This window comes from Alteribacillus sp. JSM 102045, assembly GCF_041949975.1.
In the GTDB taxonomy this organism is placed as follows: domain Bacteria; phylum Bacillota; class Bacilli; order Bacillales; family Marinococcaceae; genus Alteribacillus.
Genome location: NZ_JBHFQG010000010.1, coordinates 1 through 56,319 on the forward strand (window position 1 = coordinate 1; position 56,319 = coordinate 56,319).

Consider the following 56,319-nt stretch of genomic DNA (forward strand, 5'->3'; position numbering starts at 1 on the left):
AATGAACAGTCTCCCCACCGAACAGGCAGCCGAGAAAGTCGTGTACCTGCAGGTGAAAGAGTACAATGAACGTTGGTCCGGTCGTAAACTCCGTGGATTCGGTACGGCCGCCCCAGCCTTAAAAAAAATGTTCACGAACCGATACGGGGAAGGTCAGAACGAAGAATAACCTTCCCTCTGTAAGAAAACTCAAGAAGTTATTCTTAGGATACTCTAAAAACATTACACAAACTTATTGACGGTACCTAATAAAAAAGACATTTACACTTATTATAAAGAGTTAATGACAGACGAAAATCTTTTATTAAAATATGGAGGCGGAAGCGTCTCAGAAAAAGAAGCAAAGTTATTGGCTTCTTACAACAAGTTTGTGTTAAAAGGTAAAAAAATGGAAGGAGAAGATGCTGCTGCGCTTCTGTACACAAAATATTTGCTTGCTGGAGTGAAAGAAACACAAAAAATTAAAAACGTAGTCATTGATGAAGCTCAAGACTATAGTCTATTTGAATTTTACACTTTAAAAAAAGTTACTAATACCGAGTTATTTACCATTCTAGGTGACTTGTCTCAAGGCATTCATAGCTATAGAAGTATTATGAATTGGGATGAAGTTATCGAAAATGTGTTTAATAAAGCAACCTATACTACGTTGGAACAAAGTTATCGTACGACACAGGAAATTATGGAATGGGCAAATACGGTTATTCAATACAGCCAATCGGAAGGATTACCCCTTGCCAAACCAGTAGTCCGACACGGAGATGAACCGAGTTTTTATTTATTTGATACCTCGAAAGACGCAGCATTGCAGATTCAAGAAAGGGTTTCGCAATTTAAACAAAAAGGTCATCAATCGATTGCGATAATAGGGAAGACTCACAAAGAGTGTTCTATAATCCATAAAGCTTTAAAAAAATATACAGGCTTTTCATCCAAGGTATTAGAAGAGAACGAACATTTAGAAGAAGGGATCATTCATGTGGTGCCTTCTTATCTATCCAAAGGCCTTGAATTTGATGCAGTCGTACTGATCACCGATAAAGAGAATTATAACTTGAATAATGAATTAGATATCAAATTGTTGTATGTAGTAATGACACGAGCTCTCCATGACTTGGACATTTTTTTACATCGGACCCATCAAACCGGATTGCTTAAAGAATTACTGGAGAAAAAAAGCGAAAAGATGGGTAGCATAGAACAAATGTAAAACGGAACTATCGTTCACCTTTATAATGGACGATTGTTTTTGAGATTGAAGAAAATTCGCTATGGACAAGAGGCGTTATTTCGGTGATTTCCTTGTTAAATGGGGTTCCTGCGGACATTGAATCCAAATTGAGCAAAATACACATTTTAGCATGCAATAGAGGAACGAATGTCCGTGAGCACTAAGCAAATAAAAGGGACCGCCTTTTGTTTGGCAGGTCCCTATTTGTGTATATATTAAAAACTTGCAGCAACAGACTTCGTTTTGTCTAGTCCTTCTTCAATAATCTGCTCAGCTTTATCTGGGTACTGGTTATGACCTTCTATAACTACCGTTGTAATATCTTCCACACCCCAAAAAGTAAGCATATTCCTTACATAATTAACTGCCATTTCAGCAGATTGTGCAGGCCCTTCAGAATATACCCCGCCTCTGGCATTTAGAAGAGCAACCTTTTTATCCATTAGTAATCCAATTGGTCCGTCTTCTGTATAACGGAATGTCTTGCCTGTTTGTGCCAGGTAATCTAAATACGTATGCAGCGCAGCCGGAATAGTAAAATTCCATAGCGGGAATGCGAAAACGATCTTTTCCGCTTCAAGAAATTGATTCAAATATTTATTAACCAGGCTGGTTGCTTCCTCTTCAGCAGGAGTTAATTCCATACCTTTTGAAAGCTTGAACATCCCGTTAATCTTGTCAGTATCATAATATGGTAAATTTTCTTCAAATAAATCCAGCTCTGTTACATCATCTTCCGGATTGGATTTTTTATAATTATCGAGAAATGTTTCGTAAAGCTTTACACTTACCGATTGATCAACTGGTCTGGAATTTGCCTTTATAAATAATACCTTTGCCATAATAAAAACCTCCATCATTCATTTCTGTTTGCGAAATGTTGTCATAGCAACTATTTTAGCAAAAATTTTTAAGTAATTAACTTTATACCAAAAATTTTTGAACGTTGTTATTGATTTTTGATAACAGACGTTCTAATTCTACAAGCTCTTCCTCAGAAAATCCCTTACACACTGTTTCATTAAATTCCTCTGCAATGGGTACCACCTTATCTCCAAGGCTTTTTCCTTCAGGAGTGAGATACAGCTTTAGCAAGCGGCGGTCCTCCGTACTGGGAACTCTTCTAATAAAACCTTTTTTTTCTAAATTAGAAGACATACGCGCAATATTTGTTTTATCTTTATTAAGCTTTTGTGCTATTTGGCTTTGTGACCTCCCATCTTCTTCCCACAATAACATCATAATTAAGTTTTGTTCTGGAGCAAGGTTATAGTCTGCTAACATAGATTTAATATAATTGGTAAGGGACAAATCGATGTTATGAATTTTAATACTGATATAATCTTGAATGGATAATTTCAAAGCCCATCCTCCAATAATTAATTCTGAGCTTGCTAACAAGTTCAAAGTATAAAAAAGGTTCAATGGAATGTCAACGAATATGTTTAATTCCAATTTGTTGCAATTACCCTTTTAGTAGGTTCCAACCTACAAATGTCATTATTCTAAATATCAATCAAACGTTTGATTAACAAGATGAGAATACATAAAGGTCCCATATATAACCATGAAACCAACAAAAGACACATTCGGAGGGATTTATATGAAAGTATGTCGGTCTGGTGGGAAAGAGGTAATATTATATATTGACAGCAAAAAATGACTTAGGGTCTGTCCTCTTTATTTGACTTGATAATAGATTGGTTTAAACAGTTATATTTTTGGAGGAAATGCTCTGATAAAGGAGTAATTGGGAGTTGTTAGGGTTGAAACATCAAGAGCAGGACATTATTAATTATTTTCGCAAAATGGACCGGAGCTACTAGATGGATCGAGACAAAGAAATAGCTCACATGGACCAGGCAGTGGCTATTGGGCATGGCCAAACGATTTCCCAGCCATCTCTTGTATTAAAAATGACGTTATCTTTAGAACTCAAGCCGGACTCTAAAGTATTAGAAATTGCTACAGGCTCTGGGTTTCAAACAGATTTGCTAGCTTCCTTTTCTAAATCTGTTTATACCGTTGAGCGTATTGAGCCTTTACATTACAGAGCAAAAGAGAAATTAGAAACTGCTGGTTTTACCAACATTTCTTTTAAATTAGGAAGATGTAAGCCAGGGGTGAAAGAGAATGCGCCCTATGATCGGATTATGGTCACCGCAGCAGCTGAAGAAGTTCCATTTGAATTAGTCAATCAATTGGAAAAAGGCGGGAAAATGATAATCCCGGTTGGAAGTCAATTAAACCAGGAACTTCGGCTAATAAAAAATATAAAGAGGGAGAACTTCATTCCACTTTTCTCGAAAATGTAGTATTTGTAAGCTTAAAGGGGGGGTAATGATTAGATGAAAAGTACAAATAAAATTAAATTAAAATCCCCCCCCCTTTACAAAATACCTCATAGTGTATACAATGCAAATAGAATTAAAAACAAAAAGGAAATAAAAAGGGTGTTAGTATGAACAGGGTAGACAAAATATAAATAATGTTTTAGTATAATATACGGTGGCAGTTGAATCACTTTATTATTTTTTATCATTTTAAATACCCTATATGGTATATGTTTTAAAGAAAGGAGATTTAAAATATGAATGTAGATAAAATATTAGATGCAAAAGGGCTGGCATGTCCAATGCCAATTGTGAAAACCAAAAAGGCAATGGATGAATTAATATCTGGGGAAGTATTAGAAATTCAGGCTACAGATAAAGGGGCAAAATTAGATTTAACAGCCTGGGCAAGATCCGGAGGACATGAGCTGCTTGACGAAGCAGAAGAAAATGGCGTTTTTACGTTTTATATAAAAAAAGGGTAAGGGTAAGATATATTTTTTTAAATTTTTATATACCCTATACGGTATTTTGGAGAGGAGAAACAATGATGGCTAAAAAGAGAACAACCATTATTCTATTTAGCGGTGATTATGATAAAGCCATGGCAGCTTATATTATTGCAAACGGTGCTGCTGCTTACGACCATGAAGTAACTATTTTTCACACGTTTTGGGGTTTAAACACGTTAAGAAAAGAGGAACACACTCCTTCAAAAAAAGGATTTCTAGAGAAAATGTTTGGCAAGATGATGCCGCGAGGAGCTAATAAATTAGGACTTTCTAAAATGAACATGATGGGCATGGGTCCTAAAATGATCAAGCATGTCATTAACAAGCATAAAGCAATGGAGCTTCCTCAATTAGTGGAAATGGCTCAAGAACAAGGTGTGAAACTAGTGGCTTGCACGATGACCATGGATTTGCTTGGTTTGCAGAAAGAAGAACTTCTGGACGGCTTAGATTATGCAGGGGTAGCCGCTTATTTAGCAGATGCAGAAGATGCTAATACAAACTTATTTATTTAATTTCTCTCATTAATATACCCGTACTTGTATGAGTTATAATTTATATTCATTTGGAAAAGTTATTAGTGAGATTTGAAAGGAGCGGAAGCCGAGTGGTTAAAGAAATTAATCCGGAAGAAGTATCTCAGCTGCTTAGAGAGAAGAAAGATGTAAATATTATTGATGTTCGAGAAGATGATGAAGTGGCTCAAGGCAAAATCCCTGAAGCCAAGCATATCCCTTTAGGCGAGCTGGAAGATCGTTTGAACGAAATTGAAAAAAATAAAGAACATATTGTGGTTTGCCGATCTGGTGCTAGAAGCGGCAAAGCCAGTGAATTCTTAAAGAGTAAAGGTTACAACGTAATGAATATGACTGGCGGTATGCTTGACTGGAAAGACAAAGTTGAAAAGTAAAGGGGGAGCAATAAAATGGGAATGGAAGCAAATGAAGTGTTGGATGCCAAAGGACTTGCGTGTCCTATGCCGATTGTAAAAACAAAAAAAGCAATGACCGACCTTGGATCCGGTCAAGTCATGGAAGTACAGGCAACAGATAAAGGTTCAACTGCAGATATAAAAGCCTGGGCCGAGAGCACTGGTCATCAATATTTGGGGACAGTCGAAGATGGAGAGGTGCTAAAGCATTATTTAAGAAAAGCTAGTGAAGGAGAAGAAAAAGAAGAGGTTATCCACGAAGATGTGATGGATCTCGATGAATTAAGAAACAAGTTAGAGGGAGAAGAAAAGCTCTCCATTATAGATGTCCGGGAACCAGCTGAATATGCATTCGGACACATCCCTGGTTCTAAAAATATCCCTCTTGGAGAACTCGAAGAACGATTTAGAGAATTAAATAGCGACGAGGAGCACCTAATTATCTGCCGTACAGGAAATAGAAGCGACCTTGCCGCTAGAAAGCTTACAGAAAAAGGGTTTTCTACAGTGAAAAATGTAGTGCCGGGCATGACTAAATGGGAAGGTCCTACGGAGAAAAACGACTCAAAATAATAAAAGGTGGAATGATAAAATGGCGGATACAAAAGTAGCAATAATTGCGGCAAATGGATCTATGTTTGACGCCTATAAAGTATTTAACGTAGCGACAGCTGCAGCAGCTTCTGATGCGGAAGTTGGCATATTTTTCACATTTGAAGGGTTGAATTTAATTCACAAAGAGGCTCATAAAAACCTTCCCCTTCCAGAAGGAAAAGAACATTTTCATGAAGGATTTCAAAAGGCTAATGTTCCTTCCATTGAGGAACTTGTAAGTATGGCAAAAGAACTCAACATTAAGCTTATTGCTTGTCAAATGACAATGGATGTGATGAACCTCGAAAAAGATGATTTTGTTGAAGGTATTGAAGTTGGTGGAGCGGCCACGTTTATTGAATATGCCAAAGACGCCAATATGTCACTAACGTTTTAGTAAGGAGGTTAAACAAATGGCTGTAAAAACAATCACAAATAAAGAACTTGCCAAAAAGGTCATTAATAATGAAGAAACGTTGATTTTAGATGTACGTAATACGGATGAATTTGATGAGTGGAAAATAGAAGGAAAGAACATCGAAGTTATCAATGAGCCGTATTTTAATCTGCTGGATGACATAGAACCTGTTGTTGATAAACTGCCAAAAGACAAAGAAGTAATTGTTGTTTGTGCAAAAGGCGGTTCGTCCGAAATGGTGGCCGAACAGCTCGAAGAAGCGGGTTATGAAAATGTTGCCTCTCTTGAAGAAGGAATGAAAGGATGGAGTGAACATTTAGAGCCCGTAAAAATTGGGGATTTGGACGACGGTGGTGCGCTTTATCAATTTGTACGTCTTGGTAAAGGATGCTTGTCCTATATGATTGAATCCAATGGAGAAGCAGCTATTGTGGATACGAATCGAATGATAGAAGTGTATGAAAATACTGCAGAGAAACATGGAGTTCAAATCAAGCACCTGATTGATACTCACTTGCACGCCGACCATATTTCTGGTGGAAGAGAGTTAGCTGAGAAAACAGGTGGAACGTATCACCTTCCTCCTAAAGATGCAGAACAAGTAACTTTTAACTACACGCCTCTAGAAGAAGGAAATGACATTAAAGTTGGAACAACCAATATTAAAGTTCAGCCTATATATTCTCCTGGCCATACTCTTGGCAGTACCTCTTTAATTGTAGATGATAAATATTTATTGACAGGAGACATTTTGTTCGTTGAATCGATTGGACGTCCGGATCTTTCCGGCAAAGCAGAAGATTGGGTAGGAGATCTTCGTAAGACTCTATACAGCCGTTATAAAGAGTTATCAGAAGACTTAATTGTTCTTCCTGCTCACTATTCCTTTTTAAGTGAATTAGGGGAAAACGGCCAAGTAACAGCAAAATTAGGTGATCTTTATCAATCCAACTCTGGTTTACAAGTGGACGATGAAAACGAATTCCGAAAAATGGTAACGGAAAATCTGCCGCCACAGCCGAACTCTTATGAAGACATTCGTAAAACGAACATGGGTAAAATCAGTCCGGAAAATGAAGACCAACGTGAAATGGAAATTGGGCCAAACCGTTGTGCCGTTCACGAATAAGAAAGGAGTATACAAAATGAAAGCTGATCAAAAATTAGATGCTACAGGACTAGCATGCCCCATGCCAATTGTGAAAACTAAAAAGGCAATGGATGAATTAACTACCGGGGAAGTATTAGAAATTCACGCTACCGATAAAGGTGCTAAAAGTGATTTGTCCGCCTGGGTCAAATCTGGCGGCCATGAATTATTGAAAGACACCGAAGAAGATGGCGTGTTGAAATTTTGGATCAAAAAGGGTAAAAAAAGGGTACTTTTTAGTACCCTTCATTTTTTAAATTAGGAAGAAGTGAGAAACATGGAGTATAGTATTGAATTTATAGTCATCATTTTTCTCATTGGCTTTATAGGTTCTTTTATATCAGGAATGGTTGGTATTGGCGGTTCCATTATTAAATATCCGATGCTTTTATATATTCCTCCTATGCTTGGCTTTGCTGCTTTTACAGCCCATGAAGTGTCTGGTATTAGTGCTATTCAGGTGTTGTTTGCAACCACTGGAGGTATTTGGGCGTATCGAAAAGGCGGTTATTTAAATAAAAAATTGATTGTCTATATGGGAATTGGGATTTTAGCTGGAAGTTTTATTGGCGGTTATGGTTCCAGGTTTATGTCGGAAGGTGGAATTAATCTTATTTACGGACTTCTAGCTGTTGTTGCCGCGGTTATGATGTTTGTCCCTAAAAAAGGAATTGATGAAACTCCTTTAAATCAAGTAACCTTTAACAAATGGCTTGCTGCATTTCTTGCTTTCTTAGTAGGCATTGGAGCTGGAATTGTAGGGGCAGCCGGAGCTTTTATTTTAGTGCCAATCATGCTGTTAGTTTTGAAGATCCCTACAAGAATGACAATAGCCAGTTCGCTTGCTATTACCTTTATCTCTTCAATAGGCGCTACCACAGGAAAGGTTTTAACTGGCCAAGTCCTTTTCCTTCCGGCTGTAGTTATGATTATTGCAAGCTTAATAGCCTCTCATTTAGGCGCTAATGCCGGAAAAAGAGTGAATACAAAAATACTTCAAGGCATTTTGTCGCTGTTAATTTTAGGGACAGCAATTAAAATTTGGTGGGATATTTTATGAGATTATTATCGACTTCTATGACGTTATGAAATCTCACTTTTGGTTGTTTCAATATACGTTTCTATAGCAGGATGAAATTCTTTTTTATAATGGCCTTTCGGGCATGTTTTAATAACTTCTGCAGAGAAAACATTTGATTTCTTAGTAATTAAAGGCTGTTTACATGAAGGGCAATAATCATGAAGCAGCTTTCTTAACAAAGTCATTGTACTCTCTCCTTATACAATAAAGCCTATTGGTATACTGTGAATAATACCATGAATAGCTAAGAATTTAAAAGGAAAACTAGAGGGAGTTTAAAGCAGATTAGGTTTTAATTATGATACATATTGGGGTATAGAATAGAAGGTATAAAAAATGGCACCTAAATATGTATAGGAGGGTTAACATGTTTCACTATACTGTACAAACCGCAAAAGCAGTAGAAGAAGCAACGCAAAGTTTAGAGGAAAGTCTTAAAGAAGAAGGATTTGGAGTTTTGTGGAACTTCGATTTACAAGGAAAATTGCAAGAAAAAGGGGTAGATTTTAAGGATAACTATAAAATCCTTGAAGTCTGCAATCCGAAAGAAGCAGAAAAGGTATTAAGTCGCGATAAGTTGGTTGGGAATTTTCTTCCTTGTAAAATTACGGTATTTGAAGAAGAGAATAAAACGAATATTAGTATGCCTAAACCTACAGTTTTAATCGATTTTATGAATGATGATACTTTAAAAGAAATCGCTCAAGACATTGAACAGCGTATGATAAAATGTATTGACCAGGCAAGCTGACCCCAGAAGATAGAATTTAATTTGAAAGAACTGAATGTTGTGACTCCGGTTTGTCGTGCCGGAGTCCATTTTTTGGCTTGAACTTCATTTGTCTTCATAAAAAATTAACATAAAGATTTTATACTTAGTGAGAAACCAAGAAAAAGAATAGGTGGATGTACATTGGATGGAATTTGGCAGGTTGGACCATTGATCATTCATAAAGAATGGGTAGTTATTATTGTTTCCTATATTTTAACGGCTGCTCTGCTTCATTATTTAGCGTATTTTCCAGAATACAAGAAAACACAAACAGATATAGCCGGCAATGTATTGTTTTTGTTTATCGTTGTGTATCAGCTTTCATCATTTATATTTTATTTTCCGTTGACATGGCAGGATCCTATGGCAGTACTAGCTTCCCCAGGGTCTTGGAAAGAATGGACCATTGCATGGGCTGCTGGTGGGGTGTATTTATATATTTTTTCTCGACCGGTTAAGTCTTTATTTTTTCAACTGGCTGTATATGTGTTTTTAACCTTTTTGCTGACTGAATTTTTCTATACAGCTTTTTACACTTATACTCAACCAGCAACCATTCATTCGTTTTATCAAATGTCGATTGCAGCAGCAACTTTTTTCACTTTCACGTTCCTGAGGAAAAAGTTAACGTATGAACGCTTGCTTTATCTGCTGTTATTATTGTACAGCCTGTCGATGATCATGATGAACCTGATCTCTTCAGCCAAAATGTTATTTATATACATGCCTCAAGAGCCTTTCTTTGGTGCTGCAGCTATTGCTCTGATTGGCTTTATAAGACTCTTTATGAAATGGGGGGGATTTACAATTGATCGAAACGAGTGATGTTACATTATGGCTTGCTTTATGGGCAGGTGTCATTTCTTTTATATCACCATGTACACTTCCGCTCTTCCCTGCTTATTTATCTTATATCACAGGCATAGGAGTCAAGGATTTGCAGCACCATCAGAACAAAGAAATCCGTTTAAAAGTGCTGGCGCATTCTATGTTTTTCTTAGCAGGTATTTCTACGGTGTTTTTAGGGCTTGGTTTAGGAGCTTCCTATGCTGGACAGTTTGTAAATAGCTTTTTGAGAGGGGATAGCGGTCTCCTCATACAACGTATCAGTGGTGTATTTATCATTTTAATGGGCTTATACATAGCGGGATGGTTAAATATAAAATGGTTTTCCAAAGAGAAACGTTTTCGATTTACAAGTAAACCAGCAGGTTACCTGGGGACTGTTTTAGTAGGGATTGGATTTGCAGCAGGCTGGACACCTTGCATTGGTCCAATTTTTGCTTCCATATTAGTGCTTGCAGCCTCAAACCCTTCATCTGGATTAGTATACACTGTTTTTTACATAATAGGGTTTTCTCTGCCTTTTTTAATCCTCGGGTTCTTTGCAGGCTCAACAAAATGGATCTTAAAATATTCGCCTGTAATCATGAAAGCAGGCGGTGTTCTTTTAATTATTATGGGAATCTTGCTTTATTCAGGGGAGTTAACACGTTTATCGATTTATTTATTGCGTCTCGTAGAGGGTACGTGGTTTGACCAATTAGGTTAAAGATAGAGGAGGTTATAAGTATATGAGAACAGTGATAATTGGTGCTATACTATTAGCAATGCTGGGATGGGCTTTTTATGAAGTCATAATTACCGAGGAAGAAGCTCAGGAGCCGGATACAAACATAACTGGTGAAGAAGAAGCGGCAGATGAATTTCAGCTTCAGGATGAATCAGAGGAAATGGCAGAACCGGGAGAACAGGGAAATTGGCTGCAAACAGAAGAAGAAGCTCCTGACTTTTCGCTGGAAACATTAAATGGGGAAGAAATGTCTTTGTCGGACTATCGAGGAGAGAAAGTGATGATAAATTTCTGGGCTACATGGTGTCCGCCATGTCGTGCCGAAATGCCGGATATGCAAGAATTTTATGCAGATCATGATGTGAAAATACTTGCTGTTAATTTAACGCAAACAGAAGCAGGATTAAGTGAAGTCGAATCTTTTGCAGAAGATCTTGGTATAACGTTTCCGCTTCTTTTGGATGAAGAAGTGAAAGTGGCCAATGACTATGGCATTCAACCGATCCCTACATCCTTTTTTGTCGATACAAAAGGAGTTATTAAGCATATTAATGTGGGGCCGATGAATTACGATATGATGGTTAATGAATTGGAAAATATGGATTAAGGAAAAAGTCGTAAATAATGAGGTGAAAAAATGCAGCAAACTATACTTGTTGTGGAAGACGACCTCATGATTCAAAATCTGGTTAAAATATATTTGGAAAACGAGGGTTATGACGTAATAACAGCTTCTGATGGGGAAGAAGCATTGAAAATTATTACAGAAGAAGAACCGTGTTTGATGATCCTGGATCTAATGCTGCCCAAGCGTTCTGGAGAAGAAGTCTGCAGGTGGGTGCGTGATCGACAGTTAGATTTGGCCATATTGATGCTGACCGCTAAAGTGAGCAGCCGCGAAAAAATAGCCGGCTTGAAAATGGGCGCAGACGATTATGTTATTAAACCATTCAGCCCAGAGGAGCTAGTAGTTCGTGTGGAGACAATTTTAAGAAGAACGGGCCATACTTGCCAGAGGCTTACTTACAATAGATTAACAATCAGGCCGCGAAAGGGAGAAGCAGCACTTTACGGTCAGCTCCTCTCCCTTACAAAAATTGAATTTACCCTGCTGTATCATTTTATGCGCTATCCAAATACACTCTTTTCAAGAGAACAGCTTTTGGAACAGGTCTACCCTTTGACGGAAAATATCGTTCAGGACCGGACGGTTGACGTCCATATTAAACATCTGCGCGAGAAAATAGAAGAAAACCCTTCATCTCCACAACGAATAATTACTGTAAGAGGAATGGGGTATAAATTTGTCGTCTAAAAAAGTATTTATGTCTTCTGTTTCTCTTATTAGTCGGTTAACCCTGGGGAATATGCTAGTTGTCATTATGCTTCTTGGAGTCAGTGGTTTCATGGTTTATCAATTTGCTTGCCAGCTTGTCAGTGATATTAACGGGGTAAATTCAACTCAACAGCAAGCATTTAATGAAGCACTGCTCCAATATGTGCTTCTTATTCTAGTTATTTCTGCATTATCAGGAAGTATTTTTTATTTTTATTATGTGAAAAAAGTCATTAATCCCATCCGAAAATTAGCTGAGTCTACAGAAGAACTTTTGAAAGGCGAGTTCCCGCAAACCATTCAATCGAAAGATAACAATGAGATCAGCAGATTAACCAATCATTTTAATAGTTTGTCTAACAAACTTCAGCATATAGAAGAATCAAGAGAACGGTTTGTTGCAGATATGGCTCATGAGCTCAGAACTCCTTTATCGAACATTAATGGTTATTTAGAAGGACTGAAAAAAGGAATTATAAAAGGGGATGCCGACCTTTATCATGCCCTTCATAATGAATCAGTCCGTCTTATTCATATGGTGGATGAATTATACAAGCTTTCCGAGTGGGAAATAGAATTATCCGGACAAGAGATTCAAAGAGAAAAAATAAATATTAAGGAATTTATTAAACAAGCAGTAACACTATTTCAATGGGAATTTGAAGAAAAAGGAATAAAAGTAAAAGTAGAAATAGAAGAAAAAGAACTCTTCATTGACCCGGAGGAAATGCAAAAAGTAATACTCAATTTAATTCAAAATGCTATTGAGCACCGACATCATCAATCCCCTATTTTTATCGAAGGAACCGTGAAAGATTCAAACTATATAATCAATATTGCGGTAGAGGGTAAACCTATCCCTTCGGAAGCTCAATCAAAAATTTTTGAAAGGCATTACCAGATGGAGGATTCAAATCATTCAACTCGCAGAAAAAAAGGAATTGGGCTTGCCATTGTAAAAGAAGTCGTTAAAAAACATGGCGGGGAAGCAGGGTTGACTTCGAGCGGAAGCCTTCACCATTTTTGGTGTACTCTTCCCTTTGATTAATCTAAAAAAAGAAACATATTGGAATGCGCAGCAGCATTCAATATGTTTCTTTTTTATTCAAAAAATTATTTATTAATACCCAATAGAAAGGTTCTGTGATATTAGTCCTGAACCATTGGTTAGAAGTTAAGTCTTTCTAAAATCAGTGAATGCCTTCCTTAGTAACAGAAAATGTGAGAAAATAAAATAATTCATGTGAAAGTGTTTATATATTACGAAAATATTAAAAAGTTGCAAGGAAGGAAACGAAAAATGAAAGATTTTAGTAAATATATAAAAGAGTCTCACCTGAATTGCAGGGAATATTTCAACTTAAATCCAGAGGATACCCCTTATTTATATTCTGTTTTGACTAAAGAACAGCTGCAATCGAAACAACAGATATATGCTAAAGTGCTTAATGTCGCTAAGCATTTTATGAAAAGGCTTATTAATAACGTAGATGGAATCCCTGTATTAGTGGTAACCACGGATGATGAAGGGTATCTATTAGATATTTATGGCGATGAAACAATAAAAGGGATGATTGATAAACTGGGGATTACTGTTGGCGCCAGTTTTACTGAAGAAGATGCCGGCACAAACGCCGTGTCTCTTGCCTTAAAACATAGGGAACCGGTAGCAGTGATTGGAGAAGAGCACTTCCATTATTACTTGTCAGAAACTGCTTGCTATTCAGCCCCGTTTTTTTACACAGAGGATAGGGAATTACTGGGGACAGTATCTATTATGTCGACAACGGAACATGCGACTTCTTTTCATCTTGGAATGTTAATATCAGCAGTAGATACCATTGAAAGAGAAATTGAGCTGCAGCAAAAAAATCATAAGCTTAACTTATTAAACCAAGTAATTATTAATTCGACTCCTTTAGGCGTAATAATGACAGACAGCTATGGCAGATATCTTGAATTTAATGCAGGAGCAGAAAAAATTACAGGTGTTAGCAAGGAAAAAATTTTAAAGGTAAAAGTACGGCAGGTAATAGGAATCGATGAATATATAAAGTATGTTCTCGAATCAGGTAATAAAGTGGAAGATGTAGAGATCTCTTTTCCTGCAAACGATTCAAAAAGACAAAAGGTTTGTCTATTAGATGTTTTTCCGCTTTATGACAAAGAGCAAATGATTGGGTCTTTTGCTCAGTTTCGAGATTTAACTTCTTATCATCATTTACAAAAACAAGTGATTCAATCAGAAAAGTTATCAGCGATTGGAAAATTAGGTACTGGATTAGCTCATGAAATACGAAACCCCATTACCTCTATCATTGGACTGAGTCAGCTTCTAAAAGAGAATAATAACCAAAATAAATATCTTGAGGTCATAACAGCCGAGTTAGAAAGAATGAAAAGTTTGGTGAACCAATTCGTTTCTCTAGGAAAACCTATAGAATTAAACCGTGAGCTCTGTGATATATGTGAACTGGTTAAAAATACTGTTGATTTGATGACAAGTGATGCCCGTCTTCATAATTGTGATATTCACTTCAAGGCAACAACCTCTAGCTGCAGTATTAAGATAGATGAAGCTCAAATGAAACAAGTCCTCATCAATTTTATAAAAAATGCTTTTGAAGCAATGCCGTTTGGGGGCAGGATCGACATTGAAATGTCTTCCCAACCCGAACAAAATAAGGTCCACCTTGCTATCAAGGATGAAGGAAAAGGAATGACGCAAGAAGAAGTTGATTATTTAGGAACGCCATTTTTTACAACGAAACAAAGCGGCCTTGGTATGGGTCTGCCTGTTTGTTTTGATATTGTTAAATCTCATCAAGGTAAAATTGAAATTGATTCAAAAAAAGGAAGTGGAACCACAGTACATGTAATTCTTCCTATTAATCATCTAAAAGAAATAGATCTGTATGAAAAAAGCATATAGGCTTTTCATAATAAATCTCTTTATTAGTAAAGAGGGGGCTGTCTCAAAAGGTTAGTTGGTTATCTAGCAACTGGAATATGTGAGACTTCAGCGGGAAAAGCGGCAGTGTGAAGACCCCGCAGTAAGCGTTTTTTGCTCACGAGGAGGCTGAGCCGTCGTCCGCGGCAAAGAAGACACTACGAGAACGAGCAAAGAGAGTTGGAGTAGATGTCGCACTTGTGCCCTGAGGGTGAAAGCGAGTATATTCCAGTTGGGTTTGCTTATGAAACAGCTGCCTACTAGAGAGACTCCTTTAAGATGGATAAGGGTTATACATTTCAGGTAACACTAACCAGTTTACGTACTATTGAAATCCCCATTCTCCGGCTGATATTAAGATGGTAGAAATCAAAAAATTCACCTTTTTTTGCTGCGTTCAAACCTTTTATTCTTCTATTTTATTTTAGACTGTTTTCCTAACATCTGTAGGTAAGAAGCAGGTTGTGATGACCAGTATTTATCTCAGCTTAGAATTTTTTATATTGGGAAAGTCACTAAGCGTGATAGTCGGTGTGTTGCTGTATGCTGTTCGAGTTGAAGTGCCGCAGGGAGAATGAGAAAGTTGAACGATGCATCCATGTATTTTTTATATTATTAGTGTTTTGTAGTTAAGAAACACTTTCTGTACCCTTCTCGTTTAATCAAACGTTTGATTAAACGAGAAGAGCTCGGAAAAACCCTTCAGGTCCTTATCGGTTAATGGACCATCTGCAAATTCAGGGTTCTGGTGAATCACAGGGTCTTTCCTTTCCATAATTTTAGCCTGCTGTCCTTGTCTGGAAGGATACTTATCAGCGAATATCAATGATTTGCATTGTTTTGTTCCGCTGCTTGGTAATTATATTGCATTATAGTAAAACTCCTTTTCTGTAAAAATTAACTTAACTCTATTTAAATGCTGCCAAATCAATTGTTAAAAGAGCCTGTCCGAATTTAACCACCTCCATGTAGTGATAAAAAAGAGCTGGGAAGGGGAAGGTCCCCTTCCCAGCTTATACTGTAGCGCTAATATCTAAATATTGCCACTAGTTGTTTTTCTATATAGTTAAACTATACAATCTAAAGGTAAAGAATGGTTTTTCACTACTGCATCAAGTTTAAAACTTGTGATTCATTTAAGCTGTCATAAGAGTTGAAATTAGTAAAGGGAGAGGTGAGTAAAATGGGGATTCCAAAGCCGCTCGTTCAATTAAATCAAATTTTTATTGTTTTATCTGTAGCGTTAACTCTTCTTTGGAATGAAGTTATTTTGTTTGTTCCCTTTTTTATAGGATTGTACACTATCATAACGAAACAGAATCCTATCATATTGATGGGGAAAATTTTTTTAGCCAAACCGATTCCGTCTAACCCGCAAGGGTGGGAGAAATAGTAGATACGGATATATTTAACAAAGGCTACTTTATGCAGCCGACAGTTGTACTGGGTGCAAATCAAGATGACGACATTGTAAAAGAAGAACAGTTTGGGCCAACAGTTCCAATTCTTCCATATGATGAGGAAGAAGAGGCGATTCAACTCGCGAATGACAGCTTTTACGGGTTAACCAGCTCCGTGTGGGGGGAAGAGGATCATGCCATAAGGGTAGCGAATCGCATAGAAGCGGGAACCACAATGATTAATACTGCTGCTGTTCAAGGACTGGATATACGGTTCCTATTTGGAGGAGTTAAACAATCGGGAATAGGACGTGAATACGGGACATCAGGACTTTTCGCTTATGTATGGACCCATGTTGTGAATGTCCCTAAAAATGGGGAGCTGCCGTATATACCAGAATAAACAGATCGAATAAGAGAGTCTTTGAAATTGGATAGAAAAGTGAAGGCATAATAAACGGACAGTCCATAACCAATTTGGTGTTTTTATTTTTGTTTAGGAAATTATATTTTTCGAATTGTGGATAACTATCTCCATATTGTTTGATCCGCGTCTAGCTTCAGCGCCCAGCCTCTCGGGGTTAAATAACCTCCAGTCATTAAAGGCAAAGAGCGCCTTTAGTGACTGGAGAACATTTACCTGTCGAGGCTGACCAGGGCGCTTGCGTTTTTGTTCTTGTTGACGCTGAATGTAGATGTTTAGGAGGTTTTATACATAGCGGTAAGTCAAGTTTTTACCGGTGACTATCGGCATAAACATTCATTGCATCACGCATAAATAGTGCAAGCCCTTCACCGAACGTACAGCTGACCTAATCCTTTGAAAGCGCTGAGAGAATAATCACCAATCGTATTCAGCCATTGATACCACTGGTGAATAGCAGCTTGAACTTCTTTTGAAGAGGGTGACTCATGGCGCAGTGCTGCTAAATTTCGATATATGGAATTTTCTTCTTCCATCTTTTTTTGTTCCGCTTTCGACATGCTTTTTATTTTGGAGTCAGCATTATCTACCGCCTTATCTCCCCATCGCTTTCTTGCTTCCTGTACATACGGGTTATCACTGAAGTCAAACCCTGCTAACTTTTCCTCATTGGACATATGAATTTCTCCTTTCGTATACTTTATCGTTTTGTCTATTAGTTCAATTATTTTGTTCAGCCTGCGGCGTTTTTCTAGAAGCATTTTCCGATGCAGCTCTAACGCTTCTTGACGGTTAAAGGAAGGACTATTTCTTTCAACGAAAAACCAAGTTCTTTATAAAATAAAATTTGCTGCAGAAGCTCAACATTATCCTTTGAGTATAATCGGTAGCCAATATGAGCTTAAAGAAGCCAAGTTATATACAGCATTTAGACGTTTGGAGAAAGAGGGACATATCGTTTCATATTGGGGGGATGAAACCCAGGGGGCAGACGGAAATATTACAGGATTTCTGAGCAAGGAAAAGAGCGGTTGGTGCAAAGTAAAAAAGAGTGGGACTTTGCAAAAGATATCTTAGATAAATGATAACTCATGGCAAAGAATAAAAATGAGGTGGACCGCAAAGTGCAGAAACATTTAGATGATCTTTTTGCCGGGGTAGGAGAAAGTCAAGAATTATTTGAACTAAAGGAAGAATTAAGCACAAACATAAAAGAAAAAATTTCGGACTATAAAGCCAAGGGAATGGAAGAAGAGGAAGCCTATAAAGAAGCAATCATATCGATGGGAGATTTAAGCGGACTGGTAAACGATATGCGAAAGATTGGCCAGGACAAAGCCAAATCATCCGTTTATACAACAATGACATCCAAAATTTCAACTGCTGGTATTATTGCTGGAGTGCTTTTAATCTTGTTCGGCTTATTAACATCAGCTATGATGTATTTCATGAATGTACCTGGGGTAAGTGTCACAGGACCGGCCATATTTATTGTAGCTGATGGAGCGTTACTAACCTATAGTGTATTAACAAAAGAAACAGTTAAAAGATATGCAATGAATAAGATTCGTGCGGCTCTTTATGCATTAGCCGTAGGGTTAATTTTATTTGCTCTATATACAGCAGCGGCTGCGGAAACAGCGACAGGTGAAATGTTTATTGCTATCGGTGCTTTTATGTTCCTTTTCTTAGCTGGTATCGGGTTATATTTATTTCTTATTTTTACTGGAGGACACAGATGGAAACAATTAAATTAGAAGCTTTCTTATAAAAACAGCCAAGAGCGGTAAATCTTCGGTTTTCTGGTTCTTTTTATTTTGTTATTTTCTCTTAAAAAAATGGGTTTTTGTGAAAAAATCTAAAAAAGAATGAGCTGACATCCTCTTGACATCATTCTAAATTTACAATGATAGTAGCTTCTAAAGGAAAAAACCAGCGTAATGATAGGAGTTGCGCTTGGATTGCGAACCTTATCATGATGTCCTTGTTTTTTCCAATTATTATCTTTTCTTCCATTTTGAAAGTTAGTAATGGATGTTTTCGATTACGTAAGAAGGGAAATAAGCAAGTTAGGAATATTTTCAATTCTAAGGAGGTTTCCGCAAATGAAAGGAATTATTCTTGCTGGTGGAAGCGGCTCAAGATTATATCCAATGACTAAAAGCATATCGAAACAAATGCTGCCTGTATATGATAAACCAATGATTTATTATCCGTTATCTGTTCTAATGCTTTCTGGCATAAAAAATATCTTAATCATTTCAACTCCTAAAGATACGCCGAGGTTTCAAGAATTACTTGGGGACGGCAGCCAATTTGGCATTTCTTTATCCTATAAAGTACAGTCTTCTCCAGATGGACTGGCACAAGCATTTACCATTGGAGAATCTTTTGTAGGTAATGACGATGTTGCTCTTATTCTCGGTGATAACATCTTTTACGGTCAAGGTTTTACGCCACTGCTGCAAAAAGCAGCTAAAAGAAAGTCAGGCGCGACCGTTTTCGGTTATCGGGTAAGTAATCCTAAAAGGTATGGTGTGGTTGAATTTGACAAACAACAGCGTGCCAAGTCTATCGAAGAAAAACCAAAGAACCCGAAATCGGAATTCGCAGTGACCGGACTTTATTTTTACGACAATAAAGTCCTTGATATTGCAAAGGAAACACGTCCTTCCGACCGGGGGGAGCTTGAAATTACAGATGTAAATAAAGCTTATCTGGAAGCCGGTGAGTTGAATGTTGAACTGCTTGGCCGCGGGTTTGCATGGCTTGACACCGGTACGCCTGAAGCTCTTTTTGATGCTTCACAGTTTATCGAAACGGTAGAAAAACGACAAGGCTTTAAAGTGGCGTGCCTGGAAGAAATCGCATATTACATGAACTATGTATCACGTGATGAATTGTTTCAAAGAATTGCTTCTATGAAAAACCATGATTATAAAAAATATTTACTTCGTGTAGTAGATAGAGCCCAGGATTCTGAAAACTGGTACGAAACAAATCAAGATCACCGATTGGAACTGATGAAATAATGAGAAACGTTCAAACCATTCTTGTGACGGGTGGAGCAGGATTTATAGGACTGAATTTTATCACCTATTACGCTAATAAATATCCTGATATCACGATTATTAATCTTGATAAATTAACGTATGCTGCCGATACTGCAGAACTGAAAAAATTAAATGAGCTTTCGAATCACATGTTTGTGGAAGGAGATATATGCGATCGGCAGCTTGTGGAACGTTTGTTTAACGACCATGACATTCAAGGAGTTATTCATTTTGCAGCTGAATCGCATGTAGACCGGTCCATTGATGGCCCGAAGGCCTTTATTCAAACAAACATTAATGGCACTTTCACCCTGCTGGATACGGCAAAAAACTATTGGATGACAGGAGCGGGAGAATTGCGGTCCGGTTACGAATCGGCACGTTTCCATCATATTTCTACCGATGAAGTATACGGATCGCTAGGGGAGACCGGGTTATTTACCGAAAGCTCCCCTTATGCTCCAAATAGTCCGTACAGCGCCAGCAAAGCAAGCTCTGACATGCTCGTTCGAAGTTATCATCACACGTATGGGATGGATGTGGTGACTACCCAATGTTCGAACAATTACGGTCCAAAACAGCATAGTGAGAAACTAATACCCACTATAATTAGAAAAGCATTGCAGCTAGAGCCAATTCCCATTTACGGAGACGGTCAAAATATTAGAGATTGGCTTTACGTATTGGATCATTGTAAAGGCATTGATCTCGTTTTTCATTCCGGAAAAAAAGGAGAAACCTATAATATTGGCGGTAAAAACGAACGAACAAATGTCTACATTGCCAAAAAAATCTGTGAACTTCTTGATAGTATAGCTCCGGAAGCAAAACATGATGCAGAAATAGATAGTTATAAAGAGTTAATTACTTTTGTTGATGACCGGCCCGGCCACGACCGCAGATACGCGGTAGATGCAAGTAAAATTGAAAAAGAACTCGGCTGGCAGTCTGAGGAAAATTTTGAGTCAGGAATACTAAAAACGGTGGAGTGGTATGTCAATCATGCAAAATACTAATCCGCACATTTCAGTTGTAACTCCTGTTTATGGATGCGGCGATTGTTTAATTCAGTTATATAATCGCTTAAAGGAAACCCTTGAAAAAATAGCACCTCACTTTGAAATAATTATGGTCGAAGACAACAGCCCAGATCAATCGTGGAACGTGATACAACAATTGACGAACAAAGACCCTCGCGTCAAGGGAGTCCGTCTAGCCAGAAATTTTGGTCAGCATGTGGCTATCACTGCTGGCCTTGATCAAGCAATTGGAGAATGGGTTGTTGTCATGGACTGCGATCTTCAGGATCAGCCTGAAGAAATCATAAAGCTGTATGAAAAAGCTCAGGAAGGCTATGAAGTGGTGTTTGCCAGAAGGCATGTTCGTCATGACAGCCTATTTAAAAAAGGCAGCTCTAAGCTGTTTTATAAGGTTTATGATTATTTTACTGAAAACAAAACAGATCCAACAATCGCGAACTTTAGCATTTCATCTTATAAAGTAATCAAGAATTTTCAACAATTACGCGAGCAGAATCGAAATTTTCCGTTGTTTATCCAATGGATGGGGTTCGCTACAGCAGCAGTAAATGTGGAACATAAAGAGCGTGCATATGGTTCCTCCTCCTATAACTTATCAAAGCTCATTAACTTAGCTATTGAAGGTATTGTCGCACAATCGAACAAACCCCTGCGGTTATCCATAAAATTCGGATTCCTGCTGTCTTTTGGAGCTGTTTTGTACGGACTGTTTTTAATGTATCAATACTTTTTCATGTTCCAGCCCGTACCTGGCTGGACAAGCATGATGGTTTCCATATATTTTATCGGAGGTTTGATTTTTGCTAACTTAGGAGTGCTTGGCCTTTACATAGGGAAGGTATTTAATGAAGTAAAAAACAGGCCGCTTTATATTGTACAGGAATCGATTGGCTTTGAAGAAAATAACGTAAATAAGACTGCCGGCCATAAAGTGAAAAGAAGCAAATGACATGAAAGGATGCTGCTAGATGATACAGGAGATCATTCGAGAAACACCGTGGGATAAACCTGCACTAGGACTTGACACTTATGAATTGCTGGACCACTCCGAAGAAGCTCTGCAAAAAAGCGAAAGGCTGAAAGGACATTTTACTATCAAAGTAGACCCTTTAGATTCAAAAGAACTTTTACACCAATATGGTTTTTACTATACAGATACCTTGCTTACCCCAGTATGCAAAAAAGACCGTTTTACGCCTTTTGTGGACGAAAAATTAACCTTATTGCCAGATGTAAACAGAGAGGAGATTATAGCAATCTCAAAAGGTGCCTATGATCACGGACGCTTTCATCGTGATTTTAAACTAGAAAGAAACGGCGCTGACCAACGATATGATAATTGGTTAAATCAGTTATACGATGAAGGGAATGTATGGGGTCTTCTTTATGAAGACGACCTCGCGGGATTCTTCGCTTTTTCGAAGAATCAAGTCCTGCTTCAAGCCTTTAAACCAGAATATCAAGGCAGAGGTTTAGCAAAATATTTTTGGAGTCGGGCAGTTAGTTCATTATTTGAAGAGGGACACAAGGAAATTAAAACGTCAATATCTGCTGCAAACCTTGCAATGGTTAACCTGGTTGCCTCTCTAGGGTTTAAATTTGCAGATGCGGTCGATGTTTATCATAAACTTAACAAGTAGCTGCAGAGAGGATTTTTAGATTGGGTTATTTATATATATTTGGCACGATATTTTTCACTGTTTATGGACAAATCATGCTAAAATGGCGGATTTCGAAGTATAGCCGTCTGCCTGATGAGCTTCAGGAAAAGGTATTATTTCTCCTGAAGCTCTTATTTGACCCGCTTATTCTATCGGGGTTTCTTTCAGCATTTGTAGCATCTTTATTTTGGATGGCGGCGATGACAAAGTTTGATCTTAGTTACGCTTATCCCTTTATGAGTTTATCGTTTATGCTCGTATTTTTATTATCTATGTTTTTATTTCATGAAGCTGTTACTGCCCATAAAATAATAGGACTTCTCCTCATCATTGCGGGGATTATTGTAACAAGCCAATCAGCCTGAGTGAATCGCAGTAGGTTCATTCATTTTTTGTTTAGGTAACAAGTTGGCAGTATTCTTGAACATTTTTGCTTTCTAAGGAGGGTACAACCATTGATTCCATTTAATAAACCACCCATAACAGGTTATGAGCAGCAATATTTACACCAGGCAGTCGAAAACGGTAAACTCGCCGGCGATGGCAGCTTCACAAAGTCCTGCAATGAATGGATGGAGGAGTACTTTGATTGCACCAAAGCATTTTTAACTCCGTCTTGTACGCATGCCCTCGAAATGGCAGCTCTCCTTGCCGGAATTGGACCAGGCGATGAAGTGATCATGCCTTCCTATACTTTTGTATCGACTGCAAATGCTTTTGTACTTCGGGGAGCTTCTATCGTTTTTGTTGACATTCGTCCGGATACAATGAATATAGACGAACGATTAATAGAAGATGCAATCACCTCAAAAACAAAAGCAATTGTACCGGTTCATTATGCCGGTGTTGCTTGTGAAATGGATAAAATTTTGTTCATAGCTAAAAAGCATAATCTGACTGTTATTGAAGATGCTGCTCAAGGGGTGATGAGCACATATAAAGGCAGAGCTCTTGGTACGATTGGAGATCTTGGCTGCTATAGCTTTCATGAAACTAAAAACTATACGAGCGGTGAGGGTGGTGCTCTTCTCGTTAACAATCCAGAATGGAAAGAGCGCGCGGAAATTATAAGAGAAAAGGGAACCAATCGGTCGCAGTTTTTCCGCGGACAGGTTGATAAATATACTTGGGTAGATGTCGGTTCTTCTTATTTGCCAAGTGAACTGAATGCTGCTTTTTTATATGCTCAATTCGAACAAGCTGATGCTATTAATAAGGATCGAATAAAGGCATGGAATACGTATTATGAGGAGTTATATCCTTTAGCTGAAGAGGGAAAAGCAGAACTTCCATATATTCCGGCTGACTGTGTACACAATGCCCACATGTTTTATATAAAAACAAAAGACCTCGAAGAGAGAACGGCATTAATCGACTGGCTGAAACAATATGACATTATGAGCGCTTTTCATTACGTTCCGCTGCATTCCTCCGAGGCTGGAAAGCGTTTTGGACGTTTTTATGGAAATGACCGGTTTACTACACGTGAAAGTGATAGACTGCTACGGCTGCCGATGTATTATGGACTTTCTGAAGAAAATGTAAAGTATATAGCGGAGAAAGTTAGGAGCTACTATGCATGTTAAAGGAACGTATAATGCTTATCCTTGGATTCATAGGTTTATTGGTATATCTATCACCGCTTGTTATTTTAGGGGAAGGCTCTCACGTTAGGATTCACGATAATCTTGATTCCAATGTCATATGGTACAAAACGCTGGTGGAAAGCGGGAAGATTTTTGCGGAAAATAATGCTCAGATACCTAATATGATGAATGGTTTGCCGCGGGCTGCTCTGGATTCGGAATGGAATGTATATGTTTTATTATTTTATTTGTTTGAGCCATTTACGGTTTTTACGATAAATACATTTCTCATGCGCTTTATTGCTTTTATTGGGATGTACTTACTGCTGAAAAAACATATATTCCGTAATCAAGAAGTCAGTCCTTTCATCACGGTTGGAGTGACTCTTGGGTTTTCTATTCTTCCCTTTTGGCCATTTGGAGCGCTGAGTATTGCTGGAATTCCGCTCGCTTTATATGCCTTTTTGAATATTAGGAGCCGAGAGTCTTCTTGGAAGGACTGGCTTATTATCGTGCTGATTCCGTTTTACTCGCTTTTAGTATTATCCTTCAGCTTCTTTATCGGTTTAATGGGTGTTCTTTGGCTCACCGATTGGATTAGAAAAAGAAAAGCGAATTGGAAGATGTTCACGGCAATAATATTGATGGGTATCATTTATCTTATGAAGCAATACAGGCTTGTAACGGGAATGTTATTTGGGCAGGATTTTACCCCGCACAGGGAAGAATTCTCTCGCGGCCATAAGAATTTTCCTGACACACTGGAATTATTTTGGGAAAATTTCACCACAGCTCATACTCATTCCGAATCCTTGCATCAGCCTATCATTTTGTACGCTGTTGTTATTGGGTTGATCCTCTTAATAGGAAGCTGGATCAAACATCGATGGAAAAAAGATATAAACGCCTTGCACTTCACTGTTACAGAAAAATTACTTCCGTTTCTGCTCTTCCTTATTGTTATCTTTTCCTTCTGGTATTCTCTTTGGTATTGGGAAGGAATGCGTGTATTAAAAGATGCACATTCGTTGTTTAATACATTTAACTTTGGAAGAGTACACTTGCTAAATGCAGTGCTATGGTACATTATTTTTGCTATTAGTTTAGCTGTTATCAGCAAAAGAATAAGGTATGGTCACTGGCTTGTCCCTGTTCTTATTATTTGTCAGTTAGTTGTTCTGGCAAATGAACACCACGAATTAAAATATAGAAGTATTGATTATCCATCTTACGAGGAATTTTATTCAGAAGGTTTATTTGAAGATATAAAAGACTACATTGGAGAAGATCCAAAAGACTATCGGGTAGTAAGCATTGGGATGCATCCAGCAATAGCCCAATATAACGGTATGTATACGCTTGATATATATGCAACCATGTACCCGCTCTCCTATAAACATCAATTTAGAGACATTATTGCAGGCGAATTGGAGAAAAATGAGTCGTTAAAAGACTACTACGATACATGGGGCGGCAGGGTATATGTGTATCTTGACGAAATAGGAGAAAATTACCTGCTTACAAAGGATAAGGATAAGAAAATAAAAGACTTAGATTTCGGTACCGAAGCTTTTAAAGAAATGGGCGGAGATTATATATTGTCTGCAGCTGAATTAGAAAATGCCGAGGAAAGTAATTTAGAGCTGCTAGAAGTGTTTGAGAACGAAGACTCTCCTTGGCGTATTTTCTTATATGAGCCAGCATCATAAAGAAAAGAACCTCCCGTGCAGCAATAAGATTATCGCGGGAGGTTCTATTATTTACTGTCGTTCCAAAGAAACTCAGCAACGGTTTTATCCACCCCTGTATGTTCATGCAAACCGGAATGTGTTGCTTTTGAGTCATAAAATATTTCTTCTTGATAGTTGTGAGCAGGGACGATATCTTTTATTCCCAGAGCGCTTGCTTTAGATACAAGGCCATCTGACTCTTCGCCGTCATTATTAATGACCCCTGCAATTGCGAGTACGGATACTTTGTCATCAAAATTTTCTTTATTGTGGGCCATATTTTCTAATGCTTCGGAGCGGGGCTGTAAATCTACCGTAGCTGCTCCCGTATTTACATTGAAGTAACTTTTTTGATGGATGCCGGTAAAAGGACTTCCCATTACTACAAGGCGGTCTACTTCTGGATACCTCTCACCTTTATTGTGCAGAAGATAATTAGAGGCAGCTAATCCTCCCATTGAATGGCCTACTAGATTTACTTGTTTTATATCATACGTCTCATGCAATATCATCATAATATTCTGCAGCCAAACCGTTTGGTTAGCTAAACTGGCTCTATTATCTTCAAACAGCACCTGGATTAATGGGTTATTGTCATTAGTAAGCTGTCCCTCTGCTTCCACCTCTCCATCACCATTTATGTGAAATATCTTTCCTCTGGAGCCCCAGCCATTGTGTTCAATTCTCTCTAGCATAGTATTAAAGGAGCCAGGACCTCCTTTAAATCCATGAATAAACAAGGTAGGGGTTATATCGGTGGTATTTTGAGAACTGGTTGTCTGTTCATCTGTAAAAAGAAAAGCAGTGCAAAGAATGACAAATGCCGCGATGATGAAGGTAAATATTTTTTTATTATTAAATAAGATCTTCAACATATTGGCTCCTTCTGCGATGTTCTTACATAATTTTATCATAGTTTCACATATTTTTACTGAGACTTTTGCATTGATTAGCAGACAAAGCATAAATTTCTTACGTTCAGTAAGGTTCATGATATGATAAAGGCAGATCTCAGAAAAAGAAAAAGGGGTACCAGCCAATGACAGCAAACAAGGTTTTAATTCTAACGGCTGTAGAAGCAGAACGTGAAGCGGTGCTGCGCGGCTTACAAGACCATCCTCAATTTGATGTGATAGCAGGCGGGGTTGGTTTAGCAGAAGCAGCAGCAAGTACAGCAATTGCTCTGGCAAAGGAATCATATACAGCAGTGGTAAGTGCAGGGATTGCAGGTGGCTTTCGAGGACAAACGGACCTGGAATCCATCGTTGTGGCGAATGAAATGTGGGGAGCTGACTTAGGTGCAGAAACAAGTAAAGGATTTCAGAGTATAGATGCGTTGGGATTAGGAAGCTCTCGTTATGACTGTGAACCGCTTCTTACCGAAAAGCTAAATACATATATATCCAAGATAGGTCTAAGTACTCAAACAGGCCCGATTTTAACAACGGTTACTGTTACTGGAACATTTGGTACAGCTGAAGATTTGGCAGGACGCATACCCGGGGCAAAAGCTGAAGCAATGGAAGGCTTTGGGGTGGCTGCTGCTGCTAAAAAAATTGGTGTTCCAGCTTTTGAAATACGGGCTATTTCAAATTTTGTTGGTCCTCGGGATAGGGAAAATTGGAAAATAAAAGGTTCGCTTGCCGCGCTGGAGCAGGCAAGTAAAGCTTTACAGGAGGTTTTTTAAATGAATATTGCTTTTTCGCCATGTCCTAACGACACTTTCGTATTTCATGCCCTTGTACACGGATTGATTTCCGATACTCCTTCGTTTAATGTTACGTACGCAGATATTGATAAAACAAATTATTGGGCTGCCAACAGACAAGGACCGGAAGTTATGAAAATATCCTATGCGGCGCTGCCCTGGGTGCTCGATGATTATCGTCTTATTCCTTGTGGAGGAGCGTTAGGCAGAGGGTGCGGACCGCTTGTTTTGACAGCTGATAAGTCAGAATCACCATCAACGATTGCTGGAAAAACAGTGGCGGTCCCAAGTGATCGCTCGACAGCTTACATCCTTTTCCGGCTTTGGACTGCTCAAAACATCCCTGAAGATATCGGTGACATTCGTATAATGCCTTTTGATGAAATTATGCCTGCTGTTCAAAATCGTGAAGTGGATGCAGGTTTAGTAATCCATGAGGCGAGGTTCACTTATCCATCCTATGGACTTCATATGCTTCAAGATCTAGGGGAATGGTGGGAAGAAGACACAGGACTTCCAATCCCCCTAGGCGCAATTATTGCCAAAAGATCAAATAGCATGAACCATAAAAAGCTTACAGAATGGATTCGTGCATCGGTGGAGTATGCCTGGGAGAATCCAGCAGCGTCTCGAGAATATGTCCTTGAACATGCTCAAGAGATGTCTCCGGATGTTGCTGAGTCTCACATTGAATTGTACGTTAATGAATTTACAAGAGACCTTGGTAGGGACGGATATGCAGCTATTGAATCACTGCTCGGGCGCGCAGCAGAGGCAGGACTTGTTCCTTCCTTTAATTTAGAAGCATTAAAAAAATAATAGTTTCTACGGTTCCTTTTTTCAGAAAAGAAAAAGGAGCCATTTTTTTAAGGTTAACCGGTTCGATTTTGGGTATACATACACTATCAACCCGCGTTTTGGAGGAAACTATGCCCTTTCTCATGCAGCCGGAGTAAATATCCCCGCAGCTTATATAGCTTTAGCGCGAGGTAAAGAGTTAAAAGAAGAATGGTTGGATGATGATGCTGATGTGGAACTTGCCCGGCATGATACAGTAGTGAGAATTAATAAAGAAAAAGTAGAGGATGCTCTTAGAGAAAAATCGGAATCTAGATAAAAACCGCATTCTCATGTTTATATATGTGGGGAGCCGGTAAAAGTTTTTAGAATACGAGAGAAAGGATTAGTAAGACAAGGATCGCTCGTATTAGCAGTCATTCTGTAAGGAGGATACTTATGAGCGATACGGAAAAGCTATTAAAAGATTTAATAAAAATTGACAGCTCAACGATGGAAGGAGCTAACCAGGCGGTCGCGTTTTGTGAAAATAGGTTAACAGAACGCGGCCTTCCTGTAAAAAAGTTAGAAAACAACGGGTTTCATATGTTAGTGAGCGAAATAGGAAGCGGAGAAAAAACGGTGGTTTTAAATGGCCACGTAGACGTTGTAAAGGGAAACAAAGAACAATTTTCTCCCTACATTAAAGAACGAAAAATGTATGGCCGCGGTTCTGCAGATATGAAAGCAGGTGTCGCGCTATGATGCAAGTAATGGCTGCTCACGCATACAAGCAGGACCTCAACTCAAAGATTCAATTACAAATAGTTTCCGATGAAGAAACTGGCGGTTTAAACGGCACAAAGTTTTTAACGGAACAAGGTTATTTAGGAGATTTTGTGATTTGTGGTGAACCGACTGAGCTGGGTATTGGGGTTCAATCAAAGGGTGTAATGCAGCTTGTTATTGAAACCATAGGGAAACCAGCTCATGGAAGCAGGCCATGGAAGGTCAAAATGCAATTAAAAAGGCATATCAGCTATATGAAGAAATTCTTAAACTTCCGTTTGCATCAGAAACGGATCCGCCGACGTATAATAACCCTTCAATCAATCTGGCAAAATTAGAAGGGGGAACCGTATACAATAAAGTGCCGGAAAGTTGTAATATGGCAATTGATATTCGATATTTACCAAAACAATCGGCAGATGAAATTTTGCAACAGATTAGAGAAGCTGCAGATGCAAAAATAGATGTTCATATTATTATTAATCCTGTAAAAACAAAAGCAGATAACCCTTATAGAAGCATTGGCTGCTTCCGTAAAGCAAAAGACACAGTTAGAGCGAGCAAACATCTTTGGTCAGCACGGATCATCAGACGGTTAGTTTTTTACCAAACACCATAAACCTGCTGTAGAGTTCGGACCATTTGGCCATAACTGGCATGGTGACAATGAATTAGTTTATTTGGATACGGTACTTGCTTATCAGAATATCTTGCAGGATTTTGTTTTAGAGTTCGCCAATATAGAAGAGAAAGCAGTTCAAAATAAATAATACACTTCTATACAATGGCTGATGGGCTATATGATGCTCATCAGCTTTTTTTAGGAAGGAACGGCTCTGCTGAAGGGGGAGAAAGTGCTGAATCAAAAGGGGAGAGCTGGAGAGTAAGCAGAAGAGCTGAATGAAAGGGAAGAAGAGGTGAATCAAGGAAGAGAGAACTGAAATAAGGGAGAGCAGAGCCGGATCAGAGGGAAAAGCTGAAAATGAAGGCAGAAGAGCTGAATCGAAGGGAAGGAAGTAAAGTTAGCATAAATCGTGGACATGCGAAATTGATCCATGTTTTAATCCTTCTAAACCCTAAAAAAGGACGGATCATCCATGTCAAAAGAAAAAGGGACCAAAAACCATTCTAAAGAGTTTCGAGAGTTTGTCGCGAAACAAGTCATTCAGGACGGGCGTAAGATCACGGAGATGGCCCAGACATTAAATATTCCTTACGGTACGATTAAAAATTGGGTGCAGGGGATGCGAAAAGAATATCGAAAAGCGGAAAACGATCGTCAGGAACAGCTGTTAACCGCCTCTGAATACAAGCAGCTTTATGAAAAAGAGCGACAAGAGAAATTAGAGCTGCAGGAAGAGAATGACATCATAAAAAAGGCGATGCACATCTTCACGCAAGATCAGAAGTAAAGTTCCAATTCATTCATGATCATCGTCATGAGCACACCATTGTGAAGATGTGCCAGGTCCTCGGTGTGTCTAAATCGGGCTATTATACCTTCGTTAAGCGGTTCAGTCGGGAAGAAACAGAGCGCGAAGCTTTCAACCGTCATGTGGATGAGCGTATCCTGTTTCACTATCATGACAATCTCGGGTGTTATGGCAGCCCCCGCATTCATAACGAATTAGTGAAGGAGAATATTCCCGTCTCAGAACGGAAAGTATCTATGCGTATGAAAGAGCTTGATATACGAGCCCGGCCATCCAGCCTGTTTGTGTCCACCACCGACTCGGATCATGACCAGCCAATCTATGAAAATCACCTGAACCGCCATTTCCAGCCGGAAGCTCCGAATCAGGCATGGGCCACAGATATTACGTATATTCACACCGGGGAAGTCAGTATACGTCCAGGGCGTATGTGGAAGCGTTGGAGGAGCAACAGGCGATCATTAGTATGAGCCGCAAAGGAACGCCTTATGACAACGCCTGTGTCGAAAGTTTTTTCGCTTCTCTCAAGAAAGAATACGTGTATCAGCACGTGTTTGAAACGAAGGCGGATGCCATTGCTGCCATTACGTTTTATGTCCAAATTTTATAACCAGAAAAGGAGCCATTCTACCCTGGGATATATCTCCCCGACAGAGAAGGAAAAACTCTATCAAAAGAAACAGGGGACAAGGCGTAAAGTGCATCATGAACTTCGGCGTAAGAGGAAGGGGGCGAGGTTTGATTCGTTCCCCTTATGCGGAGATATCCAGGCGACTCGAAGGAGGTCGCGCGGAAGAAAAGAAATGGCTCAATTTCAAGCCAAATCGTGTCCATTTTATTGACAGAACTCCAGTTTTTTCATACCAAGGGATTGGAACTATGCTTTAATCCAGTAGGCTGCTTCATTCTCAGATGGGGATGGAGGAAACTGATCTCCTTCATTCACTTCAATGGTAGTATTGTCCTGGCGCGCACTGCTGCCATTCACCAGTTTATCTACTTTATAATTGCCGCTTTCTGGTTCTTTTTCTCCTGTTTTAAATTGTTTGTTTGCCATAATAGAAAACTAGCCGCTTGGGATTCTTGCAGGTCTTTGCGTATACTGGATACAGTGTATAAGAAATTAGCTAGAAATGGGTAGCTCTTTTTTTAAAGAACATTTTTTGAGTAGAAAAATTTAAGAAACAGTAGTTGTGTGGTAAGAAGTAAAATATAGGGTGTTTTTAGCGGGTGCCCCTAATGTATTCCGAGCGCCAACAGTAATTAGATTCGTTTACGCTAGCGATTACTGTTGGCGTTTTTTGAATTGGAAGTTCGGCCTCCCTTTTGACCAATTTCTTTATAATGCTCCTGGCCATATTTTTTACTCGTTGTTTCTCCACCTTTTTGGCCAATTTCCTCAAAATGTTCTTGACTGTACTCTTCGCTTGTTGTCTGTCCTCCGCGTTTACCTGCTTCTTCTCTGCTCATTTTGTTTTGTTTTTCCGCCATATAGCTCCTAACCTCCTTTCTGTCGTTTCTATGAAGCTTTACCACCTTCCTTCCTCCATCAAACCTGTAATTCTCTTAATAACTTCCTATTTAACCGAATTGTAAACGTTAGAAACTCGTATTTTACTGTTTCTAACAAGGAAAAAGGGGGAAACAGACCCATAGAAAGGAGGGAAGGCATGTTATCTGCTGATCGAACCAATATCCCTAAGTATGCACGGTCATTTTGGCTGCAAAACGAAAACCTTCCAACTTTTCCACCTTTACAAGAGGGTATGGCTGTACATGTCACTATCATTGGAGGTGGCGCTGCAGGAATAACAACGGCATATTTGCTGGCAAATGATAACCATGAACGAGGAAGAGGACGAAATGAGGATTCACCCGAACAACAAATAAAAAGGGATAAGAAAGATAAAAACTTAGACCTGCAGAGTCAGGTCGGTGATAACCTTTCGAGTAAAGAAAGTGAAAAAATCAGGATGATTTCACAAGTGTTTTCTCATTAAAAAATATTTTTGCGGCCTATCCCTTCTAGGAAAGAAAGCTGATATAATTTATTATAGAATTTAGCTTTTTTCATTCTGCTATAGCGAGGATGAAATAAATAGATGATGTGTGGTGGATTATGCAGAATAATATCAAACATGAAAAATATGATGTGAACCTTTTTTTTGTGCTTTTTTTATTTGCCGTGGCCAGCTGCTTATACATATATAACGCACAGGAAATGGCTCAATATGAAACAAATTTTGTAATAAGGCAAGCGGTATTTTTTATTGTTGCCTTTGCTATTGCCTTTGTTGTCTTGCATTTTGATTTTGAATATTATACTTATTTGTCCTGGTTTTTATATGGCTTTGGTCTTACTTTATTATTATTTTTAGCCGTGGCACCTGCTTCCATTGCTCCTCCAAGTAAAGGAGCTGTAAGATGGTTTGAATTTCCGGTGATCGGTTCGTTTCAACCGTCCGAATTAATGAAGATATTTGTTATTCTTGTTTTAAGCAACCTTATTAATAAGCACAATTTACAATACAGCCATTCCTTGTCTAACGACTTGAAACTCCTTGCAAAGATGGCAGCAGTAATCATTCCGCCGGTTCTGCTTCTTGTCAATCAGCCTGACATGGGCATGGTGATGATGACACTTTCTATATTTATAGCATTAGTGATTGTTTCAGGCGTTTCCTATAAGATTATAACGGTGTTGATTGGCGGTCCTATCTTAGGAGCAGCAGGATTTATATTTGCTTTTTTCCGTTTTCCTGGTTTTGTTGAACAATATATATTTTCTAATTTATCTCCTTATCAAGTAAGACGTTTTTACGGCTGGTTAAACCCGTTTGAATTTGTAGACGAAGGATACCAGACGGCGCAGGCTCTTACTCTTATTGGTACAGGGAGAATGTTTGGCTCTGATGCAGATGTTTACTTACCAGAAGCGCACACCGATTTTATCTTTGCTATTATTGGCCACACCCATGGTTTTGCTGGTGCAGCCTTTGTCATTACGCTGTATTTTCTCCTTTTGTATATGATAATCATGACAGCTATAAGGTCCCATAATCCATTCGGCACTTATATCTGTGCTGGCATTGCCGGAATGCTGGCTTTTCAAGTTTTTCAAAATATTGGTATGAACATAGGGCTGCTCCCAGTTACAGGCTTCACCCTTCCGCTATTAAGCTACGGAGGAAGCTCTCTTGTTACGACCATGCTTGCAATCGGGCTGGTAATGAGTGTCCGGTATCATCGTGAAACCTTTATGTTTTCTACTTCGGATCAATCAGGCAAACAAAAAAAAGCAAGATTTTAAGAAGACCTCATGGGCAGCTAATGCTCATGAGGTTTCATTATATACAAGGATACCTGTATATTTACTCCTATACCTTATTACAATATCCGCATGATAGTGTTTTTTCGTTCCAAAAAAACAGGAAAAGCACAAGAAATAAAGAAAACAAGATTCAGGACTCAAAGAAAGGTGGATAGAAAATGACCTATTTTCATGAAAATAAAATCCAGGAGACCCTAAGAAAACGTACGGTGACATTATCAGACGGTACTAAGCTTCCTTGTTTAGGACAAGGGTCATGGCATATGGGCGAAAAACCTGGAGCAAAGGCCAAAGAAGTAAAAGCATTACAGATAGGCATAGACTTAGGTATGACTTTAATAGACACAGCGGAAATGTATGGAGAAGGGGGATCCGAGCGTGTTGTAGGAGAAGCAATACACGGCCGTCGGGACAACGTTTTTTTGGTTTCTAAAGTATATCCCCATAATGCCGGTGCCGAAACAATTAAAATAGCTTGTGAAAACAGTTTAAAACGTATGAATACAGAGTATTTGGATATGTATCTCTTGCATTGGCGGGGAGGAATCCCTCTAGAAGAGACGATAGAGGGAATGGAGGCTCTGCGAGCAGAAGGTAAGATTAAAAGATGGGGTGTCTCCAATTTTGACACTAATGATATGGAAGAATTATGGAATAATGAAAATGGCTCGAGCTGTGCCACAAACCAAGTTTTATATCATTTAGGTTCAAGAGGGATTGAGTTTGACTTGCTGCCCTGGCAAAGAGAGCATCGTATGCCGGTGATGGCATATTGTCCATTAGCTCAAGGCGGTACATTGAGGAAACAATTAACCACCCATCCTGTTATAAAAGAGGTTGCTGAGAATTATCAAGTAAAACCATTACAGATTGCCCTTGCCTGGACGATAAGAAACAATCACATTATTTCTATTCCAAAAGCTGTTCAAGAGCATCACGTGATAGAAAATGCAGCAGCCGCTGGAATCGAACTAACAAAAGAGGAAGAGAAAAAACTGGATGAAGCATTTCCACCGCCATCAAGAAAAACACCCCTTGATATTATATAATGAATTCTTTAACGAGCTGTCTAGAAAATCAATAGGCAGCTCTTTGATTCATCTCTTCTGCCCTGACTTTCAGCTTATCCCTCTTGATTCGGTTCTTCTTTCTCTTAATTCAGCTCTTTTCTTTCGGGATTCAGCACTTCATGTCTTTGATTCAGCTCTTATACGTTGGTTTTCAGCTCATCCCTCTTGATTCGGTTCCTCTCTCTTAATTCAGCGCTTATTCCCTTTGACTTAGCTCTTCTATCTAGATTTTAAGCTCTTCCTCCTTTTGATATTTTTCAACAATAACGGGTTGACGAAGAAAGCGAAGTGATTTATATTCTTTAAATAGGAATAATTACGATTTGAAAATTCGCCTTATTGGAGGAGAACTTTTATGAAGAAAATCCCTGTAACAGTGTTAAGCGGGTATCTGGGTGCTGGGAAGACTACTGTTTTAAATCATATTTTGACAAATCGTGAAGGGCTCAAGGTTGCTGTCATAGTCAATGACATGAGTGAAATTAATGTAGATGCAGGATTAATTGAAAGAGGTGGTTTTAAGCGGTCAGAAGAAAAAATGGTGGAGATGTCGAATGGATGTATATGCTGCACTTTAAGAGAAGATTTGTTGATTGAAGTGGACAAGTTAGCAAAACAAGGAAACATTGACTACATCGTTATCGAATCTTCCGGAATAAGTGAGCCGATACCAGTAGCTCATACTTTTAGTTATGTAGATGAAGAAATGGGTATTGATCTGACTCTATATTGTGAGCTGGACACCATGGTTACAGTTGTGGATGCTAATCGTTTTTGGGAAGATTTTTCTTCAGGTGAAACATTGTTAGATCGAAAACAGCAAATAAGTGAAGAAGACGAACGTGAAGTAGTGGATTTACTAATTGATCAGGTGGAGTTTTGTGATGTTCTCCTCTTAAACAAAAACGATATGGTTCCTGAACAAGAAAAAGAAAAATTAAAAGCATTTCTTCAAAAGCTCCAGCCGGAAGCTAAAATAATTGAAACCACTTATGGAAAAGCAGCAATTAATCAATTGCTTGGTACAGGATTATTTCAATTTGAAAAAGCTAGTGAGTCTGCTGGCTGGCTAAAAGAACTAGAAGCGGAAGAACATACTCCGGAAACAGAAGAATTTGGAATCTCTTCATTTGTGTATAGAAGAAGAGAACCGTTTCACACGGAAAGGTTAAAAGAATGGTTTGAGCATTATCCGAAAGAAATTGCCAGAGCTAAAGGAATTGCATGGCTTTCCACTTATAACGACATGGCTTTTATGCTTTCTCAAGCAGGTTCTTCAATTACTTTAGAATCTATTACGTATTGGGTTGCTTCTCTCCCAGAGGCAGAAAAATGGGAATCTATTCAGCAAGAACCAGAGGTTAAAACAGAATTAGACACCTTCGAATATGGAGATCGCAAAACAGAACTTGTCTTTATAGGAGTAGGTATGGACATTTCAAAGCTTGAAGAAACGTTGGATCAGTGTCTTCTCCAACCAGAAGAGATCGAGGATTGGAAAATAAAATTAAAAAACGAAGACACCCAAGCATTAACAACAGATTTGTAAAAAGATGCTTTTTATTAATATTAATTAATCGTAATGATTACGTTTAATAAAGGAGGAAATACTGTGGCAAAAAAATCAAAAATAGCAAAAGAAAAGAAACGACAAGCAATGGTAAAAAAGTATGCAGAGAAGCGAAAAGAATTAAAAGAAAAAGGGGATTATGAAGCCTTGCGGCACCTCCCGCGAGATTCTTCTCCTACTAGGCTGCAAAATCGTTGTGAAGTAACAGGAAGACCTAGAGGATATATGAGGAAATTCGGGATGTCTCGAATTACTTTCAGAGAGCTGGCTCATAAAGGACAGATTCCAGGAGTGAAAAAATCCAGCTGGTAAATAAATGAAAAAAGGAGGAGCATGCTTTGTTTAAGTGGGTAATCGTGGGAGGAGGCATTCAAGGGTGCACGGCGGTTTCGTTTTTGATAAAAAACGGAATGGTAAAGCCTAGAGATTTATTAATTAATGATCCTCATCCTTTTCCATTGTATAAGTGGAAAAGGATTACTAGTAAAATCGGAATGGATTACCTTCGTTCCCCTTCTGTGCATCATTTAGACACCGATCCATTCAGCTTAGAAAAATATGCAAAGAAATCAACATGCCCCTCGCCCTTTTTGGGCAGGTTTAATAGACCAAACCTGCGTATGTTTAATGATCATTGTGATACGTTATTTGAACAAATTGAAATCGGGCTCTGTTGGTGTGAAGATAAAGTAATGAACCTTGATTCTATACATGGTCGATGGCTGATTTCTACAGAAAAGGGCAAAGTTATTGAAACGGAAGGTGTTGCTTGCGCTAGGTATAAACGATCAGCCGCATTACCCAGAATCGATAAAGTCTATATATAAGGAAAGGCCTAACCAGGTCTACCATATATTTAATGAGCATTCCCCTTCACATGAAAAGTGAGCTGGTCCCTATGCAATTATTGGAGGAGGAATTTCGGCAGTACATCTTGCTGTTCGTCTTTGTGAGGCAACAAAAGAAAAAATAACATTAATGAAACGTCATCCATTTCACATTCACCCGTTTGACAGTGACCCTGGATGGCTGGGCCCAAAAAATATGACCAAGTTTAAAAAATTAAGGATCTTACAAAAAGAAGGTCAGTAATCAAAAAAGCCCGCCATCGTGGATCGATAACTAGGAATCTCTTTATCGAACAAAAAAGAATGAGAGATAAGGGACAACTCGACATTATTACGGACCAAATTGAAAACGCTCATGTAGAAAAGGACACAATAGAATTAGTTTTACATACTGCACCATCTAAAACAGCACGCTCCAGTCGTTAACCAAAAGCTGGAGTGGGCGCCTGGCTTACATGTCGCAGGAGCACTTGCTGAACTGGAATTAGGGCCGGTATCAAGAAACATTGCCGGAGCCAGAAAAGCAGCCAAAATAATCTCCTCTCTGTAGGATTTCGGTAACAGCCGAAAAAGATCATTCCGTGTAATAACATATTCTTAATTGACTATGTGAATAGGATGAAAACAATGATGAACAGGAATTAACATGACAGCATTCTTATTTTCATGAGATGGGTAAGTTGCTGCAAAAGGCGGCGTAGCACAGGTTACAAAGGCATTATCCAACGAATGGGCATTACATAATATCAATGTCAATGCCATTGTCCCAGTTTACATCGTGACAGACATGAATATGGCATTAATTTATGATGAGAGCAGAAATAAACAGATATTGGACAGAATTCCGGCCGACCGCTGAAGAAACCCGGAGGATTTCGAAGGTACAGTCGTTTACTTGGCTTCTGATGCTTCAAGCTATGTACACGGTCACTTGCTGGCGGTAGACGGCGGCTGGTTAGGAAGGTAATATTTAAATAAGATAAGGAATAAACGACTGCGGTGGTAATAAGCAGTCGTTTTTTGGTTGTTTATATAGAAAGGTAAATCAATCAGCAGTCAATGGAAGCATATAAAGGAATATGCACACATGTGTTGAATTTTAATTAAATCATGTTGGAAGGAGCATTTACCGTGGAGGACTACAGAACCCAGCCAAACGGAGTCTTTAAATCAGTGTGCTCGCTCGATTGTCCCGATCAGTGCGGCCTTCTTTTACATAAAAAAGAGGGGAAAATCAAAAAAGTAGAAGGGGACCCAGAGCACCCTGTGACGAAAGGTGCGATTTGCAATAAAGTCCGTCATATGACAGAGCGTATATATGATGAGAAGCGTATAGGACATCCACTAAGACGGATTGGCCCAAAAGGAGAAGGAGTATTTGAGCAGATTAGCTGGGAGAAAGCGATTAATATTATCGCTTTGCATTGGAAAAAGCTTATTAAAAAGGAAGGGCCTGAGAGTATTCTGCCTTACAGCTTCTATGGAAATATGGGCCGTATCAGTGCGGAAGGAATGGATCGGCGTTTTTTTCACCGTCTTGGAGCAAGCAGGCTCGAGCGTACGATTTGCTCATCAGCTGGGGCAGCCGGTTACGGTTTTACAATGGGAGGAAGCTTTGGAACAGATCCTGAAGATACGGTACATGCGAAGCTTTTTATCATGTGGGGAATTAATGCAGTCAGTACCAACATGCACCAGGTAACACTAGCCCAGCAGGCAAGAAAAAAAGGAGCAAAAATAGTAGTAATTGATGTTCATAAAAACCAGACCGGACGCTGGGGAGATTGGTTCATTCCTATAAAGCCGGGAACAGATGCGGCGCTGGCTCTAGGAATGATGCATATCCTATTTGATGAAGACTTAACAGATGAGAGCTTTTTGAAAAAGTATACAGTTGGGTATGAAGAGCTTCGTGAACATGTCAAAGCATATGATCCATATACAGTTTCCGAAATTACCGGGGTATCCGTTGAAAGTATTTATGAACTGACACGTCTGTACGGCCAAACCACACCTTCCTTTATTCGTATTGGAAACGGCATTCAGCATCACGATAATGGAGGAATGTGTGTCCGTACCATCGCTTGTTTACCAGCATTGACCGGTCAATGGCTTCAGAAAGGCGGTGGTGCTATTAAAGGAAATGGTTCGGTAATCCAATTCAGCCAATTTGCACTTCAAAGGCCGGATCTTTTAGAGAAAAAGTCAACCCGTTCTATTAATATGAATGTCATAGGCAAGGAGCTTCTTGAGCGCAAAGAACCTCCCATTCGATCGCTTTATGTATATAACAGTAATCCTGCTCTTGTTGCTCCGGAATCGAGGAAGGTACGAGAAGGACTCGAAAGAGAAGATCTCTTTACCGTTGTACATGATATGTTTGTGACCGAAACGGCCAAATATGCAGACATCATTCTTCCTGCATCTTCCAGTTTTGAAACTACAGACTTCTATACTTCCTATTGGCACCACTATATGCAATTGCAGCGTCCAGTTATTGAAAATTACAAGGAAAGTAAATCTAATTCAGAGGTATTCCGAATACTAGCAGAATCTCTTGGTTATAAAGAAAAAGAGCTTTTTGACACGGATGAGTCTATGATTCAGCAGGCACTTGAAAACCCGAAACGTGCAAACGTGGAATGGTCTTCCCTTAAGCAAAATCATTATGGTAAAGCACCTCGACCTGCTACGGTTTTAGATGAACTTTCCACCCCGAGCGGGAAAATAGAGCTATATTCAAAAGTGCTCGAAAAACTGGGCCATCCGCCACTGCCAACATATATTCCGCTTAAAGAGGAAAATGAACCTTATTTATTTGTGCCTGGGCCGAATCACAGTTTCTTAAATTCTACTTTTTCTAACAATGAAAAGCATAAAAAGCTGGAGAAAGGACAGGTGATCCATATTAATAAAAAAGATGCTGAAGCCAAAGGTATAGAGGATGGAGATATAGTGAAAATTTGGAATGAAAGAGGGGAATGCAAAATAGCAGCATCAGTAGGTGAAAATGTACTTCCCGGTGTGGTAGTTAGCCAGGGTTTATGGTCAGATGAAGAAGGAAGCCCCCGCAATGTAAATGCCCTAACACCGGAACGCCTGTCAGACATGGGAGGCGGAGCTACCTTCTTTTCAGGACGGATTCATATGGAGAAGGTTTAAATGATTTGGTAAACTTTTATAAAATAAATGGAAACGGGGCTCTAATATGAGTAATAAAGAAATTCGCTGGAAACAAAGGTTCGAAAACTTTCAGAAGGCATATGAACTGCTTGAAAAATATACGAAATCAAGTCCAAAAACTGAATTAGGAGAGCAGGAGTCATTCAATTCCCAGGGTTATAATGTTAAAAGCCCTAGAGATGCAATTAAAACAGCGGTTCAAATGGAAATTATTAAGAATGGATATATTTGGATGGATGCATTGTCCAATAGTAATTTAACCACTCACACTTATGATGAAGCAATGGCAGAGAAAGTTATTTCTTTAATTATGAATCATTATTTCCCGGCAATAAAAGAATTACAAAAAGCTTCTTTTTGGAACAGGTCTTTTTTTCATTTGGCCTAGAGAGGAAAAGCCGGAAGTGACCCTGGAAGAGGCAGTAAATGTAACAGAACTGCACCCTGTCGTGGAGGAAAAAAACAGGAATTCATACAACGCTCAGAAGAACAAGGCATAAACATAGTAATTACAGATGAATATCGTTTTGTTGAGGAACAAAACAATTTATTTGCGCAAGGACGTTCGGAACATGGGAACGTAGTCACCAACGCAGAAGGCGGCGAATCGTATCATAATTATGGTTTAGCCATTGATTTTGCATTAGAAAATGATAACGGAGAAATTACTTGGGATACTGAATATGATGGAAATGGAAACGGCAAATCGGATTGAATAGAAGCAGCAAAGATTGCAAAGGAACTTGGTTTTGAATGGGGAGGCGACTGGCCGGGATTAAGAGATTACAGTCATCTTCAGTTAGACACGGATTTAGTATTCGACAACTTCAAATGCAGTCTAATGTTAATAATTAATAACAGCAATAAATGCAAAAAGCCTCTTAAATAAAAATTTTCTAAGAGGCTTTTCCTTTTATTCAGCAATTCTAGAAGCCAAACCCTCCACCTTTATTGTTGCCGTACCACCAGGCGGCTCCAATAATAATGATCAAAATGAACAGCAGAATGACCAGTGCTATTCCGCCCCCATAACCATATCCCGGCCCGTGTCCATAGCCTCCGACATAACCCGCTTTGGTACCAAAATCGTTTCCAAATCCGAATCCAGGGCCATTACCCGGCCAATTACCAAACCCATTCCCGAGTCCATATCCAGGGATGTTGCCCGGTCCATTGCCAAGACCGTTTCCGAGCCCGGTACCTGGACCATTGCTTTGCCTGCTCCTTAGTCCGTGCCCTCCTACAAAACTCAATCCAATCTCTCCTTAAGCAAAATTAGGTACCTATATATGTGTATGTATCTAAGAGTGAAGAGGTTAGGCTGCAGTAAGTGGAGGTAAAGCCAATAAGGACATCCTTAAAAGTTATGAAAAAGAGCGAAAGGACTTTGCACTGCTGTTAGTTTCCTCAACAGACAGGGTTTTTAGGTTTGTCGTACAGCAAAACAGGAGAGGACAGCTTCTTCGAAAGTTTGCTCCCGGCCTCATAGGTATTATTTTAAAGGAATAAAAAACTTCGAAGAACAGTATTTAATGTTATTTCTCAGATTCGTATAAACTACCGGAAAAGTATGATAAGTAAAGGAAAAGCCGGAAGAATCAGCAGCGGGGATCGGCTGCCATGGTTACAACAAGAAGAAGAAAATAACTATGACATGCTAAAAATGATGGATTGGAAATACATGTTTATGGGAAAGGGAACCAAACACTGAAAAACTATGCGAGAACCAACCAAAATTCTTTTGTTTGAATTTTCCTGGACTAAAAAAGCAAAGAGTGCTGGCTTTAAAAAAAATGCTCTTTACCTCGTATGACCAGATGGCTATATTGCATTCATAGAACCAAAACAAGAAATGGATAAAGTCAGTAAATACTTAATACAACACAACATTAAGCCAATCAATCAAACGTTTGATTAAATAAAAATCACAAATTTTTTAAAGAGAAAGGTATATTTCCTATTAATATTGAAAGAATAATAGATACACCAATGAGGAGGGAAAATAATGAATAAAACAGAACTTATTAATCAAGTTGCTGAGCAATCCGGACTGAGTAAAAAAGATACAGAGGCTGCAGTCAATGCAACTCTTGAAAACATTGAAAAATCATTAAAATCCGGTGAAAAGGTACAACTAATCGGCTTTGGAAATTTTGAAATTCGTGAAAGAGCTGAACGAGAAGGACGTAACCCGCAAACAGGCGAAACAATTAAGATACCTGCTTCAAAAGTTCCTGCTTTCAAACCAGGAAAACAGTTAAAGGAAGCTGTTAACTAGACAGCTGACAGGAGCCGTCTCAAATGAGGCGGCTTTTTTTTGGATATTCAAAGCGGTCTTCTAAATTTTTCATCTTGTGAGCATAAGAGAAGCCATTTCATTTCTTTCTGTGCTATACTTTTTTATAACTGTAGAAATTGTAAGATTTTGGATCACATTAACAACATTAGAAAAAGGAGCGATTCCATGGAATTTGTAACACTGAATCATGGGTTGAAAATGCCTCAACTAGGATTTGGGGTATGGCAGGTAGAAGAGGAAGCAGCAACACCAGCTGTAAAAAAAGCACTTGAAACAGGTTATCGTTCCATTGATACGGCAGCTATCTACAAAAATGAGCGCGGTGTAGGCAAAGCGATCAGTTTGTCAAACATTCCAAGAGAAGAATTATTTATTACAACAAAAGTGTGGAATGCAGACCAAGGCTATGATAATACCCTTCAAGCATTTGATACCAGTCTTGAAAAGCTTGGTCTTGATTATATTGATCTTTATCTTATTCACTGGCCGACCCCAGAATATGATGACTACATAGAGACGTATAAAGCCATGGAAAAGCTCTACCAGGACGGCCGAGTAAAGGCAATCGGTGTCTGCAACTTTGATATAGATCATCTCCAGCGCCTGTTAGATGAATGTGACGTAAAACCGGTCTTGAACCAAGTGGAGTGCCATCCGTATCTTGCACAGCAAGAATTAAAGGAATTCTGCAAGAAGAATGATATTTACGTAGAAGCATGGAGTCCTTTGATGCAGGGAGGGGATGTTCTTAATAATAAGGTTATAAAAGAATTATCTGAAGCTCATCGCAAAACACCAGCTCAAGTTATTATCCGCTGGCATTTGCAAAATAAATCTATTGTTATTCCAAAATCAGTAACTCCTGTCCGCATTGAAGAAAATTTTGATGTATTTGATTTTGAATTAAGCAGCGAAGATATGAGTAAAATTAACAGCTTAGACCGTGAAGAACGGAAAGGTCCGAAGCCAAGCGAAATGAATATGCGTTAGGAAATCATGGGGCACTGTCCAAAAGTCGATAAGTTATAGACTTTTGTGGCAGGCCCTTTTTGTTTGGATTGGTACATGAAAATTGTTTCCGTTAATGCGTTCTTAAAATGGATTTTTTCAGAATTAGAGGACAACGCTTTCAGTAAACGTGTAGGCCTAAATGATTAGTAGTAAGAGATCCGGTTTTATCTTCCAATCTTAGTAACTATCTGTAGTACAGCACTGTATTATTTCTATTGTTTAAATATTTTGTCTTTTCATGTAAGCAGAATTTTTTTCAATCATGTCGTAATTTGCTATATTTTATATAAAGAAAAATTTCATATTTTCTTTTTAAGAAGCATTCTTTATTAGAGGTGGTGATAAAAAATCATTGACAAAACAGGGATTAAGGCAAAAAATACAATTTAAAATAAGAATCAAATTAAAATAATTATAAATTAGTATTGATTTTTCATTTATAAGTGTTATTATAGATTCATAGAAAAAATAATGAGGTGATCTTGCATGAGTAAAAATAATAAACATCTCACAACAAGCTCAGGTGCCCCGGTTGGAGACAATCAACATTCGATTACATCTGGGTCTAGAGGCCCAACTTTAATCCAGGATGTACATTTGTTGGAAAAGCTTGCGCATTTTAACCGTGAACGTATTCCGGAACGAGTAGTTCATGCTAAAGGAGCAGGCGCACACGGGTATTTCGAAGTAACAAATGATGTAACCAAATATACAAAAGCAGACTTCCTCAACGAAGTCGGAAAAAAAACACCGATGTTTATTCGGTTTTCTACCGTAGCAGGAGAAGCGGGTTCTGCGGATACGGTGCGTGACCCTCGCGGCTTTGCGGTGAAGTTTTATACAGAAGAAGGAAATTATGATTTAGTAGGAAACAATACACCTATTTTCTTCATAAGAGATGCTATTAAGTTTCCAGATTTTATCCACACTCAAAAACGTGATCCGCGTACACACTTGAAAGACCCTAACATGGTTTGGGATTTCTGGTCACTGTCGCCGGAATCTCTGCATCAGGTCACATACTTACATGGGGACCGTGGTCTGCCGGCAACTCTTCGTCATATGAATGGTTACGGAAGCCATACATTTAAATGGGTAAACGCAAAAGGGGAAGCCTTCTGGGTAAAATATCACTTTATCAGTGAGCAAGGTGTCAAAGCATTGGATGAACCAGTGGCCGATCAGCTGGCAGGAGAGAATCCTGACTATCATACAGAAGATCTTTTCAATGCTATCGAAGAGGGAAATTTCCCGGCATGGAGACTGTATGTACAAATTATGCCGTATGAAGATGCAAAAAAGTATAAATGGGATCCATTTGACGTAACCAAAATTTGGTCCAAAAAAGATTATCCGCGGATTGAAGTAGGGCGCATGGTGCTTGACCGCAACCCTGAAAACTATTTTGCGGAAGTAGAGCAGGCTGCATTTTCACCTGGTCATTTTGTGCCAGGAATTGAAGCTTCCCCGGATAAAATGCTGCAAGGACGTTTGTTTGCATACTCCGATGCTCTCCGCTATCGCGTTGGGGCGAACCATGAACAGCTACCTATTAATCGTCCTATCAGTGGAACAAACAACTATCAGCGTGATGGGTACATGAGAGCTGATGGGAATGGCGGCGGTTCTGTAAACTATGAACCTAACAGCTATGATGGACCGAAAGAGTCGGAAGAAGCTAGAATTAGTCCATTCGAAGTTACAGGCCAAGCAGACAGTGTAAACTATGATAGTGAAGACCATTACACGCAAGCCGGAGATCTTTTCCGTCTGATGAGTGATGATGAAAAAGATCGTCTCATCAATGCTGTGGTAGGCCATATGAAACCAGTAAAAAAAGATGAAATCAAGCTTCGCCAAATTAAGCATTTTTATAAAGCAGATCCAGAATACGGCCGCCGTGTTGCGGAAGGACTTGGATTAGATGTTCCAGAAGAACAGGAAGTTTAAAAACAACAAATAAATTTGATTCTCTCTTTATTCTCTAAAAAAACGGGCATCCGCTGCTAGAAAGCCGGATGCTCGTTTTACTTACATATCAGGTACTTTTCTTTAATTTCCTCCATCCCGACCGCGTTAAGATCCTTACAAAAAAGTAGGCCGCTTGTTTACGGCCTATCCTTGTCACATTCACTCATCTGAAGAAAAGAGTGTTTCTTTTAATTTGTTTATATCATTTGTTTGCTGTTTTATTTCTGCTTCTAATTGATGAATCAATTCTTCGCTTTTCTTCAAGTTATCACCATAATCATTTATTTTTACAATCAACTGTTCAATTTGATGTTCCAATTCTTCAAGGCTTTCTGTATTATCTGTGTCCTTCTCCGAAAATTCTTCGGTTTTATCCATTGTAAAATGTGTAATTTCATCTTTTAATTCATGGATTTTTCCCATCATTCCTTCGTGCAGAGATTTAAAATGAGCGATTTCCTCTTTATATATTTTATTTTCCTCCGTTGTATGGGTATATTTATTTTGAACTTCAAGTTTTGCTTTTTCTGCTTGTTCAAGCTTATCAGAAACATTTTCGAATTGACTTTTTAAGTCTGTTTTTTTGGACATTTCCCGTTCGAGAAACTCGTTTAGGCGCTGCATCTCTTTTTCTTTGTTTGCAAGTTCATTTTTGTAATGTGCCGTCTCTTCTTGTAGGTTATGAATAGAAGAGAGGTGGTTCTCCGTTCCCTTCTTCAAGTCTTCGATTTGGGCGGAAAGCTGTTGATTGTCTTCCGAAGTTTGGTGGAATTGCTGCTGTAGTTCTTGTTTCTCTTTTTCGACTTGTTCTAGCTGGTAAGAAAGGTTATTGGCCTGGTGCTGCAAATTTTCCCGGCTATCATTTTCTTGCTGGAGCAGCTCGTTTAACTGTTGAATCTCCTCTTCTTTGCTTGCCAGTGTGTTTTTATAATTCTTCATCTCTTCCTGGAGGTAATGAATAGAAGAGAGGTGTTCATCCGTTTCCTTCTTCATGTTTTCCATTTGAGCTGTAAGCTGTTGATTGTCTTCCGAAGATTGGTGAAATTGCTGCTGCAATTCTTGTTTCTCTTTTTCGACTTGTTCTAATTGGTAAGAAAGGTTATTGGCCTGATGCTGTAGATTTTCCCGGTTGTCATTTTCTTGCTGGAGCAGCTCGTTTAACTGCTGGATCTCCTCATCTGTATTTGCCAGTTTCGTTGAATTCTCCTTTAACTCTTCCTGCAAGCTTTGAATAGAAGAGAGATGGTTTTTCGTTTCCGTTGTCATGTCTTCGATTTTTGAAGCAAGCTGTTGATTTTCCTCTGAAGACTGCTGTAATTTATTCTGTAGTTTTTGTTTCTCTTTTTCCTTTTGTTCTAATCGGTAAGATAGTTGATTAGCATGGTGCTGCAAGTTTTCTTTCTCGTTTTTTTCCTGCTGGAAAAGCTCGTTTAATTGCTGCAACTCATTTCCTTTGCTTGCAAGTTCTTCTTGTAAGCTTTTGATAGTAGTATTCGTTTCTTTAGTTAAATCCTCAATCGAAGCTTCAAGCTGGTGATTCTTTTCCTTTAATTCTTTGTTCGATGAATGTAAATAACCGATTTCTCTTTTGAATGTTTTATTTTCTTCCGCTGCTGTTAGAAATTCATGATGCAGTTCATTTTTATCTTGCTCTAATTCTTTTTGTTGATCCTCCGTTTGTTTTAAGCGATAAGAAAGGTTCTCCACTTTATTTTTTAACTCTTTATTTTGGGATTCTTCATTTATTAAATTATTTTCTGACTCTTGTAGTTTTTTTTTATACTCCTTCAGCTCTTTCTGTAAGCTTTGAATGGAGGAGGCTTTATTATTGACTTCCTGATTTGTTTCCTCAAGCTCTGTAGAGAGACGCATATTTTTCTGTTCTACGTCGTCCATATTTCTTAGTAATTTGAGATGCTGTTTTTCAATGTTATTTAATTTTTCTTGTAATTCTTTATATTCTTTTTTTCTCTCGTTTAATGATTTAACGTACCTTATATTTTCGGTTTTCAGATCTTTTATATCTTCTGCTAACTGTTTATTTACATTTTGTAAGTTTAAAATAACATTTTTCTTTTCATCCACTTTTCTCCGCTTCATTTCTTCAAATTGCTGTTTCTGGTACTCCATTTCTTCTTTTAATTGTTCATTTTCAAAAATTAACTTTTTTACCTGGTTGTACTTAGGGTTATTTTCATATTCTCTTACCCTAGCTCTGTATTTCTCAAGTTCTGATTTATAGTGGATAAGCTTTTGCTGGAGCTGAAATTCATCTTTATGATAAACCTCAGCTTGGGAAGTTGGTTCATTGTTCATTTAGGTAATCCTCCTTTAAATCATTTCTGAACGCTTAACCGCCTTATTTATATGTATGGTAAACAGGCATGTAATATTTAGAAAAACTTGGCTGATTGCCAAGTTATTATGTGCCCTGATTTTTCTACAAGTTCCGCACGTAAAAAAAGCCTGTGAATCAATCGATTCACAGGCTCAATCTTCAGTCTGGATCTGAAGAATTCATTTTCCGTTCTATACTCATGTTGGACGCGGATAAAGGATATGAAAGTATAATATAATAACAGACCAATTAAGGGTAAAACATATAGAAATAGTAATAATAATATAAATAAAATAAAAGCGGATAATGAAGGGTAATATAAATAAATTATAAAAGCGAACCAAATATTGAACAATTATTTGTTAATGTTCATGGGGTTTTAACCCATCACCTCCTCTACTTACTTCATATTATGGAAAAGAAAGAATAATGATAAGACCTTTAACTATGTTTATTAAATTTAACGTAAATGCCCACTCAATTCACAAATCGAGATTTATAATGAAGATTGTAGTTTGACGTAATATACTACAGTTAAGTAAGTATTTTGTTAAAAATTTCTAAATTTAAAAGAGTGCGTACTCATAACGTCCGCACTCAACGCATGATGATGTAAATTAAAATGAAAATCTAATATCATTGTTAGCAGTAAATGACATTTTTTTGTCTTGAAAATAAACAACGCTTCGAATGATGGCCATTTCTTTTTCTTCAGGTTCTTCAATGGTTAATTGAAAATGAGGCAAAGACGTACTTTCTCCCGGTGGGATGAGGAGATCTTCTATCGGACCGATCCAGTACTCGCCTCTTTCCTGCGCTTTTTCAAACCAGTCATTGTCCATAAACTTCCAACCTCTCATACCTCCTGAGCTTTGTATACCAAGGGTATCTGCCATGGCAGGCGGTAAAATCTGTCCGCCTAAATTAATCGATTCTACAGGCTGTACTTTAATACAAATGAGAGGATTAATTAAATCTGTACCACCTGTATTTACTATATTTAAATCTCCTGTAGCTATATATTGGTCTTTGGACTTAGCAGTGTAGACAGTGTAATCAAAATAGACTTCTGCCCTGGAATCTTTTGTTAAAGATGGAGATTCACTGTTTGAAGAAGAAGAGTTCTCTTGATTCTTTATACTGACAGGTTGAGGCTTTTTGTGTTGAATGGATTTTTGAGCAGTGCTTTTTTCAAAAAATGGGTTAAGGAATACTTTGGATTGAGAGGATGCTTTTGTATCAAGGCTGTCAAATAGATAACGGCATATTCCCAAAGCTAAGCTTAGACTTATCTTTTGGCAAAATAGCTGCCAGTCTTCTGTATTGTATTGCTTTGGCAGCTCACATTCTACAGAAAGGGAAGGGCTGGGTAAGTCACTTTTCTCTTTTTTAAACTCATGCTCAATATGAAGTACTTCTAATCGATGGTGAAGAGAAGATTTTAATCCCTTTTGCTTGGGCTGAAAATTATAGCTAATCTCCACTATTGGAAAATCGATGTCACTATTAGTAACTGCATTGAGTTTGAGAATAATACTGTTTTCATTTAAAAATTCCTGTCCGTTTGATTCATTAATGGTGATTCCTGTTTCAAATAAAAAGGTTTTTAAATCTTTTCTTAATTGTGTTTGATGCTTATTCTCTTCCTTCTCTTTTATAATAGTAAGCTTTTGTGCTTTTAATCCGGACTCAAGATGCAGTTTTTTATGTTCAAGGTCCCACTTTACCGTATAGCCTTCTTCTTCACAGTATTGAATAAAAGGAACAAGGGAGGCAGACTCGATCTTTCCTATAGACCGATTGTGATAGTACACCTCTAATTTCATCTTTTCCCCTCCATATTTCATAAAACACTAATACCAATTTTATGAGCATACGTTACAAATAATGACAACAAACTCCTTTAAAGATGTACGCTGAATTAAGAAAAAACACGTATATTGCCTATACCAAATTTTACCCCCTTCCATATTCTATAGTGTGATATGAATATACTCATGTGAAAGGAAGGATTGTAGTGAAGAAGCACAGACCAATTAAGGGTTCGCAAACACCAACGCCTACCCCTACTCCGCTGGATCCAAACGATTTAGCGCCAGAATGTATTAAGGTCGATAAAGTATATGACTGGGTCTTTTTCTCTAATCAGTATGAAAATAAAAACTTCATACCTGACGAACATTGCCGTAGAGAAGTAAGCGAAGCTTTAGCTGCAGGTAAGGATGTAGACGTTAAGTGTATTCCAGCTGACCCAGAGGACGTTGAATGCCGTGCGAAAATTCTTGAACACGGAAATCCAGGAAGAGTTTCGATCGTTTGGACTGTTCCCGTAAGAGTAAAAATATTTATTAAAAAGAAGAAAATTTGTTCCTTTACAGTACGTACCCAATTTGAAGATGAGGTTATGCTATGTGTTCCGGAAGGAATTAAAGATAAACACATTCACTGTAAGGCAACAGATGTACAATGCAATTCAAACCTTCCATTAATGGGACCAGATCCGTTTGGGCCGATGATTCCTGTAAGAGTACTGTTATGTAAAGACGTACAAGTAGAATTCCCAGTAAAACTTGAAGTGCTAGGGAAGTTCTGTTTCCCTCGTCCGAACGACATTCCAGTACCAAATGGAATGGAGTGTCCATTGGATGCATTCGAATTCCCGCCGCAGTGTGATTTCTTCCCAGTAGACAATTGTGAATGTCAAGCAACAGCACTAGCTAGAAATGAAGAAACATTTGCTACATTTGGTACCAATGGCACAGTTGTAATGGGAACATCAACATTAGAAGCTGAAATTTGTCAAGAATGTGCGCTTGCTGATAGCCGATTCTCCTACTCCTTCACTGATACAGACGAGGATGGAGACGGACCAACACCGACACCATCTCCTGACTTTAGCTTCACTTTTGAACCTACAACAATAGATGAGGTTGTATGTAATACAGATGCCGATTCCTTAAGCGTGTTTGGCGAAGGGGAACGTTCCTTCGATGGCACACCGGAGCATGTATTTTATGAGCTTCGAATCTTTAGTGACCCAGCTGGTTTCCAACTAATTTTGCGTAATACTGCTGGTATCGTAGTATTTGACAGCGGCATTGTAGATGCGTTAGTTAGATACGATGAATGCGACACTTTTGCTGACCTTTTAAATAACAATAATGACAATGGAAATGGCTAAATGTGAACGGGGGAGGAGTTTCTCCCCCTTTTAACATAAAAATTAGTTTATACATATATTTAAATATATGCATGTAAGGTGGGGGCAATATGTCAAACGAAAAAATTGTTCAGCGATACAATGAACAAAGGGTTGTTCTCCACACCATTATTAAATGTGAAAGACGTATAAAAGATCAAAACATTGAGCTGGAATATTTAAACAAAAAAATTAAAAAATTTAAAGATGAAAGATCCTGGATTAGGAGGGAATTAAAAGAAAAAAAGAAATACCTAGAGTCAATGCAAGACACAAAAATATATGGTGCTGGAGAAAAAGAACAATACGAGCTGCTGGCGATGAAACGTTTATTTAAAAATTTAATTGAATCTGTACATTCTCTGCAGCAGGACAATGAAGAAAAAGAAGAAGAATTAAAACAAAAAGAGAAAACAATAAATCAATATAAAGATAAACACTTGGTCTTACAGCAAAGAATAAGAAATTTGCAACAACAGATTTCAAGCTATGAAACAAGCAAAAGATCGCTCACAAATCAAGTGAACCACAAAAATGACATGATAAATCTTCAATTGGATACGAAGAAAAAAATGATGAAAGTGATTCAAGAAAAAAACAAATCGATAGAATACTTTAAAACGACAGAAGCAGAATGGGAAAAAAGAAATAATCAAAAAGAAGAAGAACTTAAAAAATATAAAAGAAAAACCATCCATTTAACTCATTTGATTTTCGATTGCGAAAATATAAGAAAACATACAATAAGTGACACTATAAATTTTTCTAAGATAGAAAACAAATTAATTCATACGTTGAACAATTTAGAAGAAAAAGTGCAAGATCTCCAATTTGAATTTGAAATGTTTAAAAAGAATAACAAAGGATGGTGGATGGAAGTGTGGAAAATTTGGGGCAGCGATAAAGAGCGGGAACGGGAGTACCAAGAAAAAGTAGAGAAAATAAGAGAAGGGATAGCAGAATTAAAAAGTGAATTTAATAATTATAGTAATATATTTAAAGAATTAAATGAAAATATTCAAACAAACCAAGAAAAGGATACTCATTTATCGACTCTGCTGAATGAATTGAAAGAAACCGTTAACAGTTATAAAGAAAAAGAGGAAGATTACTACAACAAGGAGAGTGATATGAAAGAAAAATATCAAATCCAAATGAAAGAAATGGATAAGAAGTATCATACTTTAGAGCAGCGTTATACTTCTCTTGAGAAGAAATTAGAACAATATAAAGATAAAGAAAAACAATATGAAGCAGAGATTGTTCAATTAAAAGAGAAGCTCCAGAAAGAGGAACAACAAGAGGCTGATAGAGAAAATGAACGATTACAGATAAAAGAAAATTATGAACAAAAATTGAAAAATCTTAATGATAAGGTTAAAAAGTATGAAAAGAACATGCAGGCACTAAAGAAAAGGCTAGAAGAAAAAGATAAAAATATAGAATCCTTGCGCCAGAGACAATCATTGTCTCAAAGCCAGGAGAAAAACAATGCAAGAAGTATGCAGCCTAACATGGAAGATTACTACAATATTCCTCTTCCATCACAGTCTCAAACGACTGTTTTTAATCCTTATAAATATATAAATGATAATAAAGGAGGGGAAGGAAAGAATGAAACCTAATCGAGTTCGTGAAATTTACAGACGCCATAAGGCCGCTTCGGTAGGAACACCTATTGGTAATAAAAAAGGTGCTAAACCCAAAAAACGTAAAGGCTGCGGCTGCGGAGGGAAATAATAATGGAAACAACTGTGTATTTATAAAAAGAACAGTGTGGGAGGGTATGATTAAGCACTGTAAAGAAGAACTGCCGTTGGAAGCATGCGGCCTATTATCAGGGAATAATAAAAGGTGTGAAACTCTCTGGAAAACGAAGAATATAAAACAAAGTAAACATTCATTTGAAATAAGTCAAAAGGAAATCGATAAAGTGTTTGGTTTAATAAAAGAAAAAGGTCAAAAATTGACTGGAATTTATCATTCACACCCTACTGCTGCCCCGTATCCTTCCAAGGAAGATATTCTTAGTGTTCTCTATCCCGAAGCTGCATATATAATTATTTCTTTTGAGTATAATCGACCAAGGATAAGGACCTTTCGAATAATCAATAAAAAAGTATTTCCAATAAATATTAAATTGTATGAATGAGGGATGAGCCTAGAATTATTTTACCCAAAGGTTAACAGCCTTTGGGTTACTAAAGTTCTTAATCTTAATAGTTACATAGAAACTTATTAATTATTACGTTCATTTATTATCTTTATCATCCCTCTTTTGTCCCCAATGGTGTTACAATACCTGTGCGCCAGCTTTGCATTCTTTGAATAATATGGATTATGTGAAGCAGATGATTTTGGATGCCATAAATGAAAGATGCTTGTTCTTAATCTTTTATATGGCCCACAAAGTGTATTAACCGAACAAGCAAAGGCATCATCTTCCCCACCCCAGCCGTAAAACCTTTCATCAAATCCTTTTACCATGTTAAAGCATTTCCTGGAAAGAACATTTACTCCACCGACAGGAAGTACCCCTCCAAAACGATTGATTTTTGTCTCCAATGCTGTCTGTATCGGCCAGGAAGGGGAAGTGTTTAGTAATTTTTGTGTACTTTGTTTTGAAATGTTTTTGACTCGAGTGTACGGAATAATCCAAGCATGTTTATTAAGAAGTTGTACAGAATGTAAGAGCAAATTCGGATCACATATAATGTCTGCATCTAAAATTATAAAAATATTACCAGTTGACTTATTTGCTGCACTATTCACCGCTAAAGCCTTTGAAAATGGTTTTGAATTACAAGTTCCTATGCAAATCTCTGAGTTTTTTAAATTATGCTTATAAAATTCTATAATCCATTTAAATGCTTTTTCTCTTGGTCCGTTATCCGTTTCAAAAGGGATTAATATTGAAATCAATTTGCTCACCTCATCTTAAATCCTCTGGTTTAGAACTTGGCGATTAGCCAAGTTTTTTATTTTAAGTTAGGAAAATTTAACCTTGTTAAAGGATCAAAGTAAAACTACAACTTCCGCAGTCCGCATTCGGCGACAAGCCGTGTTTTTCTAAGATTTATTAAGAAACTAAGCTTTTAGGTAATACGCACTGTCAACTAAAAAACAACAGAATATCTTATATATGTATAAAATTAAATTTTTTGTTTGAAAGGAGGCTATAGAATGGAAGGTAATTTTCAAAAAAGCGTAATCCCAATGAAAGTTGCTGTTATTGGTTTAGGATTTGTAGGGTTGCCGCTAGCCCTATTGCTACAGCAGAAAGGATTTTGTGTTACAGGTCTTGATTTAGATTATAAGAAAGTGCAAAAGTTAGCTCAGGGAAGGAGTACGCTTTCAGAAATTAATGATGAAAAAATTGTATCTGCTTTGACCTCAGGACGTTTTACAGTTACTTCGATTAGTAACTTTATTAAAGATCAAGATGTCATCATTGTATGTGTTCCTACCCCATTGAATAACAATAAAGAGCCCGATCTCAGTTATTTAAAAAAGGTTGGAGAATCTATAGCTCCTAAAATAAAAGAAAAACAATTAGTGGTATTAGAAAGTTCAGTTTACCCTGGTGTAACCAGAGAATTTTTTAAACCATTATTGGAACAAAGTGGGTTATGTGCTGGGAAAGATTTTTATTTGGCATACTCGCCTGAACGAATTGACCCGGGAAATAAACAAATTAAAGTTAATAGTATTCCTAAAATAGTTAGTGGGATATCCACAAAATGTTCAGAAGAAATTTGTAAGGTATATGGTCATGTATATGAAAAAGTTGTAGAAGTGTCTACTCCAGAAACAGCAGAATTAACAAAACTTTTGGAAAACAGTTATCGATTTATAAATATTTCATTTATTAATGAATTTGCGGATTTGTGTGAGCAGTTAAACATTAGCGTGTGGGAGGTTATTAAAGCAGCGAGTACAAAACCATATGGCTATCAGCCTTTTTATCCCGGTCCGGGAATTGGCGGGCATTGTATTCCGATAGATCCTTTGTATTTAAAATATAAAGCAAACCAAATAAAAGCTCCTTATCAATTCATTCAATTATCAGATGAAATTAACCAATCTCTTCCTGCTGTTATTACGAATAAATTAGCTAGTTTACTACCAAATGATTTATTAATAAATGAAGCTAACATATTAATATACGGAGTTACGTATAAAAAAGATGTGGAAGATGCTAGAGAAAGCCCTGCTGTAAAAATAATTCAATCTCTAGTAGCTCAAGGAGCAAAAATTCAATATCATGATCCTTATTTGAAAAAAATATCCATTAATGAAAATTTTATGTTAAAAAGTGTATCACTTACTAAAGAGACATTAGAAAAAGTTGATTGTGTTTTAATATTGACTGATCACTCTAATATTCCGGTTGAAATGATACTTGATTATGCACCGATAGTTTATGACACACGTAACGTGACAAGAGGACGTAAGGGAAAAGCAAAAGTTTATCGTTTGGGAGAAGGCTTTTCTTCATAGTAAAAGAAAAAATTTGCATGAAAGAGAGAGGTGGAAATGGGGCAATTAACAACGGAGCAGGTAATAAATCGAGTAAAAGTATCATTAGAACAAAAAACACCTTTAACATTGGTACGAATTGGAGATGGAGAAAATATTATCTTAGCACAAGATTCAGTATGGCCTTTAAATAGATTATATAAAGAGACATGGGTGAAACAAGCGCAAAAAGGTAAGAAGGGCGTTTCAATTCCAAATATTCAACTTAGGGATGAAATGGTAAAAGCTATAAAAAAGGCTGATATTGTCGGACTTTTACCAGAAAATGACCAAATCATTGATGCCCCTGATTACCTTAAACGTCCTTTAACGGAAGCGGTTTTTAAACACTTTAAAATCAATCCAGAAACTACGTGTGAAGCTACAGTCATGAGAGAGTGTATAAATAATCTAAAATTTTGGAACTTATTCAAAGGCAAAAAAGTGTTAGTGATTTATGAGCATGCAAAATTATGGACCTCTACACTTAGAAAAAAAT

General features: G+C 38.0%; 63 protein-coding genes and 5 pseudogenes (1 of these 68 only partly in view). 57 read left to right on the forward strand and 11 right to left on the reverse strand.

The annotated features are described in order from the left end of the window. Together ACE1TI_RS08805 and ACE1TI_RS08810 are read left to right on the forward strand one after the other, a co-directional pair. Positions 1–169: pseudogene (locus ACE1TI_RS08805) on the forward strand (IS256 family transposase); the annotation flags it as partial. Positions 170–283: 114 nt separating this feature from the next. After that, positions 284–1,210 (forward strand): 3'-5' exonuclease, encoded by a 927-nt coding sequence (locus tag ACE1TI_RS08810; RefSeq protein WP_375007215.1) that lies wholly within the window; start codon positions 284–286, stop codon positions 1,208–1,210. 236 nt (positions 1,211–1,446) lie between these two features. Here ACE1TI_RS08810 and ACE1TI_RS08815 read toward each other — a convergent pair whose 3' ends face one another. Both ACE1TI_RS08815 and ACE1TI_RS08820 read right to left on the reverse strand, forming a co-directional pair. Then, the gene (locus ACE1TI_RS08815; RefSeq protein ID WP_375007216.1) at positions 1,447–2,073 is read right to left on the reverse strand and encodes an FMN-dependent NADH-azoreductase; all 627 of its coding nucleotides are present in this window, start codon (positions 2,071–2,073) and stop codon (positions 1,447–1,449) included. An 82-nt stretch (positions 2,074–2,155) separates the two neighbouring features. Then, positions 2,156–2,593, reverse strand: a complete 438-nt coding sequence (locus tag ACE1TI_RS08820) for a MarR family winged helix-turn-helix transcriptional regulator (protein WP_375007217.1) — start codon at positions 2,591–2,593, stop codon at positions 2,156–2,158. Positions 2,594–3,057: 464 nt separating this feature from the next. On the opposite strand from ACE1TI_RS08820, the gene ACE1TI_RS08825 reads away from it, so the two are divergent. From ACE1TI_RS08825 to ACE1TI_RS08865, 9 genes are all read left to right on the forward strand, one after another. After that, on the forward strand, positions 3,058–3,546 hold the full coding sequence (locus tag ACE1TI_RS08825) for a protein-L-isoaspartate O-methyltransferase family protein (RefSeq protein WP_375007218.1): 489 nt from the start codon (positions 3,058–3,060) through the stop codon (positions 3,544–3,546). A gap of 275 nt (positions 3,547–3,821) precedes the next feature. Further along, a complete protein-coding gene (locus ACE1TI_RS08830) occupies positions 3,822–4,049 on the forward strand; it encodes a sulfurtransferase TusA family protein (RefSeq protein WP_375007219.1) in 228 nt (75 codons plus the stop codon). A gap of 62 nt (positions 4,050–4,111) precedes the next feature. Next, the gene (locus ACE1TI_RS08835; RefSeq protein ID WP_375007220.1) at positions 4,112–4,591 is read left to right on the forward strand and encodes a DsrE/DsrF/DrsH-like family protein; all 480 of its coding nucleotides are present in this window, start codon (positions 4,112–4,114) and stop codon (positions 4,589–4,591) included. A 92-nt stretch (positions 4,592–4,683) separates the two neighbouring features. After that, positions 4,684–4,986 (forward strand): rhodanese-like domain-containing protein, encoded by a 303-nt coding sequence (locus ACE1TI_RS08840; protein ID WP_375007221.1) that lies wholly within the window; start codon positions 4,684–4,686, stop codon positions 4,984–4,986. 15 nt (positions 4,987–5,001) lie between these two features. Further along, the gene (locus ACE1TI_RS08845) at positions 5,002–5,580 is read left to right on the forward strand and encodes a sulfurtransferase TusA family protein (protein WP_375007222.1); all 579 of its coding nucleotides are present in this window, start codon (positions 5,002–5,004) and stop codon (positions 5,578–5,580) included. A gap of 19 nt (positions 5,581–5,599) precedes the next feature. After that, a complete protein-coding gene (locus tag ACE1TI_RS08850) occupies positions 5,600–5,998 on the forward strand; it encodes a DsrE/DsrF/DrsH-like family protein (RefSeq protein ID WP_375007223.1) in 399 nt (132 codons plus the stop codon). 16 nt (positions 5,999–6,014) lie between these two features. Then, positions 6,015–7,148 carry an MBL fold metallo-hydrolase gene (locus ACE1TI_RS08855; protein ID WP_375007224.1) on the forward strand — a complete coding sequence of 378 codons (1,134 nt, stop codon included), beginning with the start codon at positions 6,015–6,017 and terminating at the stop codon, positions 7,146–7,148. A gap of 16 nt (positions 7,149–7,164) precedes the next feature. Beyond that, positions 7,165–7,431 (forward strand): sulfurtransferase TusA family protein, encoded by a 267-nt coding sequence (locus ACE1TI_RS08860; protein ID WP_375007225.1) that lies wholly within the window; start codon positions 7,165–7,167, stop codon positions 7,429–7,431. A 15-nt stretch (positions 7,432–7,446) separates the two neighbouring features. Beyond that, positions 7,447–8,229, forward strand: coding sequence for a sulfite exporter TauE/SafE family protein (locus ACE1TI_RS08865; protein ID WP_375007226.1), 783 nt, complete (start codon positions 7,447–7,449; stop codon positions 8,227–8,229). A gap of 23 nt (positions 8,230–8,252) precedes the next feature. Here the strand turns inward: ACE1TI_RS08865 and ACE1TI_RS08870 are convergent, their stop codons facing one another. Continuing rightward, the gene (locus ACE1TI_RS08870) at positions 8,253–8,435 is read right to left on the reverse strand and encodes a hypothetical protein (protein WP_375007227.1); all 183 of its coding nucleotides are present in this window, start codon (positions 8,433–8,435) and stop codon (positions 8,253–8,255) included. Between the two features lie 182 nt (positions 8,436–8,617). On the opposite strand from ACE1TI_RS08870, the gene ACE1TI_RS08875 reads away from it, so the two are divergent. The 9 genes and pseudogenes from ACE1TI_RS08875 to ACE1TI_RS08915 form a co-directional block, all read left to right on the forward strand. After that, positions 8,618–9,001 carry a DUF302 domain-containing protein gene (locus tag ACE1TI_RS08875; protein ID WP_375007228.1) on the forward strand — a complete coding sequence of 128 codons (384 nt, stop codon included), beginning with the start codon at positions 8,618–8,620 and terminating at the stop codon, positions 8,999–9,001. A gap of 162 nt (positions 9,002–9,163) precedes the next feature. Continuing rightward, positions 9,164–9,847: a hypothetical protein gene (locus ACE1TI_RS08880; RefSeq protein WP_375007229.1), complete on the forward strand. Its 684-nt coding sequence runs from the start codon at positions 9,164–9,166 to the stop codon at positions 9,845–9,847. Beyond that, the gene (locus ACE1TI_RS08885) at positions 9,831–10,574 is read left to right on the forward strand and encodes a cytochrome c biogenesis CcdA family protein (protein ID WP_375007230.1); all 744 of its coding nucleotides are present in this window, start codon (positions 9,831–9,833) and stop codon (positions 10,572–10,574) included. Before ACE1TI_RS08880 ends, ACE1TI_RS08885 begins: the two co-directional genes overlap by 17 nt. A 22-nt stretch (positions 10,575–10,596) precedes the next feature. Then, positions 10,597–11,202, forward strand: a complete 606-nt coding sequence (locus ACE1TI_RS08890; RefSeq protein ID WP_375007231.1) for a peroxiredoxin family protein — start codon at positions 10,597–10,599, stop codon at positions 11,200–11,202. 30 nt (positions 11,203–11,232) lie between these two features. Continuing rightward, entirely contained in the window at positions 11,233–11,910 is a 678-nt protein-coding gene (locus tag ACE1TI_RS08895; protein WP_375007232.1) for a response regulator transcription factor, read from the forward strand. Then, positions 11,900–12,979 (forward strand): sensor histidine kinase, encoded by a 1,080-nt coding sequence (locus ACE1TI_RS08900; protein ID WP_375007233.1) that lies wholly within the window; start codon positions 11,900–11,902, stop codon positions 12,977–12,979. The genes ACE1TI_RS08895 and ACE1TI_RS08900 overlap by 11 nt, the downstream gene beginning before the upstream one ends. Positions 12,980–13,231: 252 nt before the next feature. Beyond that, entirely contained in the window at positions 13,232–14,863 is a 1,632-nt protein-coding gene (locus tag ACE1TI_RS08905) for an ATP-binding protein (protein WP_375007234.1), read from the forward strand. A gap of 1,201 nt (positions 14,864–16,064) precedes the next feature. Beyond that, positions 16,065–16,274, forward strand: a complete 210-nt coding sequence (locus ACE1TI_RS08910) for a hypothetical protein (protein WP_375007235.1) — start codon at positions 16,065–16,067, stop codon at positions 16,272–16,274. Beyond that, positions 16,274–16,684, forward strand: a pseudogene (locus tag ACE1TI_RS08915) (aldehyde dehydrogenase family protein); the annotation flags it as partial. The gene ACE1TI_RS08910 and the pseudogene ACE1TI_RS08915, both read left to right, overlap by 1 nt. Positions 16,685–17,015: 331 nt before the next feature. Here ACE1TI_RS08915 and ACE1TI_RS08920 read toward each other — a convergent pair. Then, positions 17,016–17,597, reverse strand: a pseudogene (locus ACE1TI_RS08920) (MerR family transcriptional regulator); the annotation flags it as partial. On the opposite strand from ACE1TI_RS08920, the pseudogene ACE1TI_RS08925 reads away from it, so the two are divergent. From ACE1TI_RS08925 to ACE1TI_RS08965, 9 genes and pseudogenes are all read left to right on the forward strand, one after another. Then, positions 17,546–17,790, forward strand: a pseudogene (locus ACE1TI_RS08925) (PadR family transcriptional regulator). The pseudogenes ACE1TI_RS08920 and ACE1TI_RS08925 sit on opposite strands and share 52 nt — an antisense overlap. Positions 17,791–17,829: 39 nt before the next feature. Next, positions 17,830–18,462, forward strand: a complete 633-nt coding sequence (locus tag ACE1TI_RS08930) for a permease prefix domain 1-containing protein (protein WP_375007236.1) — start codon at positions 17,830–17,832, stop codon at positions 18,460–18,462. Between the two features lie 348 nt (positions 18,463–18,810). Next, the gene (rfbA, locus tag ACE1TI_RS08935; RefSeq protein ID WP_375007237.1) at positions 18,811–19,737 is read left to right on the forward strand and encodes a glucose-1-phosphate thymidylyltransferase RfbA; all 927 of its coding nucleotides are present in this window, start codon (positions 18,811–18,813) and stop codon (positions 19,735–19,737) included. Then, complete coding sequence (gene rfbB, locus ACE1TI_RS08940; protein ID WP_375007238.1) at positions 19,737–20,774, forward strand: dTDP-glucose 4,6-dehydratase; 1,038 nt, start codon at positions 19,737–19,739, stop codon at positions 20,772–20,774. Before rfbA ends, rfbB begins: the two co-directional genes overlap by 1 nt. Beyond that, positions 20,752–21,747, forward strand: coding sequence for a glycosyltransferase family 2 protein (locus ACE1TI_RS08945; protein ID WP_375007239.1), 996 nt, complete (start codon positions 20,752–20,754; stop codon positions 21,745–21,747). Before rfbB ends, ACE1TI_RS08945 begins: the two co-directional genes overlap by 23 nt. Positions 21,748–21,766: 19 nt before the next feature. Further along, positions 21,767–22,438 (forward strand): GNAT family N-acetyltransferase, encoded by a 672-nt coding sequence (locus tag ACE1TI_RS08950; protein WP_375007240.1) that lies wholly within the window; start codon positions 21,767–21,769, stop codon positions 22,436–22,438. A gap of 20 nt (positions 22,439–22,458) precedes the next feature. Next, entirely contained in the window at positions 22,459–22,824 is a 366-nt protein-coding gene (locus ACE1TI_RS08955; RefSeq protein ID WP_375007241.1) for an EamA family transporter, read from the forward strand. 90 nt (positions 22,825–22,914) lie between these two features. Next, positions 22,915–24,045 carry a dTDP-4-amino-4,6-dideoxygalactose transaminase gene (rffA, locus tag ACE1TI_RS08960; protein ID WP_375007242.1) on the forward strand — a complete coding sequence of 377 codons (1,131 nt, stop codon included), beginning with the start codon at positions 22,915–22,917 and terminating at the stop codon, positions 24,043–24,045. After that, positions 24,039–25,754, forward strand: a complete 1,716-nt coding sequence (locus tag ACE1TI_RS08965) for a DUF6044 family protein (RefSeq protein WP_375007243.1) — start codon at positions 24,039–24,041, stop codon at positions 25,752–25,754. Before rffA ends, ACE1TI_RS08965 begins: the two co-directional genes overlap by 7 nt. A 47-nt stretch (positions 25,755–25,801) precedes the next feature. Here ACE1TI_RS08965 and ACE1TI_RS08970 read toward each other — a convergent pair whose 3' ends face one another. Then, on the reverse strand, positions 25,802–26,650 hold the full coding sequence (locus ACE1TI_RS08970) for an alpha/beta fold hydrolase (protein ID WP_375007244.1): 849 nt from the start codon (positions 26,648–26,650) through the stop codon (positions 25,802–25,804). A 164-nt stretch (positions 26,651–26,814) separates the two neighbouring features. Here ACE1TI_RS08970 and ACE1TI_RS08975 point away from each other — a divergent pair, with 164 nt between their 5' ends. The 8 genes from ACE1TI_RS08975 (at position 26,815) to ACE1TI_RS09010 (ending at position 31,092) form a co-directional block, all read left to right on the forward strand. Further along, on the forward strand, positions 26,815–27,462 hold the full coding sequence (locus tag ACE1TI_RS08975; protein WP_375007245.1) for a futalosine hydrolase: 648 nt from the start codon (positions 26,815–26,817) through the stop codon (positions 27,460–27,462). Then, positions 27,463–28,302 (forward strand): 1,4-dihydroxy-6-naphtoate synthase, encoded by an 840-nt coding sequence (locus tag ACE1TI_RS08980; protein WP_375007246.1) that lies wholly within the window; start codon positions 27,463–27,465, stop codon positions 28,300–28,302. A gap of 417 nt (positions 28,303–28,719) precedes the next feature. Then, positions 28,720–29,025 (forward strand): M20/M25/M40 family metallo-hydrolase, encoded by a 306-nt coding sequence (locus ACE1TI_RS08985; protein WP_375007247.1) that lies wholly within the window; start codon positions 28,720–28,722, stop codon positions 29,023–29,025. Then, positions 29,022–29,387 carry a zinc-binding metallopeptidase family protein gene (locus ACE1TI_RS08990; protein WP_375007326.1) on the forward strand — a complete coding sequence of 122 codons (366 nt, stop codon included), beginning with the start codon at positions 29,022–29,024 and terminating at the stop codon, positions 29,385–29,387. The genes ACE1TI_RS08985 and ACE1TI_RS08990 overlap by 4 nt, the downstream gene beginning before the upstream one ends. Continuing rightward, on the forward strand, positions 29,312–29,668 hold the full coding sequence (locus ACE1TI_RS08995; RefSeq protein ID WP_375007321.1) for a peptidase dimerization domain-containing protein: 357 nt from the start codon (positions 29,312–29,314) through the stop codon (positions 29,666–29,668). The genes ACE1TI_RS08990 and ACE1TI_RS08995 overlap by 76 nt, the downstream gene beginning before the upstream one ends. A gap of 478 nt (positions 29,669–30,146) precedes the next feature. After that, positions 30,147–30,461 (forward strand): transposase, encoded by a 315-nt coding sequence (locus ACE1TI_RS09000; protein ID WP_375007248.1) that lies wholly within the window; start codon positions 30,147–30,149, stop codon positions 30,459–30,461. Between the two features lie 47 nt (positions 30,462–30,508). Further along, complete coding sequence (locus tag ACE1TI_RS09005; RefSeq protein WP_375007322.1) at positions 30,509–30,952, forward strand: IS3 family transposase; 444 nt, start codon at positions 30,509–30,511, stop codon at positions 30,950–30,952. Further along, on the forward strand, positions 30,949–31,092 hold the full coding sequence (locus tag ACE1TI_RS09010) for an integrase core domain-containing protein (RefSeq protein ID WP_375007249.1): 144 nt from the start codon (positions 30,949–30,951) through the stop codon (positions 31,090–31,092). Before ACE1TI_RS09005 ends, ACE1TI_RS09010 begins: the two co-directional genes overlap by 4 nt. A 267-nt stretch (positions 31,093–31,359) precedes the next feature. On the opposite strand, the gene ACE1TI_RS09015 is transcribed toward ACE1TI_RS09010, so the two are convergent. Both ACE1TI_RS09015 and ACE1TI_RS09020 read right to left on the reverse strand, forming a co-directional pair. Next, a complete protein-coding gene (locus ACE1TI_RS09015; protein ID WP_375007250.1) occupies positions 31,360–31,539 on the reverse strand; it encodes a YjzC family protein in 180 nt (59 codons plus the stop codon). A gap of 221 nt (positions 31,540–31,760) precedes the next feature. Beyond that, positions 31,761–31,973, reverse strand: coding sequence for a stress-induced protein, KGG, repeat-containing protein (locus tag ACE1TI_RS09020; RefSeq protein WP_375007251.1), 213 nt, complete (start codon positions 31,971–31,973; stop codon positions 31,761–31,763). Between the two features lie 179 nt (positions 31,974–32,152). Between ACE1TI_RS09020 and ACE1TI_RS09025 the strand changes: the two genes are divergently transcribed. From ACE1TI_RS09025 to ACE1TI_RS09075, 11 genes and pseudogenes are all read left to right on the forward strand, one after another. Next, a complete protein-coding gene (locus ACE1TI_RS09025; RefSeq protein WP_375007252.1) occupies positions 32,153–32,482 on the forward strand; it encodes a hypothetical protein in 330 nt (109 codons plus the stop codon). Positions 32,483–32,601: 119 nt separating this feature from the next. Then, positions 32,602–33,792, forward strand: coding sequence for an FtsW/RodA/SpoVE family cell cycle protein (locus ACE1TI_RS09030; protein ID WP_375007253.1), 1,191 nt, complete (start codon positions 32,602–32,604; stop codon positions 33,790–33,792). 179 nt (positions 33,793–33,971) lie between these two features. Next, positions 33,972–34,862 (forward strand): aldo/keto reductase, encoded by an 891-nt coding sequence (locus ACE1TI_RS09035; protein ID WP_375007254.1) that lies wholly within the window; start codon positions 33,972–33,974, stop codon positions 34,860–34,862. 376 nt (positions 34,863–35,238) lie between these two features. Continuing rightward, on the forward strand, positions 35,239–36,432 hold the full coding sequence (locus ACE1TI_RS09040; RefSeq protein ID WP_375007255.1) for a GTP-binding protein: 1,194 nt from the start codon (positions 35,239–35,241) through the stop codon (positions 36,430–36,432). Between the two features lie 63 nt (positions 36,433–36,495). Next, the gene (gene rpsN, locus ACE1TI_RS09045; RefSeq protein WP_375007256.1) at positions 36,496–36,765 is read left to right on the forward strand and encodes a 30S ribosomal protein S14; all 270 of its coding nucleotides are present in this window, start codon (positions 36,496–36,498) and stop codon (positions 36,763–36,765) included. Positions 36,766–36,791: 26 nt separating this feature from the next. Next, on the forward strand, positions 36,792–37,280 hold the full coding sequence (locus tag ACE1TI_RS09050) for a Rossmann-fold NAD(P)-binding domain-containing protein (protein ID WP_375007257.1): 489 nt from the start codon (positions 36,792–36,794) through the stop codon (positions 37,278–37,280). A 715-nt stretch (positions 37,281–37,995) separates the two neighbouring features. After that, a pseudogene (locus ACE1TI_RS09055) lies at positions 37,996–38,268 on the forward strand (SDR family oxidoreductase); the annotation flags it as partial. Between the two features lie 164 nt (positions 38,269–38,432). Further along, on the forward strand, positions 38,433–40,463 hold the full coding sequence (locus ACE1TI_RS09060) for a molybdopterin oxidoreductase family protein (protein WP_375007258.1): 2,031 nt from the start codon (positions 38,433–38,435) through the stop codon (positions 40,461–40,463). Positions 40,464–40,509: 46 nt separating this feature from the next. Beyond that, positions 40,510–40,872 (forward strand): nucleotidyltransferase substrate binding protein, encoded by a 363-nt coding sequence (locus ACE1TI_RS09065; RefSeq protein ID WP_375007259.1) that lies wholly within the window; start codon positions 40,510–40,512, stop codon positions 40,870–40,872. Positions 40,873–40,992: 120 nt separating this feature from the next. Continuing rightward, the gene (locus ACE1TI_RS09070) at positions 40,993–41,199 is read left to right on the forward strand and encodes a M15 family metallopeptidase (protein WP_375007323.1); all 207 of its coding nucleotides are present in this window, start codon (positions 40,993–40,995) and stop codon (positions 41,197–41,199) included. Between the two features lie 15 nt (positions 41,200–41,214). Beyond that, positions 41,215–41,373 (forward strand): M15 family metallopeptidase, encoded by a 159-nt coding sequence (locus ACE1TI_RS09075; RefSeq protein ID WP_375007324.1) that lies wholly within the window; start codon positions 41,215–41,217, stop codon positions 41,371–41,373. Positions 41,374–41,410: 37 nt separating this feature from the next. Here ACE1TI_RS09075 and yjcZ read toward each other — a convergent pair whose 3' ends face one another. Continuing rightward, a complete protein-coding gene (gene yjcZ / locus ACE1TI_RS09080; RefSeq protein ID WP_375007260.1) occupies positions 41,411–41,737 on the reverse strand; it encodes a sporulation protein YjcZ in 327 nt (108 codons plus the stop codon). 752 nt (positions 41,738–42,489) lie between these two features. On the opposite strand from yjcZ, the gene ACE1TI_RS09085 reads away from it, so the two are divergent. From ACE1TI_RS09085 to ACE1TI_RS09095, 3 genes are all read left to right on the forward strand, one after another. Beyond that, complete coding sequence (locus ACE1TI_RS09085) at positions 42,490–42,762, forward strand: HU family DNA-binding protein (RefSeq protein ID WP_375007261.1); 273 nt, start codon at positions 42,490–42,492, stop codon at positions 42,760–42,762. A 186-nt stretch (positions 42,763–42,948) separates the two neighbouring features. Continuing rightward, the gene (locus tag ACE1TI_RS09090) at positions 42,949–43,773 is read left to right on the forward strand and encodes an aldo/keto reductase (RefSeq protein WP_375007262.1); all 825 of its coding nucleotides are present in this window, start codon (positions 42,949–42,951) and stop codon (positions 43,771–43,773) included. Between the two features lie 507 nt (positions 43,774–44,280). Beyond that, complete coding sequence (locus ACE1TI_RS09095) at positions 44,281–45,744, forward strand: catalase (protein WP_375007263.1); 1,464 nt, start codon at positions 44,281–44,283, stop codon at positions 45,742–45,744. Between the two features lie 180 nt (positions 45,745–45,924). Here the strand turns inward: ACE1TI_RS09095 and ACE1TI_RS09100 are convergent, their stop codons facing one another. Both ACE1TI_RS09100 and ACE1TI_RS09105 read right to left on the reverse strand, forming a co-directional pair. Then, positions 45,925–48,081 (reverse strand): hypothetical protein, encoded by a 2,157-nt coding sequence (locus tag ACE1TI_RS09100; protein ID WP_375007264.1) that lies wholly within the window; start codon positions 48,079–48,081, stop codon positions 45,925–45,927. Between the two features lie 639 nt (positions 48,082–48,720). Then, positions 48,721–49,929, reverse strand: coding sequence for a hypothetical protein (locus tag ACE1TI_RS09105; RefSeq protein ID WP_375007265.1), 1,209 nt, complete (start codon positions 49,927–49,929; stop codon positions 48,721–48,723). Positions 49,930–50,120: 191 nt separating this feature from the next. Here ACE1TI_RS09105 and ACE1TI_RS09110 point away from each other — a divergent pair, with 191 nt between their 5' ends. The 4 genes from ACE1TI_RS09110 (at position 50,121) to ACE1TI_RS09125 (ending at position 53,454) form a co-directional block, all read left to right on the forward strand. Continuing rightward, positions 50,121–51,284: a BMQ_0737 family morphogenetic spore coat protein gene (locus tag ACE1TI_RS09110; RefSeq protein WP_375007266.1), complete on the forward strand. Its 1,164-nt coding sequence runs from the start codon at positions 50,121–50,123 to the stop codon at positions 51,282–51,284. Between the two features lie 89 nt (positions 51,285–51,373). Next, positions 51,374–52,927, forward strand: a complete 1,554-nt coding sequence (locus tag ACE1TI_RS09115) for a hypothetical protein (RefSeq protein WP_375007267.1) — start codon at positions 51,374–51,376, stop codon at positions 52,925–52,927. Further along, positions 52,917–53,042: a hypothetical protein gene (locus ACE1TI_RS09120; RefSeq protein WP_375007268.1), complete on the forward strand. Its 126-nt coding sequence runs from the start codon at positions 52,917–52,919 to the stop codon at positions 53,040–53,042. Before ACE1TI_RS09115 ends, ACE1TI_RS09120 begins: the two co-directional genes overlap by 11 nt. A 46-nt stretch (positions 53,043–53,088) precedes the next feature. Next, on the forward strand, positions 53,089–53,454 hold the full coding sequence (locus ACE1TI_RS09125; protein ID WP_375007269.1) for a M67 family metallopeptidase: 366 nt from the start codon (positions 53,089–53,091) through the stop codon (positions 53,452–53,454). Between the two features lie 86 nt (positions 53,455–53,540). On the opposite strand, the gene ACE1TI_RS09130 is transcribed toward ACE1TI_RS09125, so the two are convergent. Continuing rightward, complete coding sequence (locus tag ACE1TI_RS09130) at positions 53,541–54,233, reverse strand: galactosyltransferase-related protein (protein WP_375007270.1); 693 nt, start codon at positions 54,231–54,233, stop codon at positions 53,541–53,543. A 252-nt stretch (positions 54,234–54,485) separates the two neighbouring features. Between ACE1TI_RS09130 and ACE1TI_RS09135 the strand changes: the two genes are divergently transcribed. Next, positions 54,486–55,802 (forward strand): nucleotide sugar dehydrogenase, encoded by a 1,317-nt coding sequence (locus ACE1TI_RS09135; RefSeq protein ID WP_375007271.1) that lies wholly within the window; start codon positions 54,486–54,488, stop codon positions 55,800–55,802. A 36-nt stretch (positions 55,803–55,838) separates the two neighbouring features. Then, positions 55,839–56,319, forward strand: the 5' portion of a protein-coding gene (locus ACE1TI_RS09140) for a GT-D fold domain-containing glycosyltransferase (RefSeq protein ID WP_375007272.1). It continues 215 nt past the right edge of the window; the window shows 481 of its 696 coding nt (coding positions 1–481); the start codon lies at positions 55,839–55,841; its stop codon lies beyond the right edge, outside the window.

What these genes read in the sequence shown, in the direction of transcription:
- ACE1TI_RS08875 (WP_375007228.1), top strand. Translation starts at nt 8,618, where the DNA reads ATGTTTCACTATACTGTACAAACCGCAAAAGCAGTAGAAGAAGCAACG.
- ACE1TI_RS08985 (WP_375007247.1), top strand. Translation starts at nt 28,720, where the DNA reads ATGAGCGATACGGAAAAGCTATTAAAAGATTTAATAAAAATTGACAGC.
- ACE1TI_RS08810 (WP_375007215.1), top strand. Translation starts at nt 284, where the DNA reads ATGACAGACGAAAATCTTTTATTAAAATATGGAGGCGGAAGCGTCTCA.
- ACE1TI_RS08945 (WP_375007239.1), top strand. Translation starts at nt 20,752, where the DNA reads ATGTCAATCATGCAAAATACTAATCCGCACATTTCAGTTGTAACTCCT.
- ACE1TI_RS09000 (WP_375007248.1), top strand. Translation starts at nt 30,147, where the DNA reads ATGTCAAAAGAAAAAGGGACCAAAAACCATTCTAAAGAGTTTCGAGAG.
- ACE1TI_RS09090 (WP_375007262.1), top strand. Translation starts at nt 42,949, where the DNA reads ATGGAATTTGTAACACTGAATCATGGGTTGAAAATGCCTCAACTAGGA.
- ACE1TI_RS08970 (WP_375007244.1), bottom strand. Translation starts at nt 26,650, where the DNA reads ATGTTGAAGATCTTATTTAATAATAAAAAAATATTTACCTTCATCATC.
- ACE1TI_RS08890 (WP_375007231.1), top strand. Translation starts at nt 10,597, where the DNA reads ATGAGAACAGTGATAATTGGTGCTATACTATTAGCAATGCTGGGATGG.
- ACE1TI_RS08870 (WP_375007227.1), bottom strand. Translation starts at nt 8,435, where the DNA reads ATGACTTTGTTAAGAAAGCTGCTTCATGATTATTGCCCTTCATGTAAA.
- ACE1TI_RS08910 (WP_375007235.1), top strand. Translation starts at nt 16,065, where the DNA reads ATGGGGATTCCAAAGCCGCTCGTTCAATTAAATCAAATTTTTATTGTT.
- ACE1TI_RS08815 (WP_375007216.1), bottom strand. Translation starts at nt 2,073, where the DNA reads ATGGCAAAGGTATTATTTATAAAGGCAAATTCCAGACCAGTTGATCAA.
- ACE1TI_RS09040 (WP_375007255.1), top strand. Translation starts at nt 35,239, where the DNA reads ATGAAGAAAATCCCTGTAACAGTGTTAAGCGGGTATCTGGGTGCTGGG.
- ACE1TI_RS08975 (WP_375007245.1), top strand. Translation starts at nt 26,815, where the DNA reads ATGACAGCAAACAAGGTTTTAATTCTAACGGCTGTAGAAGCAGAACGT.
- ACE1TI_RS09095 (WP_375007263.1), top strand. Translation starts at nt 44,281, where the DNA reads ATGAGTAAAAATAATAAACATCTCACAACAAGCTCAGGTGCCCCGGTT.
- ACE1TI_RS09005 (WP_375007322.1), top strand. Translation starts at nt 30,509, where the DNA reads ATGTGCCAGGTCCTCGGTGTGTCTAAATCGGGCTATTATACCTTCGTT.
- rfbA (WP_375007237.1), top strand. Translation starts at nt 18,811, where the DNA reads ATGAAAGGAATTATTCTTGCTGGTGGAAGCGGCTCAAGATTATATCCA.
- ACE1TI_RS09105 (WP_375007265.1), bottom strand. Translation starts at nt 49,929, where the DNA reads ATGAAATTAGAGGTGTACTATCACAATCGGTCTATAGGAAAGATCGAG.
- ACE1TI_RS09085 (WP_375007261.1), top strand. Translation starts at nt 42,490, where the DNA reads ATGAATAAAACAGAACTTATTAATCAAGTTGCTGAGCAATCCGGACTG.
- ACE1TI_RS08990 (WP_375007326.1), top strand. Translation starts at nt 29,022, where the DNA reads ATGATGCAAGTAATGGCTGCTCACGCATACAAGCAGGACCTCAACTCA.
- ACE1TI_RS09100 (WP_375007264.1), bottom strand. Translation starts at nt 48,081, where the DNA reads ATGAACAATGAACCAACTTCCCAAGCTGAGGTTTATCATAAAGATGAA.
- ACE1TI_RS09065 (WP_375007259.1), top strand. Translation starts at nt 40,510, where the DNA reads ATGAGTAATAAAGAAATTCGCTGGAAACAAAGGTTCGAAAACTTTCAG.
- ACE1TI_RS09115 (WP_375007267.1), top strand. Translation starts at nt 51,374, where the DNA reads ATGTCAAACGAAAAAATTGTTCAGCGATACAATGAACAAAGGGTTGTT.
- ACE1TI_RS09015 (WP_375007250.1), bottom strand. Translation starts at nt 31,539, where the DNA reads ATGGCAAACAAACAATTTAAAACAGGAGAAAAAGAACCAGAAAGCGGC.
- ACE1TI_RS09125 (WP_375007269.1), top strand. Translation starts at nt 53,089, where the DNA reads ATGATTAAGCACTGTAAAGAAGAACTGCCGTTGGAAGCATGCGGCCTA.
- ACE1TI_RS08860 (WP_375007225.1), top strand. Translation starts at nt 7,165, where the DNA reads ATGAAAGCTGATCAAAAATTAGATGCTACAGGACTAGCATGCCCCATG.
- ACE1TI_RS08965 (WP_375007243.1), top strand. Translation starts at nt 24,039, where the DNA reads ATGTTAAAGGAACGTATAATGCTTATCCTTGGATTCATAGGTTTATTG.
- ACE1TI_RS08855 (WP_375007224.1), top strand. Translation starts at nt 6,015, where the DNA reads ATGGCTGTAAAAACAATCACAAATAAAGAACTTGCCAAAAAGGTCATT.
- ACE1TI_RS08865 (WP_375007226.1), top strand. Translation starts at nt 7,447, where the DNA reads ATGGAGTATAGTATTGAATTTATAGTCATCATTTTTCTCATTGGCTTT.
- ACE1TI_RS09025 (WP_375007252.1), top strand. Translation starts at nt 32,153, where the DNA reads ATGTTATCTGCTGATCGAACCAATATCCCTAAGTATGCACGGTCATTT.
- rfbB (WP_375007238.1), top strand. Translation starts at nt 19,737, where the DNA reads ATGAGAAACGTTCAAACCATTCTTGTGACGGGTGGAGCAGGATTTATA.
- ACE1TI_RS09030 (WP_375007253.1), top strand. Translation starts at nt 32,602, where the DNA reads ATGCAGAATAATATCAAACATGAAAAATATGATGTGAACCTTTTTTTT.
- ACE1TI_RS08950 (WP_375007240.1), top strand. Translation starts at nt 21,767, where the DNA reads ATGATACAGGAGATCATTCGAGAAACACCGTGGGATAAACCTGCACTA.
- ACE1TI_RS08835 (WP_375007220.1), top strand. Translation starts at nt 4,112, where the DNA reads ATGATGGCTAAAAAGAGAACAACCATTATTCTATTTAGCGGTGATTAT.
- ACE1TI_RS09020 (WP_375007251.1), bottom strand. Translation starts at nt 31,973, where the DNA reads ATGGCGGAAAAACAAAACAAAATGAGCAGAGAAGAAGCAGGTAAACGC.
- ACE1TI_RS09010 (WP_375007249.1), top strand. Translation starts at nt 30,949, where the DNA reads ATGAGCCGCAAAGGAACGCCTTATGACAACGCCTGTGTCGAAAGTTTT.
- ACE1TI_RS08850 (WP_375007223.1), top strand. Translation starts at nt 5,600, where the DNA reads ATGGCGGATACAAAAGTAGCAATAATTGCGGCAAATGGATCTATGTTT.
- ACE1TI_RS08830 (WP_375007219.1), top strand. Translation starts at nt 3,822, where the DNA reads ATGAATGTAGATAAAATATTAGATGCAAAAGGGCTGGCATGTCCAATG.
- ACE1TI_RS08845 (WP_375007222.1), top strand. Translation starts at nt 5,002, where the DNA reads ATGGGAATGGAAGCAAATGAAGTGTTGGATGCCAAAGGACTTGCGTGT.
- ACE1TI_RS08895 (WP_375007232.1), top strand. Translation starts at nt 11,233, where the DNA reads ATGCAGCAAACTATACTTGTTGTGGAAGACGACCTCATGATTCAAAAT.
- ACE1TI_RS08825 (WP_375007218.1), top strand. Translation starts at nt 3,058, where the DNA reads ATGGATCGAGACAAAGAAATAGCTCACATGGACCAGGCAGTGGCTATT.
- ACE1TI_RS08905 (WP_375007234.1), top strand. Translation starts at nt 13,232, where the DNA reads ATGAAAGATTTTAGTAAATATATAAAAGAGTCTCACCTGAATTGCAGG.
- ACE1TI_RS09120 (WP_375007268.1), top strand. Translation starts at nt 52,917, where the DNA reads ATGAAACCTAATCGAGTTCGTGAAATTTACAGACGCCATAAGGCCGCT.
- ACE1TI_RS08980 (WP_375007246.1), top strand. Translation starts at nt 27,463, where the DNA reads ATGAATATTGCTTTTTCGCCATGTCCTAACGACACTTTCGTATTTCAT.
- ACE1TI_RS09135 (WP_375007271.1), top strand. Translation starts at nt 54,486, where the DNA reads ATGGAAGGTAATTTTCAAAAAAGCGTAATCCCAATGAAAGTTGCTGTT.
- ACE1TI_RS09035 (WP_375007254.1), top strand. Translation starts at nt 33,972, where the DNA reads ATGACCTATTTTCATGAAAATAAAATCCAGGAGACCCTAAGAAAACGT.